We start from the raw sequence: 57075 nt of genomic DNA, 5'->3' as shown, positions 1-57075 counted from the left end.
CATGACCAGACCGCCGTAGCTGTTGCTGACCGGATCCCAGTCAGAACGCCACAGGAAGGACAGGCCGTATTCACGGATCGCGGGCGACGCGCCGTAGATGAGCGACAGCAGAATCCCGAACAGCAGACTCAAGGTCAGCCAGGCGGCGGCCTTGGCCGTGAGCGCGAACAAGCGGTCCGCCCAGGGCGACGTCAGGCGACGGTCTTCGGGTTGGCCGGCCGGCAGGGTGCGGCCGGAAGAAGCGTTGGAGGGCAGAGGGCTGGCAGACATGGTGGCAGTCACTGTGGGGGACTCCCGATGATGAAGCAAAAAGGCGCCGGTCCGTCAACTCCGGGCAGACCGACGCCTGTTGGGCATCACGCTTGAGGCGTGACGATCACTTGTAGGCGACGGCCTTGCCAGCGGTGTCCTTGATCTGCGCTTCCCACTGCTTGCGCACCAGGCCCTTGACGGCGTCCGGCAGCGGCACGTATTCCAGATCAGCGGCGGTCTTGTCGCCGTTGTGGTACGCCCACTCGAAGAACTTCAGCGCGGCGCTGGCGGTGTCAGCCTTGGCTTGCGACTTGTGCATCAGCACGAAGGTGGCACCGGTCAGGGGCCAGGATTCCTTGCCAGGCTGCTCGGTCAGGATCTGGTAGAAGGTCTTGTTCCACTCGGCGCCGGCAGCGGCAGCCTTGAAGTTCAGGTCGTCCGGGCCCACGAAGGCGCCGTCCTTGTTCTTCAGCAGCACGTGCGACATCTTGTTCTGCTTGGCATAGGCGTACTCGACGTAGCCAATCGCGTTCGGCAGACGCTGCACGTAGGCGGACACGCCTTCGTTGCCCTTGCCGCCCACGCCCACCGGCCAGTTCACGGCAGTGCCTTCGCCAACCTTCGACTTCCAGTCAGCGCTGACCTTGGTCAGGTAGTTCGTGAAGATGAAGCTGGTGCCCGAACCATCGGCGCGGCGAACCACGGCGATGTCGGCGTCCGGCAGGGCCACGCCAGGGTTCAGGGCCGTCAGAGCGGCATCGTTCCACTTGGTGATCTTGCCCAGGTAGATGTCAGCCAGCAGCGAGCCGGTCAGCTTGATCTGGCCACCGGTGATGCCCTTGATGTTCACGACGGGCACCACGCCACCGATGACAGTGGGGAACTGCACCAGGCCGTCAGCGGCCAGCTGCTCGTCCTTCAGGGGCATGTCGCTGGCACCGAAGTCGACCGTCTTCGCCTGGATCTGCTTGATGCCGGCACCCGAACCCACCGATTGGTAGTTGATGCGTGCGCCAGTGGCCTTGTTGTAGCCGTCGGCCCACTTGGCGTAGAGCGGTGCCGGGAAGGTGGCGCCAGCGCCGGTCACATCCTGGGCTTGAGCGCCCACGGCAAACGCCATCAGGGCGGCGCTGAACGAAAAACGGACTGCGGTGCAAACCATGGTCAAACCTTTCTTGCGTATGGAGACAACAGCCAGATGACTGCACTGACACCAATGTAGAAAGGTAATGTGACACCTCTATGACATCTATGACAACCCCGTCGCTTGAAGGCCGGGGCTGTCACGAATCAGTCATTCGACAGCCTTTGAGGGTGCTCAGCCCTGGTTGACCGCTGCCACCAGCCGCTCGGCCAGCGTCTTGGCGCGCACGGCGTCCTGCGCCTCCACCATCACCCGCAGCACCGGCTCGGTGCCGGAAGCACGGATCAGCACCCGGCCCGTCCGGCCAAGCTCCTCGGTGACGGCACGGGTTTCGTCCGCAAGCCGCGCGTTGCTGCGCCAATCGGTACCGGGCGCCATGCGGACGTTGATCATGGTCTGCGGGAACAGCGTGACGCCCTGAAGGAGCTCCGCCAAACTCTTGCCGCTGCGCTGCACGGCCTGCAGCACCTGCAGGGCGCTGACGATGCCGTCGCCGGTGCTGTGGCGGTCGAGTGCCAGCAGGTGGCCGGAGCTTTCGCCGCCCAGCAGCCAGCCACGCTGACCCAGCTCTTCCAGCACATACCTGTCACCGACCTTGGCGCGAACCAGATCGATGCCCTGATCAGCCAGCGCCACTTCCACGGCCATGTTCGTCATCAGCGTGCCGACGACGCCCGGCACCGCCTCGCCCTGGGCGCGGCGGTCCATGGCCATCACATACAGCAGCTCATCGCCGTTGAACAGGCGCCCGGTGTTGTCCACCAGCTGCAAACGATCGGCGTCACCATCGAGTGCGACGCCCACGGCAGCGTTGTTGGCCCGCACGGCATCCACCAGCGCCTGTGGCGACGTGGCGCCAAAACCGGCGTTGATGTTCGTGCCATTCGGCGCATTGCCAATGGCGACCACCTCGGCGCCCAGCTCGTGAAAGACCGCCGGCGCGACCTGGTAGGCGGCGCCATGGGCGGCATCCACCACCACTTTCAGGCCCTTCAGCGTCAGCTCGCCCGAGACCGTGCTCTTGCAGAACTCGATGTAGCGGCCCTGGGCGTCGGTCAATCGACGCGCCCGACCCAGCCGTGCTGAATCTACCCACTCGGGCGGCTTGGTCAGCTCCGCTTCGACCGCCTCTTCCCAGGCGTCCGGCAGCTTTTCGCCCTTGGCCGAGAAGAACTTGATGCCGTTGTCAGGGTAGGCGTTGTGCGACGCACTGATCACCACCCCCAGATCAAGGCGCAACGCGCGGGTAAGGTAAGCCACACCCGGCGTCGGCAGCGGGCCGGTCAACAGCACGTTCACGCCGGCAGAGGCGAAACCAGCCTCCAGCGCAGATTCCAGCATGTAGCCCGAGATGCGGGTGTCCTTGCCGATCAAGACCGTGGGCACACGCCCGGACTGGCGCTGCTGGAGCACCCGGCCCACCGCATGTCCGATGCGCAGCATGAAATCGGCGGTGATGGCGCCCTGCCCCACCGTGCCACGAATGCCATCGGTACCGAAATATTGTCTTTTCATGTTGTCCTCCTGAATTTGAACGGTCGGCGCTCAGGCCTGCCCCAGTCCGGCGGCCTGCCAGACTTTGACCGCGTCCACGGTAGCGGCCACGTCGTGCACCCGCACGATGCGCGCGCCGAGCTGAATCGCTGCCAAGGCTGCAGCCACGCTGGCCACCATGCGCTCACCCGCGGGGCGGCCAGTGACCTGGCCCAGGGCGCCCTTGCGTGACCAGCCGACCAGCAAGGGCCGGCCCAGCGACTGCAACTGCGCCTGGGCGCTGAACAAGGTGAGATTGTGGTCGAGCGATTTGCCGAAGCCGTAGCCCGGGTCCAGCGTGATGCGCTCGAGTGCGATGCCGGCCGCGGCGGCGCGGGCCAGCTGCGCAGCCAGGAAGTGCTGCACCTCACCCAACACATCAGCGTAGGCCGGCGCCACCTGCATGGTGTCGGGCTGACCTTGCATGTGCATCAGGCACACGCCACAGCTGGCGTGCGCTGACACTGCCTGCAGGGCACCGGGCCACTGCAAGGCGCGCACGTCGTTGATGATGTCGGCGCCAGCCTCCAGCGCCGCGCTGATCACCTCGGGGCGGCTGGTATCGACCGACACAGGCACGCCGAGGGTGACAGCATGACGAACCACCGGCAACACCCGAGCGAGCTCGTCCTCCACAGCCGGCGGCAAGGAACCAGGCCGGGTGGATTCGCCACCGATGTCCAGAATGTCCACGCCCTCGGCGACCATGCGGTCACAGGCCTCGATGGCTGAGCGTGCGCTGAAGTGCAAGCCGCCGTCCGAAAACGAATCGGGTGTGGTGTTGACGATCCCCATGACCTGCGGACGGGTCAAGTCAATGCGGAATCGGCTGGTTTGCCAACAAGAGCCCATGAATGCTTCAACGGCTGTGGGAACAGGGCCGCCAGCAAGGGCAAGCCGGGAATGAGGAACGGGGCCTCTCGGCCCCGTCGCAGGCGATTGAGCTCGCCCGAGTATGGTTGTGCAGCGTCAGGCGGCTGCCGGTGCGCTTTCCGGGTTGACCGGCGGGGTCGGGCCGCCACCGCCCTTGTTGCTGGACGGCGTCCAGTCCTTCGGCGGCCGCGGCGGCTTGCCATTCATGATGTCCTCGATCTGCTCGCCGTCGATGGTTTCCCATTCCAGCAAGGCCTTGGCCATCGCGTGCATCTTGTCCTGGTTGTCTTCGATGTGCTTGCGGGCAATCGAATACTGCTCATCGATGATGCGGCGGATGACCGAATCGACCTTGCGCATCGTCTCTTCAGACATGCTGGTGGTCTTGGTCACCGAGCGGCCCAGGAAGACTTCACCTTCGTTTTCGGCGTAGACCATCGGGCCCAGCTCGTCCGTCATGCCGTAACGCGTGACCATGTCGCGGGCGATGGCCGTGGCACGCTCGAAGTCATTCGAGGCACCGGTGGTCATCTGATGCATGAACACCTCTTCGGCGATTCGGCCACCGAACAGCACCGAGATGGTCGAGAGCATGCGCTCCTTGTCCATGCTGTAGCGGTCGCCTTCAGGCAGCTGCATCGTCACACCCAGGGCGCGACCACGCGGAATGACCGTCACCTTGTGGACCGGATCGGTCTTGGGCATCAGACGCGCCACCAGCGCATGGCCTGCTTCGTGGTAGGCCGTATTGCGGCGCTCTTCCTCGGGCATGACCATGGACTTGCGTTCAGGGCCCATCATGATCTTGTCCTTGGCCTTCTCGAAGTCGACCATCTCCACCACCCGGCCATTGCGGCGGGCGGCGAACAGGGCAGCTTCGTTGACCAGGTTGGCCAGATCGGCACCGGAGAAACCAGGCGTGCCGCGGGCCAGGATGTCAGCACGGATGTCTTGTCCGACCGGCACCTTGCGCATGTGCACATTCAGGATCTGCTCACGGCCGCGCACGTCCGGCAGCGTCACGTAAACCTGGCGGTCAAAGCGGCCCGGGCGCAGCAGCGCGGGGTCGAGAATGTCCGGACGGTTGGTGGCCGCCATGACGATCACGCCGAGGTTGGTTTCGAAGCCGTCCATCTCGACCAGCATCTGGTTGAGGGTCTGCTCGCGCTCGTCGTTGCCGCCGCCCAGGCCAGCGCCACGGTGGCGACCCACCGCGTCGATTTCGTCAACGAAGATGATGCACGGCGCACTCTTCTTGGCTTGCTCGAACATGTCGCGGACACGGGCTGCACCCACGCCCACAAACATTTCAACGAAGTCAGAGCCCGAGATGCTGAAGAACGGCACCTTGGCTTCACCGGCGATGGCCTTGGCCAGCAGGGTCTTGCCAGTGCCCGGAGGGCCAACCAGCAGCACGCCACGCGGAATGCGACCGCCCAGCTTCTGGAACTTCTGCGGGTCTTTCAGGAAGTCGACGAGCTCCTTCACCTCTTCCTTGGCTTCGTCGCAGCCGGCGACGTCAGCGAAGGTGGTGGCGTTGTTGGCTTCGTCGAGCATGCGGGCCTTGGACTTGCCAAAGCTGAACGCACCGCCCTTGCCGCCGCCCTGCATCTGGCGCATGAAGTAGATCCACACGCCGACCAGCAGCAGCATCGGGCCCCACGACAGCAGCAGGCTCGTCAGCAGGCCCTGCTCTTCACGGGGGCGCACTTCGAACTTCACGCCGCTGTTGATCAGGTCGCCCGACAGGCCACGGTCAAGCATCGTGCCCGTGGTGCGGATCTTCCGGTCGTCGGTGGTGGTGGCGGCAATTTCAATGCTGCCGGCACCTTCCTGGATCACGACGCTCTTGATGCGCCGGTTGCGCACTTCGTCGAGGAATTCGGAATAGCCGATCTGGCCAGCCGGCACCGATGTCTTGTCAAACTGCTTGAACACAGTGAACAACACAAAAAGGATCACCCCCCATACGGCGATCTTCGACATCCACTGATTGTTCACCGCGGCTCCTTCAATTGATCCATGTACGCTGACGCAGACAGAAACTTCTGTGCATCGATACACCGCATATGGGGGCGATTCTAGACGAGTCAAGCCCCCGCGATGCCCGGAACTGGCCCCTGTGCAGAGTCAACTTTCACAGGTCAAGCCTCAGTCTCAGCGCTTCTTGAGACCCAGCCCGATCAAAAAGGTTTCAGACGAACGATCCCTCGAGGACTTCGGCTTGAACGTCTTGACGACCCGGAACGTGCTCTTGAACAAGGCCACGCAGGGCTCATAGGCGCCGCCATGAAAGATCTTGGCAACCAGCGCACCCTCGGGCTTGAGGTGGTTGGAGGCGAAGTCGATGGCCAGCTCGATCAGGTTCTGGATGCGCGCAGCGTCGGTGCTGGCCACGCCGGACAGGTTCGGCGCCATGTCGGACACCACCACGTCGACAGGCCGGCCGGCCAGTTCTGTTTCGAGCTGAGTCAAGACGGCGTCCTCGCCAAAATCGCCCTGGATGAAGGTCACACCGTCGATCGGCGCGAAATCCAGCAGGTCAAGGGCGATGATGGTGCCATCGAGCTGGCCCGTGGCGGCACCGCCTACACCCGCCACCTTGGGCGCAAACCGACGTCGGAGATACTGGCTCCAGGCGCCGGGGCTGGCACCCAGGTCGACCACCACCTGGCCAGGCCGGAACAGGTTGAATGCCTCGTCAATCTCCTTGAGTTTGAACGCGGCGCGGGCCCGGTAACCTTCCTTTTGCGCCAGACGCACCCAGGGGTCTGTGACATGGTCGTGCATCCATGCCTTGTTGACCTTCTTGCTTTTTGTGTCGATTTTCATGTTGAGGGGATAATACGAGGATGTCTGCGATACAACTCACGCCTGCCGAACGCAAAGATAAGCGCGGCGACGCCCACCACCTCGATCCGGTCGTCATGATCGGGTCCGAGGGACTGACCCCCGCCATCATCAAGGAAACCGATGCCGCACTCAAAGCGCACGGCTTGATCAAGATCCGCGTTTTCTCCGATGACCGCGTCGCCCGCGAAGCGATGCTGGTCACGCTGGCCGACCAGCTTGATGCTGCGCCGATCCAGCACATTGGCAAGCTGCTGGTGCTCTGGCGGCCCATGCCGCCGAAGGAAAAAGCTGAAAACCCCGAGCGCAAGCCCGGCTCACGCTCCGTGAAGCTGGTGACCTTTGCCAAGGGCAGCCCGCGCCCCACCGTCAAGACGGTCACGGTGCACGGCAACCAACGGGTGACTGTCGGTGGCCAGATCAAGCGCACCCGGGTGCGCGCGACCAGCGTCAAGAAGAAGGCCCAGAGCCGCTGAGCCCTGGCGCTCTCCGCCGCTGAGCATCACCCAAGCGCCCACCCGGGCGCTTTTTTTCGTCCGGCCGTGTAGCACCGGCCGCAGGTGTCAGCGTGACCTGCCTGAGGGACGCACAGCCAGCACGGCGAGCCAGCACACGGCCAGCATCTTCACGCCGAACAAGCCCAGGCTGATGGCATGCAACTGGCCGAAGCTCAGCGCCCCCTGCCCGAGGCGCGCCTGCGCCATCAAGGGCTGCAAGGCGTAATAACCAACCACCGTGCACGCCAGCGTCAGCAGCGACAGCATCACAGGGGCGGTGAACGGGCTCGCCACGTCGCCATCGGGCTCGGCCAGAGTGCGACGCCGCTCCAGCATCAGCACCACAACAGCCAGCAACAGGCTGAGTGGCGCCTCACGGGCAAACATGTGGCCAACCACCCGTCCGGCATCTGCGCTGGCCAAGGTGGCGAAAGGCGCCGGCGTGGCCAGAAAGGCGATGCACAACAGCACCCCGGCCCACACGGGCGGGGTCAGGCGTCGAACGGTGTCGTGCCAGGTCGACATGCGTGTCAGAGGTAGCGAACCGTCACCACTTCGTAGTGGCGCAGGCCACCGGGTGCGCGCACTTCGGCGACGTCACCTTCAACCTTGCCGATCAGGGCGCGGGCGATGGGCGAGCTGATGGAAATCAGGCCCAGCTTCAGGTCCGCCTCGTCGTCACCGACGATCTGGTAGGTGACCTTGGCACCGGTGTCTTCATCTTCCAGATCGAGCGTGGCGCCAAACACCACGCGACCACCGGCGTCCAGCGTGCTCGGGTCGATGATCTGGGCGGCAGCCAGCTTGCCTTCGATCTCGAGGATGCGGCCTTCAATGAAGCCCTGCTTGTCCTTGGCGGCGTCGTACTCGGCGTTTTCAGACAGGTCGCCCTGAGCGCGCGCTTCGGCAATCGCCTGGATCACGGCATGCCGCTCGACGGTCTTCAGACGATGCAGCTCGTCCTTGAGCTTTTCAGCGCCGCGCTTGGTGATGGGAATGGTGCTCATGGGGAATGGATCACGTGACTCAAAATGCAAACCGCCGCCACCGGTCCGGAAGGACCGCATGGGCGGCGGAGCGCTGATGGCGGCAGTGTAGTGCAGATCAGAGGAATCAGGCCTCCAGCGTGACCCTCATGCCGGCACGTCTCAGCCCAGCGCCTTGTGGAGTTCCTGCAGCGACAGGACCTGCAGATCGTCCTGGTGCTTCAGGGCTTCGGTCGCGGCTTCGCAGCCGGCCATCGTGGTGTAGTAGGTCACACGGTTGGCCAGGGCTGCCGTGCGGATGTAGCGCGAATCAGCGATGGCCGTGCGCGTTTCATCCACCGTGGTGAACACCAGCTGGATGTCGCCGGCCTTGATCAGGTCGGCGATGTGCGGACGACCGTCCTTGACCTTGTTCACCACCTTCACCGGCACGCCGGCTTCGGCGATGGCCGCAGCCGTGCCCTTGGTGGCCACCACGTTGAAGCCCAGATCGACCAGTTCGCTGGCGATCTTCACCGCGCGGTCCTTGTCGTTGTTCTTCACGGTGATGACGACCGTGCCCTGCTCGGGCAGGCGCGAGCCCGCACCCAGCTGGCTCTTCAGCATGGCTTCGCCGAAGCTGTAGGCCACGCCCATCACCTCGCCGGTGGAGCGCATTTCCGGGCCAAGAATCGGGTCGACGCCCGGGAACTTGTTGAACGGGAACACGGCTTCCTTGACGCTGAAGTACGGCGGAATGACCTCATGGGGCACCTGGCCGTCCTTGCCGCGCTGGTCCACCAGCTTCTGGCCAGCCATGCAGCGGGCTGCAATCTTGGCCAGCGGCTGGCCGGTGGCCTTGGAGACGAACGGCACGGTGCGCGAGGCACGCGGGTTCACTTCCAGCACGTAGACGATGGCGTCATCGCCTTCGCCCTGGATGGCGAACTGCACGTTCATCAGGCCGATGACCTTCAGGGCCTTGGCCATCTCGGCGGTCTGGCGGCGCAATTCGTCTTGCAGCGACTTGGACAGCGAATACGGCGGCAGCGAGCAGGCGGAGTCGCCCGAGTGCACGCCAGCCTGTTCGATGTGTTCCATGATGCCGCCGATCATGACGTCGACGCCGTCGCTGATGCAGTCGACGTCCACTTCGATGGCGTCATCGAGGAAGCGGTCCAGCAGCACCGGTGACTTTTCCGAGACGCGGACGGCTTCGCGCATGTAGCGTTCCAGGTCCTTGTCGCCGTGCACGATTTCCATCGCGCGGCCGCCCAGCACGTAGCTCGGGCGCACCACCAGCGGGTAGCCGATTTCCTGGGCCAGCTTCAGCGCGGCTTCCTCGGTGCGGGCCGTGCGGTTCGGCGGCTGCTTCAGGCCGAGCGTGTGCAGCAGCTGCTGGAAGCGCTCGCGGTCTTCAGCCACGTCGATGCTGTCTGGCGTGGTGCCGATGATGGGCACGCCGGCACGTTCCAGATCAAGCGCGAGCTTCAACGGGGTCTGGCCGCCGTACTGCACGATCACGCCAACCGGCTGTTCCTTGGCCACGATTTCCAGCACGTCTTCCAGCGTCACCGGCTCGAAGTACAGGCGGTCGGAGGTGTCGTAGTCGGTGGAGACGGTTTCCGGGTTGCAGTTGACCATGATGGTCTCGTAGCCGTCTTCGCGCATGGCGAGGGCAGCATGGACGCAGCAGTAGTCGAACTCGATGCCCTGGCCGATGCGGTTCGGGCCACCGCCCAGCACCATGATCTTCTTCTTGTTGGTCGGCTCGGCTTCGCATTCCTCGTCGTACGTGGAATACATGTAGGCCGTCTGCGTGGCGAACTCGGCCGCGCAGGTGTCGACACGCTTGTAGACCGGACGCACACCCAGCGCGTGGCGCTTGGCGCGCACTTCATGCTGGTTGGTGCCCAGCAGCTTGGCCAGGCGGCGGTCGGAGAAGCCCTTGCGCTTGAGGAAGTACAGCTCGGCCTTCGACAGGCTTTCCAGCGTGCGGCCGCCCAGGGCTTGTTCGGCCTGGATGATCTGCTCGATCTGGGCCAGGAACCAGGGGTCGATCGCCGTTTCCTCGAAGATCTCTTCCAGGGTCATGCCGATGCGGAAGGCGTCGCCCACGTACAGGATGCGCTCCGGGCCGGCCTCGCCGATTTCCTCGACGATCTCTTCGCGGTCGGTCGAGCGCTCGCTCAGGCCGTCGATGCCGGTTTCCAGGCCGCGCAGGGCCTTCTGGAACGATTCCTGGAAGGTGCGGCCCATGGCCATCACCTCGCCCACCGACTTCATCTGGGTGGTCAGGTGCGAATCAGCGGCCGGGAACTTCTCGAAGGCGAAACGCGGGATCTTGGTGACGACGTAGTCGATCGACGGCTCGAACGACGCCGGGGTCACGCCACCAGTGATGTCGTTGCGCAGCTCGTCCAGGGTGTAGCCCACGGCCAGCTTGGCAGCGATCTTGGCGATCGGGAAGCCGGTGGCCTTGGAGGCCAGCGCCGACGAGCGAGACACGCGCGGGTTCATCTCGATGACCACCATGCGGCCGTCGCGCGGGTTGATCGAGAACTGCACGTTCGAGCCGCCGGTGTCCACGCCGATTTCGCGCAGGATGGCGATCGAGGCGTTGCGCAGCAGCTGGTATTCCTTGTCGGTCAGCGTCTGGGCCGGGGCCACGGTGATGGAGTCACCGGTGTGGATGCCCATCGGGTCCAGGTTCTCGATCGAGCAGACGATGATGCAGTTGTCCGCCTTGTCGCGAACCACTTCCATCTCGTACTCTTTCCAGCCGATCAGCGATTCTTCGATCAGCAGTTCCTTGGTCGGCGAAAGGTCCAGACCACGCTTGCAGATCTCTTCGAACTCTTCCGGGTTGTAGGCGATGCCGCCACCCGTGCCGCCGAGCGTGAAGCTGGGGCGGATCACCATCGGGAAGCCGGAGCCGCCGATCTCGGCCAGGATGCTCTTCTGGACTGCCCAGGCCTCTTCCATCGAGTGGGCGATGCCCGACTTCGCGGAGCCGAGACCGATCTTGGTCATCGCATCCTTGAACTTCAGGCGGTCTTCAGCCTTCTCGATGGCGTGCTCGTTCGCGCCGATCATCTCGACGTTGTACTTGGCCAGCACGCCATGCTTGTGCAGATCAAGCGCACAGTTCAGCGCGGTCTGACCACCCATGGTCGGCAGCACCGCATCCGGGCGCTCCTTGGCGATGATCTTCTCGACCACCTGCCAGGTGATGGGCTCGATGTAGGTGACGTCGGCCGTGTCCGGGTCGGTCATGATGGTGGCAGGGTTGCTGTTCACCAGGATGACGCGGTAACCCTCTTCACGCAGCGCCTTGCAGGCCTGGGCGCCCGAGTAATCAAACTCGCAGGCCTGGCCGATGATGATCGGGCCGGCGCCAATGATCAGGATGCTTTTGAGGTCGGAACGCTTAGGCATGGTCTTTTCTTTTCAAATTGTTCGAGCGCGGGCTCAGCCGATGCTGGCCGTGGCGAGCTTGGCACCGAAGCCAAGGAACAGCGCTCCGACACCGGAGGCCGCCAGGCTGGCGGTGCGGCGTCTGGCAGCGAACGCTGCGGACAACCGGGCACCAGCAAAAATCAGCACCGACAGGTAGACGGCGCTGCAGGTCTGCGCGATCAGCCCCAACCCGAGGAAGGTCAGCGCAGGCTGCGGGTAGGCAGGATCGACAAACTGGATGAAGAACGACACGAAGAACAGGATGGCCTTGGGGTTCAGCAGGCTGATGAACAGCGCCTTGCGGAACGGCTGGCTCAGATCCAGCGCAGCGGTGGTGTCAGCAGACACCTGACCGCGCCAGCGCCGCCAGGCACCGATCAGCAACTGCACCCCCAGCCAACCCAGGTAGGTGGCACCCACCACCTTGATCACCAGGAACAGCGCCGGCACCGCCTTCAGCAGCGACGCAGCACCCAGGGCCGCCAGCAGCATCAGGATGGCATCGCCGAGGAACACGCCGCAGGCACCGGCATAACCGGGCCGCACACCGCGCCGCGCCGCCACCGACAGCACGAACAAGGAGTTCGGCCCCGGCAGCAGAACGATGGCGATCGTTCCCAGCACGTAGGTTCCAAGGTCAGTGATGCCCAGCACAGCCGCGTGTCCTTCGATGTCGCTCGGTGTCGTTCAGCGCTTGTTGTCCGCCATCAGACCGGTGAACCGGTCAAACAGGTAGGCAATGTCGTGCGGGCCGGGCGAGGCTTCCGGGTGACCCTGGAAGCAGAACGCCGGCTTGTCGGTGCGGGCCAGGCCCTGCAGCGTGCCGTCGAACAGGCTGATGTGGGTCGGGCGCAGGTTGGCCGGCAGCGAGTCAGCGTCCACCGCAAAACCGTGGTTCTGGCTGGTGATCGACACGCGCTGGTTGTCCAGATCCTTCACCGGGTGGTTCGCACCGTGGTGGCCGAACTTCATCTTGAAGGTCTTGGCGCCTGAAGCCAGGGCCATGATCTGGTGACCCAGGCAGATACCGAAGGTCGGGATGCCGGTGTCGATCAGGGTCTTGGCGGCCTCGATCGCGTAGTCGCAAGGCTGGGGGTCGCCCGGGCCGTTCGACAGGAAGATGCCGTCCGGCTGGTACTTCAGCACGTCGGCAGCAGGCGTCTTGGCCGGCACCACCGTGACCTTGCAGCCGCGCTCGGCCAGCATGCGCAGGATGTTGCGCTTCACGCCGAAGTCATAGGCCACGACATGGAACTTGGGGTTGGTCAGCGTGCCGTAGCCGGGCGTGCCGTCTTCGCGGGCCAGCTTCCACTCGGTCTCCACCCACTCGTAGGGCTGAGCCACCGTCACCACCTGCGCCAGATCCTGGCCCGCCATGTTCGGCGCGCCCTTGGCGCGGGCGATGGCGTCGGCGATGTCGGCCTCGGTCACTTCATGACCAACAGCGAACGTCGCGATGCAGCCGTTCTGGGCGCCCGTGGTGCGCAGAACGCGCGTCAGGCGACGCGTGTCGATGTCGGCAATGGCCACGGTGCCTTCGGCACACAGGTACTCGGACAGCGTCTGCGATTGACGGAAGTTCGAGACTCGGACCGGCAGATCTTTGATGATCAAGCCAGCGGCATGGACTTTCTGCGCCTCGACGTCCTCGAAGTTGACGCCGTAGTTGCCAATGTGCGGGTACGTCAGGGTGACGATCTGCTGGCAGTAGCTCGGGTCAGTGAGGATTTCCTGGTAGCCGGTGAGCGCGGTGTTGAACACCACTTCACCGACCGTGTGGCCGTTAGAGCCGATCGAGGTGCCGGAAAAGACCGTGCCGTCTGCGAGTGCAAGGATTGCGGGGGGCAGTACGGGCAGCAAGGGGGGAACTCCGGTGTTCGCACGCCCAGCCCGCTGCCCGCGCGCTGTCCGTCTCACGTCGGAAGCGTCAACGCCGGGCTCGGCAAGGAAGGTCAAAAGCGAGATTTCGCTGGGCGGCTTATGTTTTGGGGTAAACCCGCTGAGTATAGCCGACTCCACCTGATGACGCCAGTCTGACACCGATCAAAGGGCCTCTGCCTGACGATTCCGCACTGCACGGGAACTAGAATCGTCGCAATGGTGTCTCACACCGCATGGCATGGCATTGCTGCTGTATGCCGGATCATTTCTGGAGGTTCCATGAATCAAGACCTGCACATGGTGCAAGACATTTCCGCCGGCGGTTCGTCGACGGCACAGCGCAACCGCGTGCTGCGCAACACCTACGGGCTGCTGGCCCTGTCGATGGTGCCGACCGTTATGGGCGCCTGGCTGGGTGTGGCCACCGGAATTTCAGCCGCCATGGGTTCGGGCATGAGCCTGGTGGTGTTCATGGTCGGCGCGTTCGGCTTCATGTTCGCCATCGAGAAGACCAAGAACTCGGCTGCCGGCGTGCCGGTGCTGCTGGCGTTCACCTTCTTCATGGGTTTGATGCTCGCCCGCCTGCTCGGCATGGTGCTGGGCTTCAAAAACGGCACGTCGCTGATCATGATTGCCTTCGGCGGCACGGCTGGTGTGTTTTTCGCCATGGCCACGCTGGCGTCGGTCATCAAGCGTGACCTGTCGGGCATGGGCAAGTTCCTGATGATCGGCGCGGTCGTGGTGTTCGCGGTCGGTCTGATCAACTTCTTCTTCCAGTCCACCGCGCTGATGCTGACGTTGTCGGCGGTGTGCATCGCGCTGTTCTCGGCGTTCATGCTCTACGACATCAAGCGCGTGATCGACGGCGGCGAGACGAACTACATCTCTGCCACGCTGGCCATATACCTTGACATCTACAACGTGTTCCAGAACCTGCTGGTGCTGCTGGGCGTGCTGGGTGGCGAGCGCGACTGATCTCGGCAACGGCTGAAAATCAAAAAGGGGCTCCTCGGAGCCCCTTTTTCATTGGCGCGGCGAAGCGACTCAGGCGCGCTCGAACACCGCCATGCTTTCGACGTGTGCCGTGTGCGGGAACATGTTCACCGCCCCCGCCATCACGCAGCGATAACCCGCCACATGCACCAGCAGGCCCGCATCACGCGCCAGCGTCGCCGGGTTGCAGCTGACATACACGATGCGCGACGGCGGCGTCCAGCCCTCGCGCGGCTCGGTCTGCAGATCAGCCAGCGCCTTGACCAGCGCAAACGCGCCTTCCCGCGGCGGATCAACCAGCCACTTGTCGGCCTGGCCGTAGGACACCAGATCGTCGGGCGACAGCTCGAACAGGTTGCGTGCTTCGAAGCGCGCCTTGTCAGCCAGTCCGTTCAGCGCAGCGTTCTGGCGTGAACGAGCCACGAGCGCTTCGCTGCCTTCGATGCCCAGCACCGACCGGGCGCGCGTGGCGATCGGCAATGTGAAGTTGCCGAGGCCGCAGAACCAGTCGATCACGTGTTCGGTCGGCTGAGCGTCCAGCAGACGCAGCGCACGCCCGACCAGCACCGTGTTGATGTGGTGGTTGACCTGTGTGAAGTCGGTCGGCTTGAACGGCATGCGCAGGCCGAATTCCGGCAGCGTGTAGGCCAGCTCCGGGCCACCTTCGTCGAGCAGATGCACCGTGTCCGGGCCCTTGGGCTGCAGCCACCACTGCACGCCATGCACGGCGGCAAAGTCGCGCAGGCGCTGCTTGTCGGCCTCCGACAGCGGCTCGAGATTGCGCGCCACCAACGCCGTCACGCCGTCGCCGATGGCCAGCTCGATCTGCGGCAGCAGCTCACGCGCATCCATCGAGCCGACCAATTCGCGCAGCGGCATCAGCATGTTGCTGACATGGCGCGGCAGCACCTCGCACTGCTGCATGTCGGCCACGTAGCGTGACTTGCGCTCATGGAAGCCCACCAGCACCGTCTGCTTCTTGGCCACCCAGCGCACCGACAGGCGCGCCCGGTACCGGTAACCCCAGGTCGGGCCTTCGATCGGGCGCAGCAGTCGCTCGGCCTTGACCTTGCCAAGGTGCGACAGGTTGTCTTCCAGCACGCGCTGCTTGATGGCCACCTGGGCGGCACCATGCAGGTGCTGCATCTTGCAGCCGCCACAGGCACCTGCATGCAGACCGAAATGCGGGCACCCGGGCTTCACGCGCTGGGCGCTTTCCTGGCGCAGCTCGCGCAGGGTGGCCTGTTCCCACTGGTTCTTCTTGCGGCCCACGTCCACAAGCGCCTGCTCACCCGGCAAGGCGCCTTCGATGAACACGACCTTGCCTTCGGTGTTGCGGGCCACGCCCTGGGCGTCCATGTCGAGCGACTCGACGGTCAGCCATTCGTCCTTCAATGTCATGGGCGTGATTATCCGTGGTTGGATCTGCAAACAGGAAAGCCGCCCGCAGGCGGCCTTGTATGGGGGTGGCCGTTACTCAGCGCGCAGGCAGAAGCTTGGCAGGATCGATGGGCTTGCCCTGGCGGCGGATCTCGAAGTGCAACTGCACGCGCTCCGCATCAGACGAGCCCATCTCGGCGATCTTCTGCCCACGCTTGACGGTCTGGTCTTCCTTGACCAGCAGCGTCTGGTTGTGGGCGTAGGCCGTCAGGTAGGTGCCGTTGTGCTTGACGATGACCAGGTTGCCGTAACCACGCAGACCCGAGCCCGCGTACACCACGCGCCCGTCGGCAGCCGCCAGCACGGCGTCGCCGGCCTTGCCGCCAATGGCCAGGCCCTTGCTGCGCACCTCATCGAACGAGGTGACCACCGGGCCGGATGCAGGCCAGGCCCACGGAATGTCGTCCTCAGCGTCCTTGGGGGCCGCCACCGGCGCTGATGCAGACGCGGCTGACGTTACAGACGAGGCAGCACCGCTGGCCGAACTGGCGGCCGAAGCGCTGGCGCCTGCGGCACCTGGCTTGGCATCCAGCGGCTTGGCGTCAACGCGCGGCGCCGTCACAGGCTTGGTGCTGACCACGGCTTCGCCAGCAGGCGGCACCACCTTCAGCACCTGCCCCACCTCGATCAGGTTGGGGTTCTCGATGCTGTTCCAGCGGGCCAGATCACGCCAGCCCTGGCCAGATTCCAATGCGATGCGCATCAGGGTGTCACCGGGCTTCACGATGTAGGTGCCCGGCTTGGCTTCCACCACGGGCGTGGCGGCAGTCGGCTTCGACGCTTCCGTCGACGCAACCGGCTTGCTGCCCGACTGCCGCGCGGCCCCGGAGCGCTCCTCAACCGGCGCCGGGTGACGGGGTGCCGCGCAGCCGGTCACCAGCAACAGCAATGCCATCGCACCCCAAACCCCTGCCGATCGACGCGCGTTCACGGTCATGCCCATGTGTTGTCCCTGTGATTCATTCAACGCCCGATTTTAAGGGGACGAACTGCACCATCTCGCCAACGGAGCGGTGATAGCCCTCAGCGTGGCGGTCAATGACCACCAGCACCTGACCGCGACCGTCCGGCGTGCGCGCCGGCGCCACCAGCCGCCCGCCCACCGCCAACTGCGCCAGCCAGGCGGCAGGCACGTCTTCACCGCCCGCAGCGGAGATGATCGTGTCGTAGGGTGCCTGTGGCGGATGGCCCAGCATGCCGTCGCCATACAGCAGCCGGCAACGGGGTACCTGCAGGGCCGTGAGGTGCCTGACCGCCAGCTCGTGGAGGGGCTTCAGGCGTTCGATCGACACCACCTGGGTGGCCATCTGCGACAACAGCGCGGTCTGGTAGCCGCAACCGGTTCCAATCTCAAGCACCCGGCCCAGGTGGCCAGTCTGCCGCGCGCGCTCGCCAAGGAAGGACCACTCGATCATCCGCGACACGACGGACGGCTTGGAGATGGTCTGCCCGAGCCCGATCGGCAGGCTGGTGTCTTCATAGGCCTGGGTAGCCAGCGCCGAATCGACAAACTGGTGGCGCGGCACGAGCAGCATCGCGTTGAGCACCGGCTCGCAGTGCACGCTCTCAGCCCGCAGGCGGGCGACCATGCGCTGACGCATCGCCGGGTTGTCCAGACCCAGCCCGCTCGACACCGTCAGACGTCGGGCGTCTTGTGCCGCCTCCTGCAACAACCGCTGCGGCCGCAAAGGCTCGGGCCGCGGTTTCGCACCCGGCGCCACCTGGTGCAGCGTGGCCGGAAACCGGCCCCGCGGCTTGTCTGAGGAATCGTTCATGGACGCCGCGTGCCCAGGCGCTGCGCCCAGTCGCCCATGCGGGCATGGTCGGTCAGGTCGGTTTGCAGGGGGGTGATGGAAATCTGTCCGTTGGCCACCGCATGGAAGTCGGTGCCCTCGCCAGCCTCGCGGGCATCGCCGGGCGGGCCGATCCAGTAGATGGGCTCGCCGCGGGGGCTCAGCTGGCGGATCATCGGTTCGCTGGCGTGGCGCCGGCCCAGCCGCGTGGTGGCCCAAGGCAGTTGCGCTGCATCGGCCCGGTTGGGAATGTTGACGTTGAGCAGCCAGGGCGCGGCCATGCGCTGCCCTGGCACGATCAGTGGCAGCACCGACTCCACCACCTTGCGCACCACCGCAGCGGCTTCGTCCAGATGGGCCCATCCCTTTTCGACCTGCGAGAAAGCAATGGCGGGGACGCCGAAGAGGAAGCCTTCCATAGCGGCGGCCACGGTGCCGGAATACAGCGTGTCGTCGCCCATGTTGGCGCCTTGATTGATGCCGGACAAGACCAGATCCGGGCGGTGCGGCATCAGGCCCGTCAAGGCAATGTGGACGCTGTCCGAGGGCGTGCCGGTGACGTACTTGAACCCCTTCTGCGGGCCGCTGTGCGCTTCATGCACCGACAGCGGACGCCCGAGCGTCAGCGAGTTCGAGGTGCCGCTGGCATTCTGCTCAGGCGCGATCACGTCGATCTCGCCGAGCCCCTGACAAGCCTGCACCAGGGCCGCAATGCCGGGAGCGAGGTAACCGTCGTCGTTCGCAATGAGGATTCGCATGCGACCCATTGTAGGGAGCGGCGCCCCGCCCTTGACGCCACCCCCGACAAACCCGCAAGTCGTCGCATTGGTGACGACAGGCGCCACTGGCGGCTGCGATCATGCTCAACATTCCGGACCAAACGAGGAGACCCGACATGCACGCTTGGCTTTGCAGCACCACCGACGGACCTGACAGCCTGGTCTGGCAACCCATGGCACAGCCGGAACCCGGCCCCGGAGAAATCCGCGTGGCCATCCAGACGGCCAGCCTGAACTTCCCCGATCGACTGATCACGGAAGGCAAATACCAGATCAAGCCGCCGCTGCCGTTTGTGCCCGGCTCCGAATTTGCGGGCGTGGTGGACGCCGTGGGTGAAGGCGTGCGGCACCTGAGCGTCGGGCAGACCGTGGCGGCCATCTCCAGCACCGGCGGCTTTGGCACCCACGCCGTGGTCAACGCGTTGCAGGCACTGCCCCTGCCGCCGGGCTTCGACATGGTCGACGCTGCGGCGTTTGCCTTCACCTACGGCACCTCGCACCATGCCTTGATGGACCGCGGGGCGCTGCAAGCCGGCGAAACGGTGCTGGTGCTCGGCGCTGCAGGCGGCGTGGGCACCGCCGCCATCCAGATCGCCAAGGCGGCGGGCGCCACCGTGATCGCGGCGGCCTCCAGCGATGCGAAATGCCAGCTCTGCCTGGACATTGGCGCGGATGCGACCATCAACTACACCACCATCTCGCTGCGCGACGCCCTCAAGGCGCTCACCAATGGCAAAGGCCCTGATGTCGTTTATGACCCGATTGGCGGCGAGCTGGCGGAGGCCGCCTTCCGATCCATCGCCTGGCGCGGGCGCTATCTGGTCATCGGCTTCGCGGCCGGCGGCATTCCTGCCCTGCCCTTCAACTTGCCGCTGCTGAAGGGCGCGTCGGTGGTGGGCGTGTTCTGGGGCGACTTCGTGCGGCGCGAGCCCAAGGCCAATGCCGCATCGCTCGGCCAGCTGGTTCAGTGGTACGCCCAGGGCAAGGTCAAACCCGTCATCGACACCGTGCTGCCGATGAGTGACGTGGCCACGGCCTTCGCCCGGCTGTCGGCCCGCGATATCCGGGGCAAGATCGTGCTCAGGAACCCGGCCTGACGGTGTTGTATGGCCCCCTGTTCGGGGGCTACCGGTCAGACACCCCCGCTGCTAGCATGGAAAAAATGACCACGCCAGCACCAAGGGACCAAGCATGACCGTGAAAGTGTTGATCCTCGAGGACAACCCCGTCGCCCGCGACTTTCTCTCGCGGGTGTTGCGGGAAGCTTTCAGCGATCCCATCACCATCACCGAAGCCGGCGACCTGGAAACCGCTCGCGCGCAAATCTCCCTGACCGGCCCGCAAGGCCTGCATGGCGCTGATCCGTTCAAGCTGATGCTCGTCGACCTCGAGCTGCCTGATGGCAACGGCCTCGAGCTGCTGGCCGAGCTGACCCAGTACCCCGCCACCAAGGTCGTCACCACGCTTTATTCAGACGACGACCACCTCTTCCCGGCATTGCAATGCGGCGCCGACGGTTACCTGCTGAAGGAAGACCGGTTCGAGGTGCTGGTGGAAGAGCTGCGCAAGATCGTGCTCGGGCAGCCTCCGCTGTCGCCCGCCATTGCACGCCGCCTGCTCACCCACTTCCGCCAAGGCTTGGCTGCGGGCTCGGCGCCGCCCTCGCCCGTCAACTCGTCGCTCACCTCGGCCTACCTGCCCGGCAGCAGCAGCAAGCCGGTGCCGATGGAGCGCACCGTTGAACTACCGCACCTGACCCCTCGCGAGATTGAAGTCCTGACCTACCTGAGCAAGGGCTTCACCATCAAGGAAATCGCCAACCTGATGGGCATCAAGTGGTTCACCGTGAACGACCACATCAAGTCCATCTACCGCAAGCTCAACGTGTCCAGCCGTGCTGAAGCTGCCGTGCTGGCCAGCAAGCAGGGCCTGGTCTGACCACCCTGCCTCCATGAGCGCGCAGCAGTACCCGGGCCCCGCGGAAGACGAGACACCCGCCACCGCGAACGACATCAGCGACCTCCCGCCTCCGCGCCAGCCGGCGCCGCTTGGCGCGCAGCGAACTGAAGACACAGGCTCGGAGGACCAAGGCCAGCCTGGACTGCCGCCCGGTGCAGCCGGCCTGGAATCCATGGTTCGAATTGGCTGGCGGCGACAAGCCTTGCTGCTGGCCGCTGTCATCGGCTGTCTCACGGTGTTCCTGCTGGCGCGGGCCATGGCCAACCTGCCCCACCTGCCCGCAGAGTGGCGCAGCAGCCCGGAGGGGCGCCTTGAATTGATCGCCAGCCCGGTGCAGGCGCTCCAGGCCCACATCGGCGCCGAGCTGGACGGCATCCGCGAACCCGACGGGCAGATCACGCACCTGAACGTGCTGGCCCTGGCTCACAGCGCACGCTGGATCACCGAAGACGCCTTGCGGCACGATCTGCTGGCCGCGCGCGTGGCCAGCGCCAAGGCTGTAGAGGCCGGAAAGGTAACGCTCGTCTTCTGGGACGGCAGCGAAGTGCCGGTGGCCACGCGGCCGCGCGGCTACGGCGCCCTCGGCGCCATGTTCTGGCTGATGTGCGGCTTTGCGATGGTGCTGTTCCTGGTCGGCTGGATCGTGCCGCTGGTACACCCCCGCTTCAGGAACTGGCTCTACGCCGTGATGGCCCACGCGCAGGCCACGCAACTGCTGCTGGGTGCCGTGTCCTCCGTGCCGGCGCTGGCATTGCCAGTGGCGCTGGTCGCGCACGAAAGTGTCTTCCGCACCCTGCTCGACCTCGTCACCTGCGGCGCGATCCTGCACGCTGCGGCGTCGCGCAGCTCTCTCTGGCAGAACCTGCTTGTCGCGGGCATGTGGGTGGGCGTGGGTACCTATGGTGCGCTGGCACTCGGCGGCGTGCTCGCGCATGAATGGTGGTGGGCACAGGGCCTGATGCTGCTGACCGGCCTGCTCTGCATCGGGCTGTTGAGCTGGGCGAACCGGGTATCGCCACACCCGTTTGCGGTGGTCATGCGCCGCTTCTGTCTGGTGACCGAAGCCTCTCTGCTGCTGCTGTCGCTGGCCGTGGCCATGATGCCGCTGATGCCACCGGAGATGCAGCCGGTGGCCGCCGTGGCACCCGTGATCTGGGGCGTGTTTTTCGCCTCGCTGATCCTGCTCGTGCCGTTCATCGCCCGCTCGCAGAACGTGATGCGCGAATTCGCGATGCTGGCGGGCATCAGCACCGTCGCCACCTCGGTAGACCTGCTGTTCGTGGCGGCGTTCTCGTTCAGCCAGTTCGCTTCGCTCACCTTGTCGCTGTTCCTGGCGCTGGGGGCGTATGCGGCGCTTCGGCAATGGCTGGTGTCGCAGATGATGGGCGCGCGGGCGCTGACCACCGAACGCATGTTCGAGCACCTCTACCGCATCGCGCGCGAGGTGGAAGCCCGCCCCGAACGCGCAGCCGACCGCATGATCGAGTTGCTGCGCAATGTTTTCGAGCCGCTTGAAACCAGCCGGGGCGAAGGCCGTGCCCAGTACAGCCGCATCCTCGGAAACGGCGCCGTGCTGCTGGTGCCGCTTCCCAACCTGATGCACGGGCCGGCGGTCGACGGCTTGGTGACGCTGCGCTTCGCCGAGCGCGGCAAGCGATTGTTCACCCCGGAAGATGCCCGTCTCGCTGACCGCATCCTCGAGCAGTTGATGCGGGCACTCGCCCATGACCGTGCGGTGGAGCGAGGCCGCAGCGAAGAGCGCGTGCGCATCGCCCAGGACCTGCACGACGACATCGGCGCCCGCCTGCTGACCCTGATGTACAAGGCGCCCAGCAAGGAAATGGAAGACTACGTCCGCCATACCCTGCAGGATCTGAAGACGCTGACGCGTGGTCTGGCCGCCAAGAAACACGCCTTGACGCTGGCCTCCGCCGAGTGGAAAACCGACATCGCCCAACGACTGTCAGCGATCGGCTGTGAGCTGGTCTGGCAGGCGTGTTACGACGACGACATCACGCTGACGATGGTGCAGTGGTCATCGCTGACGCGCATCCTGCGGGAACTGGTGAGCAATGTGATCTCGCACTCGAACGCGAAGAGCGTGCAGATTCAATGCCGACTGAACCAGGGCACCTTCACGATCGACCTGATCGATGACGGCAGCGGACGAACACCCGAGAAGTGGTCGCATGGTCTGGGGCTCGGCGGCATCCGCAAGCGCGTCAAGCTGATGGGCGGCACCGTCACCTGGCGGGAGCGCGAAGAGCGCGGCATCGTGTGCCAGGTCGTGATCCCGGAGCTCACCTCACCGGGCAGCAAAAAGGCTGCGGCCTGTTGAGGCTCAGTCAAACCCGGCTGCCAAAGCAAAAAGGCCCGCATCGCTGCGGGCCTTTTCACTGATATTGGGTGGGGTGGCTAATGGGACTCGAACCCACGACAACCAGAATCACAATCTGGGACTCTACCAACTGAGCTATAGCCACCACCGAATCAAGACCATGATTATAGCCTGAATTTCAGGCCTTCGGTCAATTCTTTGCAGAACTTGCGGCTGCGTCTGCAGCAGCGGTGGCGGCAGGCAACTTGACCTCCACCTTGAAGCGCTTTTTCAGCGCCTCCAGAAAGGCAGCCGACTCGGCAGCCGCCAGCGCCTGCGCCACATACGGACGGGCACGTTCAACGTCGGCGTCCGTGGCTTCACGCGGCACCTGACGCACCACCTTCATGGCCACGAAGCCCTGGTTGCCCATGTCGACGCCGACGGCGACAGCACCCTTGCTGACATCAGCGCGCAGGGCAGCATCGATGATCTGGCGCGGCAGGCCCTGGGCGCCGGTACGCGACACCATCAGGCTTTGCGGCAGCTTGTCTTCAGGCGACTTCTTCAGCGCCTCCACACGCGCCTGGCCGTCCTTGCGGGCAGCACTGGCGGCCTGCTCGATGCGGACCTGCTCCAGCACCTGGGCACGCACTTCAACCAACGGCAGCACGCGCTCGGGGTGGTACTCCACCACGCGGGCCGACACCAGCTGGTTCGGGCCGGTTTCCACGGCTTCGGTGTTGCGCTTGTTCTTCAGCGCATCCGTAGAGAACAGCGCCTCCAGCAGCTTGGCGGAAGCCAGCGGGCCGGTGGCGCCTTGCGCTGCCTGACGGCGAACGGTGGCGGCCTGGCGGCTCAGCTTGAGCTTGTCGATGACAGGCTGCAGGCTTTCCGGCATTTCGTAAACCATGTTGCTGAACTGCTCAGCTGCTTCGGCGTAACGCTTCTGGGCCAGTTGCTTGCTGACTTCGTCCACGATCTCGGCCTTGACCGATTCGAACGACTTGCGCTCACCACCACGCGCACCCGTCATCTGGATAATGTGGAAGCCGAAGTCCGACTCCACGACGTTCGAGATTTCACCGGCCTTCATCGAGAAGATCGCATCTTCGAACGGCTTCACCATCGCGCCGCGACCGAAGAAGTCCAGATCGCCACCCTTGTCGGCAGAGCCGGGGTCGTTCGAATTCTTCTTGGCAACCGCAGCGAACGTGGTCGGAGCCTTGCGGACTTCGGCCAACAGGGCCTCGGCCTTGGCCTTGGCCTTTTCACGCTCAGCGGCCGGTGCGTCCTTGGCCGCGTTGATCAGGATGTGGCTGGCACGGCGCTCTTCCTGGCTGGTGTAGCGCGACGCGTTTTCAGCGTAGTACTTCTGCAGGTCATCGTCACTCACCGTGACCTGCTTCTTCAGCGCAGCAAGGTCCAGCACGACAAACTCGATGTTGGCGTCTTCCGGCGAACGGAACTGGGCCGTGTGCGACTTGTAGAACGCCTCGATGTCGGCATCGGTCGGCGAAACCTTGGCCAGGTAGTCCTTGGCGTCGAACTTCTGGAGTTGCACGTCGCGCTGGTCAAGCAGCGCCAGCACGGCACCGTCGGTGACGGTCTTGCCGCTCAACGGGGTGTCGGTCACGCCGGCCAGCACCTGGCGCATCGCATAGTCCTGGCGCAGTTGTTCGGCGAACATCTCGGAGCTCATGCCGCGGGCAGCCAGGAAGGCCTGGTTCACGTAGCCGTCAGCATCACGCAGTGCAGCGTACTGGGGGTCGGTCTTGAACAGGCGCTGCAGGCGCGTGTCAGAAACCACCAGATGGTCCTTCACGACCGAAGTCATCAGCACCCGCTCGCGCACCAGGGCGTCCAGCGTCTGGCGCTGCATCTCGGGCGTGTCGAACATCTTGATGTCGGCTTGCGGCATCTGCTGGCGCAGCCGCTCGATCTGCTGGCGGTGAGCCGCCTCGAGTTCGCTCTGCTTGATCGACAAGCCGTCGATCGATGCCACCGAGCTGTTGGCCTTGTCGGTGAAGCTCGAATAGCCCTGCACCCCGAAAAACACGAAGGACGGGAAGATCAGCAAGACCAGCAAGCCTTGCAGGAGACGGGTGTGTGCGCGAACGAAATCGAACATGTATCCAAACCTTGTAGGAGGCGGGCTGCCCAGAAACGACAAAGGCGAACGGGTGTTCGCCTTGCTTCCGGGTCTGCGTGCGCCGCGCGCGATTCTAATGAAAAAGCGCTGACATTCCGCGGTGGTGGGTGCTGAGGGGCTCGAACCCCCGACCTACGCCTTGTAAGGGCGCCGCTCTACCAACTGAGCTAAGCACCCGCGGAACAATCAGTTCAGTGCGTCTTTCAGGCCCTTGCCCGGACGGAACTTCGGCACCTTGGCCGACTTGATCTTGATGGCTTCGTTGGTGCGCGGGTTGCGACCAGTGCGAGCGGCACGCTTGGTGACAGCGAAGGTGCCGAAGCCGACGATCGAGACACTGCCGCCCTTCTTCAGGGTGGTCTTCACGCCGCCAATGATGGCTTCCAGGGCGCGGGCTGCAGCGGCCTTCGAAATGTCGGCCTGCTGTGCAATGTGTTCGATCAGCTCTGACTTGTTCACGAAAGTAACCCTCTTACAAAACTAACGCGTGGGATGAGTAACCGGATCGTTGCCGGGAGGTCTCTGTCGGACCAAAAATCATTACAGCGTTGCGAGCACAGTGCTGTCAAGCGAGAGGGCGGATTCTAAGCGCAAACCCGGGGTGGGTCGGCCGTTCGGGGCGCCAATTCGGCCACGAATTGGCAGCGGCCCGCGTGCAGAGACTTACCGCGCCTTGGCGCGAATTTCGGGCAGGGCCTTCTGCAGGTAATACACCATCGACCAGATGGTGAGCACAGACGCAATGATGATCAGGCCGGTGCCCCACCAGCTCGTGTCGATCACGCCGAACAGAACGCCGTCAAATAACAGGAAGGGAATGGCCACCATCTGCACGGTGGTCTTCAACTTGCCGAGCATGTGCACCGCCACGCTGCGCGACGCACCGATCTGCGCCATCCATTCACGCAGCGACGAGATCGCGATTTCGCGCCCGATGATCACCAGCGCAATCAACACATCAACGCGTTGCAGATGCACCAGCACCAGGAGTGCGGCGCACACCAGGAACTTGTCGGCGACAGGGTCCAGGAAGGCGCCGAATGCGGAGGTCTGGTTGAGCTTGCGGGCCAGGTAGCCGTCCAGCCAGTCGGTGGCGGCAAACACCACGAACATGACCGTGGCCACGAGGTTGCGCGTGGCCACGTCCACCGAAGGCAGGTAGAACACACCGACGATCAGGGGGATGGCCACGATGCGGGCCCATGTCAGCAGCGTCGGTATCGTGAGAAACATGTCGCGATTCTGCCTCTGATTTAGGACGCGCCGCCGCGCCTCCACACCGATCGCTCAATCGTCCAGCGTGCGGGGCTTGAAATGGCGGTCGTCGTTGAACAAAAAGGTCTCGGTGAACTTCCAGGGTTTGGGCAGTTTCGACACATCGCCATACGGCGCGGCGCGGTGAACGGCATCAATCGCCAGCTGCGCCGCGTCGCGGGCCTGCTTCGGGTAGCGCAGCACGTCTACCTTGGCCACGGAACCGTCAGCACGCAACTCCACTTCCAGCACGGGCACGGCCAGCAGCGGCTCTTGAACCTTGCCGGTGTAACTGCTGTCCGGGTGTGCCGCCACCAGGCGCTTGGCCGCCCGAACCTGATATTCACGCCAGCTGCGCAGCTGGCCGGTGGGGGGCGCCAGCGTCGGGCGCCCAGCCGGTGCCGCCGCTGGCGGGCTGGGCGCGCGCTGCGGGGTTGGCGCTTGGGTCGGTGCGGGCGCAGGTGGCGGCACGCCGCATCCCGTCAACACCGCCGCAAGGCCGGCCACGCAGGCCGCGACACCCCGGGCACGCAAGGCCTTCACCACCCCGCTCCGGGCAACGCCAGACAACCGCTCGTCAATGAAGCGCACGATAGATCTCCTCTGCCAGTTCCCGCGAGATGCCTTCCACGGTCGCGAGGTCGTCGATGCCCGCATTGGCCACGCCCCGCACACCACCAAATCGCTGCAGCAGTTTCGCGCGTTTTTTGGGGCCCACGCCGGGGATGTCCTCCAGCCGGCTGCCACCGGTGCGCACACTGGCACGTTTGGCGCGCATGCCGGTGATGGCGAAGCGATGGGCCTCGTCGCGGATCTGGGCCACCAGCATCAGCGCGGCGGAGTCCGGCGGCAGCGTGAGCTTGTCGCGGCCGTCCGCAAACACCAGCTCCTCCAGGCCCACCTTGCGGCCCTCGCCCTTCTCGACGCCGACGATCAGATTGACATCCAGCCCGAGGGACTCGAACACCTCGCGCGCCATGCTGACCTGGCCTTTGCCGCCGTCCACCAGCACGATGTCGGGCAGACGCACCTTGGCGGTCGCGGCAGGCGGGCCGTCGGTGCGCACCACCTCGGCCAGCTTGGCATACCGGCGCGTCAGCACCTGGCGCATCGCCGCGTAATCGTCGCCGCCGGTGATGCCCTCGATGTTGTAGCGCCGGTACTCGGCGTTCTGCATCTTGTGGTCCTGGAAGACCACGCACGACGCCTGCGTGGCTTCGCCCGCCGTGTGGCTGATGTCGAAGCACTCGACGCGGAAGGTATCGAGGTCGTCGACCGCCAGGTCCAGCGCATCCACCAGCGCGCGGGTGCGCTCGCGCTGCGAGCCCTCTTCGGCCAGCAGACGCGCCAGCGCCAATTCACAGCCGGTGATGGCCATGTCGAGCCAGATGCGGCGTTGCTCGCGCGGCTGGTGCTGCGCCACCAGCTTCACGCCGGTCTGGGCAGACAGCGCCTGCAGCAGCGCCTTGTCCACGGCCAGGCTGGTGACCAGCAGGGGTGGCGGTGTGCCTTGCAGGTAATGCTGCGCGATGAAGGCCTGCAGCACCTCGCGTTCGGCGCGCTGCATCAGGCTTTGCGCGGTCTGGGGCTCGGCGTCGTTCTCTGTGGTCAACGCCGCTGGCTCTGCGGGGTTGTCCGCATCGCCATCCAGCGCCAGCGCTTCCTCGGCCAGCACGGCGGTGGCGTCTTCCACATGGGCCGGGAAGAACGCCCGGTCGCCCAGGTGACGACCACCACGCACCATGGCCAGGTTGACGCACGCACGCCCACCGGCCACCTTGACGGCCAGGATGTCGACATCGCGCCCGCCCACCGACAGGCTGCTCTCGTCCATCGACTGCTGGTGCTGCACCTTGGCCAGCGCGGCAATGCGGTTGCGCAGCTCGGCCGCCTTCTCGTACTCGAACACCTCGGCGTGGGCCATCATCTGGCCCTGCAACTCGTCCACCACCTGCTGCTGCTCACCAAGCAGGAAGCGCTCGGTGTCGCGCACATCGCGGGCGTAATCGGCCGGGGTGATGAAGCCGACGCACGGCCCGGAGCAACGGTGGATCTGGTACAGCAGGCACGGCCGCGTCCGGTTGTTGAACACCGTGTCTTCGCAGGTCCGCAGGCGAAACACCTTCTGTATCAGGTGGATGGTTTCCTTCACCGCCCAGGCGCCCGGGTAGGGGCCGAAATAGCGGTGCTTGCGGTCGACGGCGCCGCGGTAATAGGCCACCCGCGGAAAGCCATGCGACACGAGCTTCAGGTACGGGTAGCTCTTGTCGTCGCGGAACAGGATGTTGAACTTGGGGTTCAACGTCTTGATCAGATTGTTCTCAAGCAGCAGCGCTTCCGCCTCTGTGCGCACCACCGTGGTTTCCAGCCGGGCGATGCGCGACACCATCACGCCGATGCGGGTGCCGCCGAGGTCCTTCTGGAAGTAGCTCGACACGCGCTTCTTCAGATCCCGCGCTTTGCCGACATACAGCACGGTGCCATGCACATCGAAGTAGCGGTAGACACCCGGCAAGCCCGGCAGCGCAGCCACCTCGGCCAGCACGCGTTCACGGGCGGCCACCGCCGCGCGCACCGCCGCTTGGGCATCGGCCTCGATGGCGTCAGCCCGGGCCGCCTCCGCGCGCTCGGTGTCGGCCCGCGCAGCGTCGGCAGTCGGGCCGGCCTTGGTCGGCTCGTCGGGGGAAGGGGTCTCAGACTCAGCGCTCATTGGGGCGGCATTGTGCCGCTTCGATAATGGCTGCCATGCCTGCGCCTGCAACAACCCTGCCAACCGCCCCGCTCCGCTGGGACATCTTCTGCCGTGTGATCGACAACTTCGGCGACATCGGCGTTTGCTGGCGCCTGGCCCGTGATCTGCACACGCGCGGCCACCAGGTGCGCCTGTGGGTCGATGACCCCGCCGCACTCGACTGGATGGCACGTGGTGGCGGGCAGCCGGGCATCGAAGTGCGCCGCTGGATGGATGTGGCCGCTGGCCCAGCCGCCGACACCATGCCGGGCGATGTCATCGTCGAAGCCTTCGGCTGCGAACTGCCAGCCTCATTCATCGCGGCGATGGCGAAGACCGCAAGCACCGGCCCGGCGCCCGTCTGGCTGAACCTCGAATACCTGAGTGCCGAGCCTTATGTGGAGCGCTCGCATGGCTTGAAATCACCGCAGTTCAGCGGCCCGGGCGCCGGCCTCGACAAGTGGTTCTTCTACCCCGGCTTCACCCCGAAGACAGGCGGCCTCTTGCGCGAACCCGGCCTGATCGAGCACCTCGATTCCCTCGACCGCGCCACCTGGCTGTCGCGTGCCGGCATCCACTGGCAGCCCGGCGAGTCGCTGGTGAGCCTGTTCTGCTACCCGGGCGCGCCGATCGCCGAATGGCTGCAGGCCTTGCCGCCGGAGCCGACCCTGCTGCTCACCGCACCGGGCGCCGCCACGCAATCCGTCGAGGCGCAACAGTTGCCCAGCCACATCCGTCAGCACGCCCTGCCCTTCCTGCCGCAGGAAAGCTTTGATGAATTGCTGGCCGTTTGCGATGTGAACCTGGTGCGTGGCGAAGACTCCTTCGTGCGGGCGCAGTGGGCCGGCCGGCCCTTCATCTGGCACATCTACAGCCAAGAAGACGGCGTGCACGCCGGCAAGCTGGACGCCTTTATTGATCGCCACGTGGCCGGCGCCTCAGCCGCCGTGGCCGAACAACTGCGCGCCGCCATGCGACGCTGGAACGGCCTGGACGCCTCGCCCATGCAGTGGCCCGAGCGAGCCGGGTGGAGTGATCTGACCCTCGCCTGGCGACAGGAATTGCTGGCCCAAAACGACCTCGTGACCCAGCTACTTCATTTCGTCGCCGAAAAGCGATAAAATTCAAGGCTTTGCGGAAAACAGGCCCGCGACCATTGCCCTTTTGCCGGGCTGGACACCACTGTGTTGACTGAAGCCCTCTGCTGTCTGCCTTTGAGCACAGCACAGAGCAAGACACAGCGAATCCATCTGGCCAACCGGCGACGCTCATGGCCCTTTTAGGCGGGTAGCCCACACGGGGCAGCCCCAGCCGGCCGCTGACACACCCCAGGCCGCCCATGTGCGGCGGCCTCGTCCACACCGGAAACTCACCATGAAACTCGCTCAGGAAATCCGCGCCGGCAACGTGATCATGCAGGGCAAGGACCCGATGGTCGTGCTCAAGACCGAATACAGCCGTGGCGGCCGTGGCGCTGCCACCGTGCGCATCAAGATGAAGAACCTGCTGAACGGCGGCGGCGCCGAAGTGGTCTTCAAGGCTGATGACAAGATGGACCAGATCATTCTGGACAAGAAGGACTGCACCTACTCGTACTTCGCTGACCCGATGTACGCGTTCATGGACGCCGAGTACAACCAGTTCGAGATCGAAGCCGAAAACATGGGCGACGCCCTCAGCTACCTGCAAGACGGCATGGAAGCTGAAGTCGTGTTCTATGACGGCAAGGCCATCTCGGTGGAACTGCCGACCAGCGTCGTGCGTGAAATCGAAACCGACCCGGCCGTCAAGGGCGACACGTCGGGCAAGGTGCTGAAGCCTGCGAAGATCGTCGGTACCGGCTTCGAAATCATGGTGCCGATCTTCGTTGAAAACGGCGACAAGATCGAAATCGACACCCGCACCCACGAGTACCGCAAGCGCGTCTGATCGCGCACGGCACTCACCCGGCTGCACGGCGGCCCGGGTACGGCATCATGGGCACCTTCGGGTGCCCATTTGCATTTCTGAACCATGGCTTTTGATTTCGACCACGCCGTCACGGCCCCCTTCCGCATGCAACCGGGCTTGCGCAAATGGGAAGGCAACGCAACGCAGCTGACCCCCAACCGCCCCGGTGCGCGGCACCTGCGCGAAAAGCTCGCCATCCTCATGACCTGGCCCGAGCGCGCCTTGCAGCAGGTCGACGGTTTTGATGCCACACCCGCGCTCGACGCGCTGGCGGCACAGGCCGCCCAAGAGCACCCGGCGGCGTTCCAGATCGTCCACGGCCACACCTGGCAAGCCACCTGGCTGGGCTGGGCGGTAACGCCGGCCGGTGAGGTGCGCGACATCGGCAGCACGCTGCCGGAGGTGGGCGCCTGCCTGGCTGCGCTGCCCGTTGAATGGCGGCGCGCCGGTCTGCTGGTGCTGGCCTTCGCCGAAGACTTCGCCATCATCGACGGGGCCAACGCCACGCTGCCCTGGCTGGCGGTGTGCCTGCCCTCGCACTGGGCACCACAAGACAAGATCGGCCGCCACTTTGCGCAGGTGCATGCGCCCGTCGCCGACAACGCCGTGCTGATCAAGGCCGGCGAGCACCTGATGCGGCTGGCCTGCGGCGCGCAGCGCTGGGAGCGTTTCGTCTGGAACCTCACCCGCCACCCGCGCCTGAACAATCACCCTGCCACGCTGGACCCGTCGCCCTGGCCCGCAGAGGCCGACGCGAATGCACTGGCCGCACTCACCTGGTTCCGCACCGAGCAGCAGACCTTCATTCCGCTGCCGGAGCGCCAGCAGGCGGTGTTCACCATCCGGGTCGACACGCAGCCGCTGCCCGAGGCCATCACCACCGCCGCACAGGCCCGGGCCCTGGCTGAGGCCGTGGCCACCATGAGTGAGGCCGTGCTGGATTACCGCGACATGGCCGACGCCCGGGGTCGGCTGCTTGACTGGCTGAACGCCCGCGCTTCGTTGTGAGCGAGCCCACCATCGACACAACAACCGCCACCGTGCTCGACGACATCTGGCGCGCTCACGACCTGCCCGCGCGCTGGGCCGGCAGCAGCCACTTCGTCGCGCTGCTCACGAATTTTGGGATGGGCGAAGCGTTCCTGTCGCTGCGGCGAGCCTGGCTGAACGACCCCGGTCGCAGCCAGCGGCTGACGGTGGTGGCTGTCGCTGGCCAGCCGCCTGACGGGCTCGACCTGCTGGCAGAGGACGCCGCGCTGGCGCCACACTGGCTGGCCGTCAAACCCGGCATCACCCCGGGGCTGAACACCATCGAGTGGCCCGACCAGCCGATTCGCCTGCTGCTGGCCGTCGGCCCCTTGGCCGGCTGGCTGAGCGAGCTGACCCTGCAAGCCGACGCGGTGCTGATCAGCGATGGCCCGGAAGAGGCCCGATCGGCCAATCAGCCAGTGGATGACGACCGGCTTGGCAAGGCCTTGGCTCGCCTGTGCGCACCCGACGCCACCTTGACAGCGATGCCCGCCAGCGAGCCGCTGCGTCGTGGCTTGCGGCAGGCTGGGTTTGTGGCGGCTTACCCGGAGGCGAGCCACAGCGCGCTTGCCAACATCTGGCACGCCCATCGCGTGGCACGCCCCGGCACCACAGCCGCACCCGCCGGCCGACGCGCAGCGACGCAGCGACGTACCGCACTCGTGCTGGGCGCCGGTCTGGCCGGCGCCAGCGCAGCGCGCGCCCTGGCACTTGAAGGCCTGCAGGTGACGGTGCTGGAGCGCCGCGACCAGGCCGCACAGGAAACCTCAGGCAACCCGGCCGGGCTGTTTCATCCGGTGGTGCACCCGCAAGACGGCGCCCATGCGCAGTGGCTGCGCGCGGGCGCGGCACGCACGGCCCACCTGTTGCGCCCATTGGTGGGCGAACAGGCCGACGCCTTGGTGCCGGGCGCCGTGGCGGGTTTGCTGCGCGGTGCGCAAGGTCAAGACCCCGCCGCCATGGCCGCGCTGCTCACGCAGCAAGAACTGCCAGCAGCCTGGGCACAGGCACTGCCTGAAACAGCTGCGCACGATCGCTCCGGCGGCGTGCTCAACGGCCCCGCATGGCTGTTCCAAAACGCCGGCTGGGTCAGCCCTGCTGCGCTGGTGCGGGCCTGGCTGGCAGAGCCCGGCATACAGCTGCGCACCGGCCAGACCGTGGACCGCATCGCACCCCTCAGCACCGAGGTTGATGGCCAAGCCGATGACAAAATTCACGGCTGGGCCGCCTGGAGCATCGATGGCCAACTGATCGCTCACGCCGATGTGCTGGTGCTGACCAACGCCCATGGCGCACCGCGGCTGCTGGCACCGTGGACCGACGCTGCTGACTGGCCGCTGGATCGCCAGCGTGGCCAGATCAGCCAGCTCACGGCCGCGCAGGTGCAATCGCTTGACGGCTTGCCACCATTGCAGGAGCTGCCCCTGGCCAGCGGCAGCTACCTGATCAAGCTGCCAGCGGCCCAGGGCGGCGGCATGGTGTGCGGTGCCACCCACCAGTTCGATGATGACGACGCCACCGTGCGGCCAGACGACCATGCACAGAACCTGGCACAGGTCGCGGCATTGGCGGGGCGGCCGGAAGCTGCTGCGGGGTGGGCCATGACGGCGGACGCCATGCAAGGCCGCGTCGGCTGGCGCCAGGTGTGCGCCGACAAGCTGCCTGTGCTCGGCCCGGTGGCAGCCACAAAGCTGGACGGCCTGCAACGGCTGGAGCAACCCCGGCATGTGCCGCGGGTAGAAGGCTTGTACGTGATGGCCGCGTTGGGCTCACGCGGTTTGTCACTGGCACCGCTGATGGGTGAAGTGCTGGCGGCTTGGGTGTGTGGCCAACCGATGCCGGTGGCCTCAAGCCTGCTGGATGCCGTGGATGCTGCCCGGTTCACCGCGCGCGCACGTCGGCGCGGCGGTTGAAGCGGTGCACGGCGTGCCCTGAAGCGTGAGCTCAGGCGGCCGGGCTGTCGCCGGCAGCAGGCGCATCTTCAGAGGCGCCCGGCTCTTGGCCTTCGGCCAGTTGTTCGTCGGTCAGCTCAGGCAGACCGGCGGCCTTGCGTGCAGCTTTTTCCTCCTTCTTGCGTTTCTTGGCGAGCTCGCGCTGGCGCTTTTCGTAGCCGTAGTTGGGCGTGGCCATGGGCCGTCCTTTGCATGAAGGGAAAAAAATGGCGGTGTCGGAAGACACCGCCTTGGGCTCAACGATACACCCACCGGCTCATCGGCTCGGGCAGTGCAGCGCAAGTTCAGAAGTTCAGGGTGCGCACACCTTGCGACGTGCCGAGCAGGCAAACCCGCGCCTTGTGGTGACCGAAGATGCCCACGGTGACCACGCCGGGCCACTGGTTCACTTCGTTCTCCATGGCCAGCGGATCGCTGATCTGCAGACCGCGCACGTCGACGATCACATTGCCATTGTCGGTGGTCACGCCGGCACGGATGCTGGCCTGGCCGCCGTACTGGCTGGCGAAGCGGCGGATGACCTGAGAAGCCGCCATCGGAATCACCTCCACCGGCAGCGGGAAGGCACCCATCACGTCCACCAGCTTCGATTCATCGGCGATGCAGATGAAGCGCTCGGCCAGATCGGCGACGATCTTCTCGCGCGTCAGCGCGGCGCCGCCACCCTTGACCATGTAGCCGTGGTGATCGATCTCGTCGGCACCGTCGATGTAGACCGGAATGGCCGTCACCTCGTTGCTGTCGAGCACCGGAATGCCGTGCGCTTTCAGGCGTTCCGTGCTCTTGATGGAGCTGGACACCGCGCCAGCGATCTGGTCCTTCATCGTTGCGAGGGCATCGATGAAGCAGTTCACGGTAGAGCCCGTGCCCACGCCCACGATGCTGCCCGGCACCACGTAGGCCAGAGCGGCCTGGCCCACCAGGGCCTTGAGTTCGTCTTGCGTCATGCCGTGATTATCGCCTCTGAGACAATGCAGGCTGACACCCCGAGACGCACGATGGCCCTGATTCCTTACGCACTGACCCGCCCCTTCCTGTTCGGCCTGGACCCGGAAGCCGCCCATGACCTGACGATGAACAGCATGGCCCGGCTGCAGAACACGCCGGCCCAATGCCTGTGGGCGCAAACGCGCGTGGCCGATCCGGTCACCGTCGCCGGGCTGAAATTCCCGAACAAGGTCGGCCTGGCCGCCGGTCTCGACAAGAACGGCCGCTGCATCGACGGCCTGGGCGCGATGGGCTTCGGCTTCATCGAAGTGGGCACCGTGACGCCGAAGGCGCAGCCGGGCAATCCGAAGCCGCGCATGTTCCGTCTGCCGCAGTCGAATGCGCTGATCAACCGCCTGGGCTTCAACAACGAAGGCCTCGATGCCTTTCTGGCCAATGTGCGCAGCGCCCGCAGCTTCCGCGCGGCCGGTGGCGTGCTGGGCCTGAACATCGGCAAGAACGCGGCCACGCCGATCGAGAACGCGGTTGACGACTACCTGATCGGCCTGTCGGGCGTGTATCCACATGCCGACTACGTGACGGTGAACATTTCCAGCCCGAACACCAAGAACCTGCGGGCCCTGCAGAGCGACGACGCGCTGGACGCCCTGCTGGGCGCCATCAATGAGCGCAAGCAGCGCCTGGCCACCGAGCACGGCAAGCAGGTGCCGGTGTTCCTCAAGATCGCCCCGGATCTGGACGACGACCAGGTTCGGGTGATTGCCGCGACGCTGAAGAAGCACGCCATGGACGGCGTGATCGCCACCAACACCACCATCGCGCGTGATGCGGTGAAGGGCCAGATGCACGCCGAAGAAACCGGTGGCCTCTCGGGCAGCCCGGTGCTGGCGGCCAGCAACCGGGTGATCCGCGCCCTGCGCGGTGAGCTGGGTGCGGGCTTTCCGATCATCGGCGCCGGTGGCGTGCTCAGCGGTGCCGATGCGCGCTCGAAGATCGAAGCCGGTGCAGACCTGGTGCAGATCTACAGCGGCCTGATCTACCGTGGCTCCGAGCTGGTGCCCGAAGCCGCCCGCGCCCTGATCAAGCGTTGATCAGCCAAACAGCCAGCGCACCAGCCCCAGGCACAGGCTGGGGAAGAACAGCATGGCGGTGGTGCGCAGCACGTCGGTGGCCAGGAACGGCAAGACGCTGCGGTAGGTGTCGTTCATCGGCACGTCCCGCGCGATGCTGTTCACCACGTACACGTTCAAGCCCACCGGCGGGGCCGTCATGCCGATGCCCACGGTCATCAGCACCAGAATGCCGAACCAGATGGCCTTCATCTCGGGCGCCAGGCCCCACAGGTCCAGGCCCATGATGGCCGGGAAAAGCACGGGGATGGTCAGCAGCATCATCGAGAGCTCGTCCATCACGCAGCCCAGCACCACATAGAACAGCATCACCGCGCCGACGATCCAGAGTGGCGCCACGTGCAGGTGCGTTACCCAGTCGGCCAGCAACTTCGGCATCTGGGTCAGGGCCAGCGCCGCGTTCATCATGTCGGCGCCCAGAAAGATCATGAACACCATGGCCGAGGTTTCGGCTGTGCCGACGAAGCTGCGGCGAATGCCTTCCGCGCTGAGTTCACGCCGGGCCATCGCCGCGACAAACGTGCCTGCGGCCCCCACCGCCGCGCCTTCTGTGGGCGAAAACACGCCGCCGTAGATGCCGCCGAACACGGTGATGAAGATCAGCACGATCGGCCAGATGCCGGCCAGGGCGCGCCAGCGCTGTGCCCACGCCAACGGGGCGCTGGGCGTGGCCAGCTCCGGCTTGAAGCGGCACACCAGCGCAATGACGATCAGGTAGCCGACCATCGCCAGCAAGCCGGGCACCAAGGCCGCGGCAAAAAGCTTGGCGATGTTCTGCTCGGTCAGGATGGCGTAGACCACCAGCGGCACCGACGGCGGGATGAGGATGCCCAGCGTGCCCCCCGTGGCCAGCGTGGCGGTGGCCAGGCCGCCGTTGTAGCCATGCTTGCGCATCTCGGGGTAGGCCACCTGCGTGATGGTGGCCGAGGTGGCCACCGACGAGCCGCACACCGCCCCGAACGCCGCCGCACTCAGGATGGCCGCCATCGCCAGGCCACCGCGGATGTGGCCGACAAACGCTGCCGCCGCCTGGAACAAGGCGCGAGACAAGCCGCCCTGCGTGGCGAACTGCCCCATCAGCAGGAACAGCGGAATCACCGACAGGTCATAAACCGTGAGGCGCGCCACCGCGCTGCCCTTGAGCAGGTTGAGCAACGCCATGTCGTTGCTCATGCCCCAGTAACCCAAGGCGCCGGGGATGAACATCGCGGCTGCAATCGGCACCCGCAGGGCCATCAGCACCAGCATGCCTGCAAACATCAGCAGGCCCGTCGTCATCGCATCCATTCAAATCCCTTCGGCGGGTGGCAGCAGGTCGGTGCCGCGCGCGTGGGCCGCAGCCTGCATCAGCGCCACCAGGGCAGAGAGCGCCAGGCCCGGCGCCAGCGACGCATAGGCCCACCACATCGGCAGAGACAGGATCATCGAGGTCTCGCTCACCTCGCGCGCGCCCACCGCCCCCACCGAGGTGCGCCAGGCCAGCAGGCCGCACATCAGCGCCAGCAGCAACGCGCCCAGCGCGTCCAGCCAGTGGTTGCTGCGCGCGGCCAGGCGCTGGGTGAAGAAGTCAACAATGATGTTGGCCTTCTGGAGCTGGCACCAGGGCAGGCACAGCGAGATGCACAGCGCGATGCCGAACTGCGTGATCTCGACATCGCCCTGCACCGGCATGAAGCCGGTGGCGCGCTTGATGATCGAGACCACGGTCATCACCGCCACGGCGCTGGCCACCAGCCCGCCCAGCCAGGCAAACGCCTGGGCCACATGCTGCAACCAGCGCGTCATGCGGGCCTCTTGCTCTTGAAGTGAATGCGCAGCATGGGGCTGGCTTACTTGGCGGTGCGGTACTTGGCCAGCAGGTCGCGGGCGTCCTGCAGCATGGCCTTGCCGGGCATGCCGCGACCATCCATGTCGGCGATCCAGCCGTCGTACAACGGGGCCGAGGCCTTCACCCAGTTGTCGAGCTCGCTGGCGGGCACGGTGTAGAAGGTGTTGCCACGCTCTTGCGCGGCCTTGCGGCCCGCTGCCTGCGAGCTGTCCCAGACCTTGCCGATGGCCTGCGAGTAGGCGGCACCGCTGTTGTTGTCGATGACCTTCTTCAGGTCAGCCGGCAGGCTGTCGTAGCGCGACTGGTTCATCGCAAACACGAACACCGCGCTGTAGAGCGCCGGGCGGCTCGGGTCGGTCTCCGAATGGAACTTCACCATCTCCTGCAGCTTCAGCGAAGGCATCACTTCCCAGGGCAGCAGGAAGCCGTCGATGGTGCCCTTGCTCACGGCATCCGGAATGGCCGGCAGCGGCATGCCGACAGGCGATGCGCCCAGAGCAGCCAGCAGGCGGTTGGTCTGGCGCGTGGGCGCGCGCATCTTCAGGCCCTTGAAGTCAGCGAGCGTCTTCACCGGCTTGTCGCGGGTGTGCACATAGCCCTCGTCATGCACCCAGCTGGCCAGAATGCGGGTGCCCGGGAATTCCTTCAGTGCGTACTTCTGCAGGTAATCCCAGCTGGCCCGGGCACCGGCCTCGGCCGAGTTGGTCATGAAGGGCAGCTCGAACACTTCCATCGCGGGGAAGCGACCGGCCGTGTAGCCAGGCAGCGTGATGACGACATCGTCAACACCATCCTTCACGCGGTCAACCAGCTGCGGCGGCGTGCCGCCACCCGACATCGCGGGCAGGATCTGGCACTTCATGCGGTTGGCGGATTCCTTGGCGATCTTCTCGCACCACGGCCCGATCACGTTCACCGAGGCCATGGCCTGCGGGTTCCAGATGTGGTGGAACTTCAGGGTCACTTCCTGGGCCTGGCTGGCGGTGGCCAGGGCCATCAGGGCAGCCGACGCCGACAGCGTGCGAATCGTCTTGGATGCAATCACGGTAAATCTCCGGTGAAGGGATGGAACAGCTTAGGCGCGGCAGGCTGGCCGGGCCATTCGGGGATACCTGCGCACGCGCTGGATCGGGCTCACACGCCGTCGCGGGCGGCGGCCAGCGCTTCGCGCAGCACACTCAGGTCGCCCACCTGATTGGCCAGCAGCAGCACGAGGCGCGCATTCAGCAACTGGCTCTGCTCGTCGCTCAGGCCCTGGTGGGTGGCCACCAGCGCTTCGTAAAAGTCATCGCCGGCTTGCCAGGCATGCACAGCCTGCTCACCCGGCTGGTGAAAGTTCGATTGGGTGATGAGGGTGGTCATGGCTGAGCGGCGGTGTCGGGTTCGGTGGACGTCATCAAGGGCAGCCCGAGCGCCCTCGCCACGGCGGCCTGCACCGCGGCCACGTCCAGGGTGCGCCAGCGCGCGGCCACATGCTGGTCCGGGCGAATGAGGTAGGCGGTGCCGTCGCGCGCATCGCAGCGCGACGCAGCCAGGCCCGCGACGTCCAGCAACTCGCCGCCCAGCACCCAGCCGCCCGGCGCCTTGATGCGCAGCACGCGCAGCGGCATGCCGGGCTGGCCTGAGCCGGCCTCCAGCAAGTCGGGCAAGCCGGCGGGGTCCGCGCCAAACACCAGCAGGGTGAAACCGTCTCGCACCTGTGCCAGCAACCAGGCGTCCTGGCCGTTCACCAGCAGCGGGGCATCCGGCAGCGGCGCACCGGGTTGCAGCAGGCCGGCAAACTGATCAGCGTCAGGCGTCTGCAGCGCGCCGGGCGCATACCGGGTGGGCTGGCTCAATCGACCCGAATTCACCAGCGAACGGGCGAACGGGTGTTGCGCTGCGAGGCCCAGCACCGCATCACGGAACAAGCCGCTGACGGGCGACTTGGGCGTGATGAAGTCGGTCGACCGGGTGGAGTTCTGCAGGTTCTCGTCGGCCGCCTGGCCCCGCTCGACGTGATAGCTGTCGAGCAAGCCTTCCGGCGCGTGGCCGGCCACCACCGCCTGCAGCTTCCAGCCGAGGTTGTCGACGTCCTGGATGCCCGAGTTCGCACCGCGCGCACCGAAGGGCGACACCTGGTGCGCCGCGTCACCCACGAACAGCACGCGGCCGTGGCGCAGGTTCGCCATGCGCCGGCACTGGAAGGTATAGACACTGACCCATTCCAGCTCGAAGGGATGCGCCTCGCCCAGCATCGCCTGGATGCGCGGGATGACGTTTTCCGGCCGCTTCGCCTCTTCCGGGTCCGCGTCCCAGCCGAGCTGGAAATCAATCCGCCAGACGTTGTCGGCCTCGCGGTGCAACAGCACGCTCTGGCCGGGGTGGAACGGTGGGTCGAACCAGAACCAGCGCTCGGCGGGAAACGGCGCCTGCATCACCACATCGGCGATCAGGAAACGATCCTTGAACACCCGGCCTTCGATGTCGGCGCCCAACTGGCGACGGATCGGGCTGCGTGCGCCATCGGCCGCCACCAGCCAGTCTGCATGCAGGCGGAAGCTGCCGTCGGGCGTCTCCACCGTCAGCAGCACGCCGTCGTCCATCGGCTGCACCTGGGCCACCTTGTGGTGCCAGCGCAAGTCGAGGTTGGGCAACTCCGCAGCCCGGCGCACCAGAAACTCTTCGAGGTAGTACTGCTGCAGGTTGACCATGCCCGGGCGCTGGTGGCCAGGCTCGGCCTGCAGCTGGAACTGGAACACCTCAGCGTCGCGGTGGAAGGTGCGCCCCACATTCCAGCTCACGCCTTTGTCGACCACCGCCTGGCCGCAACCGAGGCGGTCCAGCACCTCCAGCGTGCGCTGCGCATAACAAAGCCCGCGCGAGCCCACGCTGACGGTGTTGTCCTCGTCCAGCAGCATCACCGGCAGGCCGCGCTGCGCCAGGTCGATCGCCATGCACAGGCCCACCGGCCCGGCGCCCACCACCACGACGGGCACGCGACGCACCTCGTCAGACTGGCACTCCGGGGCGGGCGCAGACGAGAACTGCGGCCAGGTGTAGCTCTTCAACATGGCGGCCGCCTTCAGCCTTCGAGGGCGCGCCACATCTCGATGTCGCGCTCGGCGGTCCAGATGCGAGGTTCGGGGTAGCCGGTGGCTTCGTCGTAGGCACGAGTCACATCAAACGGCATGCAGTGCTTGAAGATGACCCAGTGGCCGTACTCGGGCGCCAGCGCGGCCATCGTGGCCTCGTACACCTGGCGCAGCGGCATGCCCTGCTTCGCGCCGGCCTGCACGCTGGCGTACAGCGCGCTGACGAAGGCCCGCGTGCCTTCCAGGCCGGCGCGCACATCGTCGGGCGTGGTGAGTGCCGGGCCGCGGCCGGGCACCAGCTTGTCAGGCGCCAGGGCGGCGAGGTTGTCGAGCGTGGCCGGCCAATCCTGGAAGTAGGCGTCGCCCGCGTAAGGAGTGGCGTCAAACTCCACCAGATCGCCCGAGAACAGCACCTTGTCTTTCGGCAGCCAGACCACCGTGTCGCCCTTGGTGTGGCCACGACCGAGTTGCAGCAGTTGCACCTCCAGCTTGCCCAGCCACAGCGTCATCTTGCCGGTGAAGGTGAGCGTGGGCCAGGTCAGGCCGTCCGGCACGCTGTCCACGGCCTGGAACAGGCGCGGGAAGCGGCCGATCTCGCTGGCCTTGTCCTGCTCGCCGCGCTGCACGATCAGATCGTAGGTGTCCTGGCTGGCGATCACATGCTCGCAGCCTTCAGCCTTGTAGGCCGACGCGCCCAGCACCCGCACCGCGTGGTAATGGCTGAGCGTCACGTACTTGATGGGCTTGTCCGTCACCTCGCGGATGCGCCGGATCACGTCTTGCGCCATCACCGGCGTGGCCTGGGTGTCGATCACCATCACCGCGTCGTCGCCGATCACGATGCCGGTGTTCGGGTCACCTTCGGCGGTATAGGCCCAGGCATGCGCCGAGAGCTGGGTGAAGCTCACCTTTTTCTCTTCCAGGTCTGCCTGCGAGGCAAAGGTCTTGCTGCTCATCACGTGCTCCGGTTCCTGATTGAAAGCTGGCCGAAGATTAGTTAATGTCTAATTCGTTCGTTAGCGTATAAACCCGGACTCCTCCCATGACTGGCCTTCCTGACACCCCGCCCACCCTATCCCGCGCGCCGCGTGGCATCCAGAGCATCGAGGTTGGCGGACAGCTGCTGCACGCCCTGGTGAACGAGGGCCGCGCGCTGCCGTTGACGGAGCTGGCACGCTGCGCCGGCATGGCACCGGCCAAGGCGCACCCGTATCTGGTGAGCTTCCAGAAGGTCGGGCTGGTGGAGCAAGACCTCGACAGCGGGCGCTACGGCCTCGGCCCGCTGGCCCTGCAGATGGGCTGGATCGGCCTGCAGCAGGTCGACCCTGTGCGCTGGGCCACCCCGGTCATCGAGCGGCTGGCCGAGCAGACGCTGATGACCGCGGCGCTGGCCGTGTGGGGCAATCAGGGTGCCACGCTGGTGCGCCTTGCCCATGCGCCCACGCCCGTGCATGTGGCCATGCGCCACGGCACGGTGATGGGCGTGAGCGAAACCGCCACTGGCCGGCTGTTTGCCGCGCTGCTGCCCACCGAGGTGCTGCAGCGCACGCTGGGGCCGAAGACGGCCCGTCAGGTCCAAAGCAGTTTGTCCGCGGAACTGGAAGCGATCCGCCAGAGCGACATGGCCCGGGTGGACGACACCGTGGTCAACGGCGTGAGCGCGCTCGCAGCACCGGTGCGCGATGCACAGGGCGAGCTGGTCTTGAGCTTGACCTTGATCGGCCCGGGCGCCACGCTCGCATCCCGCGAGGGTGGCGCCATTCCGGGCCTGCTGCAGCAGGAAGCCGCAGCCTTGTCAGCCCGCCTGGGTTGGCGGGCTCGGGCCTGAAGATCAGGCGTTGGCGGCCACGGCAGCCTGGGCAGCCAAGCGGCGGTCCAGCAGGCGGCGCATGTTGCCCATCGAGATCTGGTGCGCTTGCAGCAGGCCCATCAGGCCGTTGCGATGCAGCTCCAGGATTTCGGCATCGGTCAGGGCGTTCAGGCGCTCTTCGTCGACGGCGAAGAAGCCGTCCACCGACATCGGCTCGCCGTTCGGCAGCGTGGCTTCGAAGCGCTTGGGCGCCAGCAGCTTCAGCGCCATCAGGCGTTGGCCGGCCAGGCGGGTGCGCTCGATTTCAACTTCGAGTTGTTCCACGAACTGGCGCACTTCGTTCAGCAGCGGCGTGGGTTCGCCCTTGTCGTCGAACAGCGGCTTGCCTTCGGTTTCCGACATGCCACTCCAGGCACCGTCGAAGCACACCGCATAGCGGTCTTCCTCGATGCGCGCCATCGTGAACGGGTAGGCCCGCAGCACGGCCGGAATGTAGAACGCGTCCCAGCGGCCATCGGCCTTCAGGAACAGGTTTTCACCCTGGGTGACACCGAACACGGCGACCGGAGCCACCTGTTCCTGGCCCTGCTCGTCCTTGCCTGCGCCGAGGAACAGGATCGGGTATTCCTTGCACGCGTCGGCAAATTCAGCCGCGGTGACAAAGAAGGCGTTCAGGCCGGCAGCGGCTTGCAGATTGCTCAGCTCGGTGCGGACCTTCAGGTTGCGATGCTTCTCGCGGTCCAGGGCGACAGGTTGTTTGTGCAGTTCAGGGTTGATCAATTGGGGTCTCCAGATTCCATCAAGGGCATGGCAAGCACTTTATCGACGCGCTTGCCATCGAGGTCCACCACCTCGAAGCGCCAGCCACCCCACTCCACCTTGTCGGTGATCGCAGGCAGCCGGCCCAGCAACAGCATGATCATGCCGGCCAGGGTGTTGTAGCGCCCGCGGTCTTCCTCGGGCAATTCCTTCAGCGCAAGCCGGTCCTTCAGCTCAGGCACGGGGATGAGACCATCCACCAGCCAGGAGCCGTCGTCACGTTGCACGGCCCACGCGTCTTCGTCAGACGGAGTGCCAAATTCACCAGTGATGGCCTCGAGCACGTCGCGCACGGTGATCACACCCTGCACGGCGCCGTACTCGTCCACCACGAAAACCAGCTCGGCGCCGGAGGTCTTGAAGTGCTCCAGCAACTCCATGCCCGACAGCGTTTCAGGCACGAACACCGGCGGGGTGATGTGCTCGGTCAGCAGGCTGGCGGGGTTTTCCGACATCGGCTTGAGCAGGCTGTGGGCCGCCACCACGCCGATCACGTCGTCCAGGCCGCCACGGCACACCGGGTAGCGCGAATGCTCTTCGGCCGCCACCACGTGCAGCACTTCGGCCATCGAGGCGTTGGCATCGATCCAGCAGATTTCCGCGCGCGGAATCATCATCGAGCCGATCTGGCGGTCATCGAGACGGAACACATTGCGCACCATCTGGTGCTCCTGCGCCTCGATCACGCCGGCGTCCAGACCTTCTTCCAGGCTGGCGGCAATCTCTTCTTCCGTCACGCTGCGGCTCGGGCCACCCTTGATGCCCAGCAGGCGCAGGATGCCCTCGGTGCTGACCGACAGCAGCACCACCAGCGGACGCGTGGCGATCGACAGCCACTCCATCGGCTGCGCCACCAGGCGGGCCACGGTTTCCGGGTACATCTGGCCGAGGCGCTTGGGCACCAGCTCGCCGAAGATGATGCTCAGCACCGTGATGATGATGACCACCACCGCGGTGGCACTGACCTTGGCCACCTCAGGCGAGGCGTTGATGTTGCGCTGGAACCATTCCGACAGCGGGCCGGAGAAGGCGGCATCACCGACGATGCCGTTCAGCACGCCGATGGACGTGATGCCGATCTGCACGGTCGACAGGAACTTGGTGGGGTTCTCGTGCAGGTCCAGCGCTGTCTGCGCGCCCCGCTCCCCGGCCTCCAGCATGACTTGCAATCTGGCTTTGCGGCTGGCCGACAGGGCCATTTCCGACATCGCAAAGACAGCGTTGAGGAGAATCAGGAATACAAGTAGAGCAACGTCCATGAGAGGCGACCGCAGTTGTCCGCGTCGCGAATGTGAGCAAAATCGAGGCCAGAGCGTAGCAGAATCCAGCCATGCACTACCTTATCGGAGACCTGCAGGGCTGTTGTGATCCGCTCAACCGCCTGCTCGCCGAGATCGACTTCTCGCCATCGCGTGATCGCCTCCATGTGCTGGGCGACCTCGTCAACCGCGGCCCCAGCTCACTCGAGACCCTGGAGCGGCTGCGCAGCTTCGGCGACGCCGTCACCTGCCTGCTGGGCAACCACGACCTGCACCTGCTGGCGGTGGCGGCCGGCGTGCGCAAGCCGCACCGCAGCGACACGCTCGACCCCATCCTCAACCACCCGCAGCGCGAGGCCTGGCTGGACTGGCTGCGCCACCGCAAGCTGGCCGACATGGCCGAAGGCTGGCTGACCGTTCATGCCGGCGTCGTGCCGCAATGGGACACCACCACCACCCTGGCCCTGGCAGGCGAAGTGGAAACAATGTTGCGCAGCGACAACCTGCACGAGTTCCTGCAGGTGATGTACGGCAACGAGCCCAACCGCTGGAGCGACGACCTGGAAGGGCCGGCGCGCTGGCGCTTCATCATCAACGTGCTGACGCGCATCCGCTTCTGCGCCGCTGACGGCACGCTGGAGTTCGCCACGAAAGACGGCAGCGACGGCGCACCAGCCGGCTTCGCGCCGTGGTTTTCGCAGCCCGGGCGCCGCAGCGCGGGCCAGCCCATTGCGTTCGGCCACTGGTCGACGCTCGGCCTGATCAACCGCCCTGACCTGCTCTCGCTGGACACCGGCTGCGTGTGGGGCGGCCAGCTCACCGCCGTGCGCGTGGACGGCGGGCGCCGAGAGGTGACGCAGGTTCAGTGCAGCCAGGCGCAAAAACCGGGCTGAGCCAAGGCATAATCTGGCGCTTCCGCTGGAGACGTGGCCGAGCGGTTTAAGGCAACGGTCTTGAAAACCGTCGAGGGTTGATCCCCTCCGTGAGTTCGAATCTCACCGTCTCCGCCAAGAAGCTCGATTTGGCAGGGCTCCCTGCGAATTCTCGCACCAGTCCTACCATCGCTTCTACCATCGCGGGGTGCCATTGCAGCAACTGCCAATCGGCGCCGAAAACCTGATTTAACAGACCAGGTTTTTTAGCCGTCGAGCCGAATTCCGACACGAGTCGCCGTGGCCATGACGAGCTTGATCCAATGCGCTAAGCGCAACGGACTGGACCGGGCCAGTTCAGGATCATCGTCAACACGTCAGGTATTGACGATCACGGGTACGGCAACCTGAGCCGCAATGAGCTGCTCGATTGGCGTATAGAGGTCAACGTCCACCCCAGGTGTGTGGATGGACACAATGAGGCTGTAACGCGCCGGCAAGCCATATCTCTCCTGCGCCTGCCGAGTTCGCCACCAGCCGTTGGCGGGATACACCCCGATGAAACCACGACTTGCAAGGTCTGCCGCACTGCCTCGCCAGATGTCGCGATGCAGCGAACCGCGATGACGAAGCCCCTCTCCCAGCAGCCATTCGGGGTCAGCAGGGGAGGCAACATCTCCGTCCTCCTCTCGCACGGTGGCTGCATTGATCCGAGCCTGAAAGTTCTCGACTGACTCCAAGGGACGCCTAACTGCAAAGCGTAGACGGTGGGAAGGGTAGTGGTACTTGGAAGTGCTTCCGCGAGCGGATGGATTGGGTTCGATGAAGTAAGAAAGCGTCACTCGCATTTCAACTTGAGTGTCCTGCAGCGCCTCCAGCTGTTCAAGAGGCCACGGCAAGGCATGAAAGTTCATCTCCCTCGTCTTGATGATGCTGCCGTCTTTAAAATAGGGGTTGAGCTGATCTTCAATCACGAGCGAGAGCGAATTCCCGGCACTCCAAAGTGCCCGGTCCAAGTTCGGAACACCCCATCCACAGTGCTTGATGAGCCCCAAGCTTTCCTGCTTGGTTCGCTGCGCCCCCTGAGCCGGGAACATCTGCAGCATGGCTTCAGTCCATTCGGCTGAACTCACAATCAACGCGCGCACCGTCTCGGGACGGAGTTGCGGGTAGGCAGCCATGATCTGTGCGGCCATCCGGGCGCACAACGCCGAGGCAGCACTGGTGGCGTTCGTCGTCCAGAACAGCCTGGTCAACGGCTGATTGTTGGTTGTCAACAGTTCCAGGCTGGCAAAGTTGTCAACATTAATGCCATCTGTCGCAGCGTTGCCGCCCTCAAAGACCACATCAGGCTTCAGCGGCCATGCTCTATTCGTCCACTGAGAAGAGGTGGTGGTGAACGGGCTCAACGCGCCCTCTGGCGCAATCGGCGTGAACGCAGCAGCGTTCGGCTCGTTCAAGTTGATCTTGGTGCTAAACGCACCAACTGTCAGGGCATTCCAAGATTGGCCAGGATCATGGATTTGGTTAAGGGTCACGCTCGCCGGATATTGAATCCAGTGATTTGGATCGCCGGTGTTGCCAGCTGAGAGTACAAAGAGCCGGGGGAACGCACCCTCGCCGAGTGAGTCAGCTGCAAGCGCGTCGACGGTGGAAGACCAAGCTGAGGGGCGGCCAAAGTCGCGGTAATCGGTGGCTGTAACCGCCGAAGTGAATACCCTCTTGCGCTCGCCAAAACGCGCCTCGGGCAAAGTAACGGCATCGATGAACAATCGCGCGTGATGCTTGTCATCCCCTGCATTTGCCCCTTGATTCGGCGTCAGCTTGACAGACTCCAGACGGTGGCCAATCTGAACAGGTTGAGTTGAGGCCAAATGCTCGTGCAGGTCGCCGTAGGCAACCAGCCCCGCGAGACCAGTGCCGTGATTTGCTTGGTCGTGCGCCCCCCAAGCGGCATTGACGGTGTGAATATCTGCCTGATCCATCAAAGGCGCAAGCAACGGGTGTGCTCGATTGACCCCCGTATCAAGGAGACAGACACGCGGTACCTCGTCAATGTCGGGTGGAATACGCAGCCGCTCTGCGAGGTCAGCGGCCCATTCGCGCTGTTGAGGAATGTCCAGGCCCACAAAAAAGGCTGCCGAATCTTTTGCTCGACGCAATTCCGCCACGCAGTTCAATAGCATCACGGACTGTGCCAATTGCTGTTGGGAGCCGTACATCACGACAATTGAGCGCTCTGGGAACTCAACGACAGCATCACTCACTTGGCATTCAGCTAACGCCGCGATACGCCGGAAATCACGGAGGTAGTGCCCGGCGTCACCCTTTGTGCGGCGAAGCCAAACTTCCCACCAGAACTGCTCATCCAGATCAGCAGGCAGCAGCTCTGGCGCATCCATCCACAAGCCTTTCAACACAGAAGCGCGAATGCCGCCGATGGTGTTCAGAAGCTTCTTGTTGTCGCGAGCAACGCCTCCCTCTGTCTTCTTCTCGTTGAGGTAGTCGGCAACAAGCTTCTCAAAATGCTGAAGCTGTCCATCTGGAACGAAGACATTGGCCATTACGGCCTTGCCGTCGACCTCTTGGACACTCAGCAACTCAATGCCTTTGTGCTTGGCTTCAGAGGCTAGCTTTGCAAACGCCAAGTCGGCGTCTGGCCGAGACAAAAATTGGATTTGGATGCCAAGCCCTGCTTCTAGGCCGATCTCTTTCTGGCGTTCCTTAGCGGCCGCAGCCAACGGCCTGAGATCTTGCAGTTGCGCGTTCAGCGCTCCGCCGTGCTGAGCCCGATCTAAATCGGGAAGAGCAACTTTCTTACTGCCATTTGGCTTGTGAGCCTTGTATGGCTTCGCTTCGGAAGTCTTTTTGAGTAGGAGGTGACGGCGCTTATCGTTGACTTGATCCGGCATGGTTTGACAGGTGCTTGTTGTTTTGAGCAAGCTTTGTACTTATGAGGCGGCGTTCCCCTAACGCGCGCCCAAGCTCGGCTCGTTGCACTTTGGTTTGGTCATGCATGATCGCGTCCTTAATGGACTCATCGACAGCACGACAAATCTCCGCGTAGCTCAGCCCTTGCGCTTGCTCCACCAGGCCGTCTTTCTTGAACGGCCTGGGAGCAAATGAGCCAAGGCGCGATCTGATCAGATCAAGCGCTTGCACTGGCGTGGGCAGGTGGTACTCCAGCACATCGTCGAAACGCCGGAACAGCGCGTAGTCGAGGACTTCCGGGTGGTTGGTTGCCGCGACGATCAGGCTATTGGATTGATCGTGCTCGATCATCTGAAGGAAGCTGTTCAGCACACGCCGGATCTCGCCGACATCGTTAGCAGCGCCGCGCTGCGAGCCGATGGCATCAAACTCATCGAAGAAATAGACACCGCGGATGTCGGCGATGGCATCAAAAACCTGGCGTAGCTTAGCGGCCGTCTCGCCCATGAACTTCGTGATGAGCGAATCCAGCCGGACTAGAAACAGTGGGATGCCCAGCTCGCCGGCCAAGGCAGATGCCGTCATCGTCTTGCCTGTGCCAGGTGGCCCAACCAACAGAAGCTTCCTGCGCGGGGAGAGCCCATGCTCCCTTATCCGGGCGAGCATGCGCTGCTCTTTGATGATTCGGGCAAGCTGCTGTGACGCTTGGTCATCCAGCACCATGTCACTCAGCCTATTGGCGGGGTAGGACACCGTCAATAGGCTGGCGAGTTCACCGCGAGATTTGGTGCCACTCTGCAAAGCACCCGCTATTGGCACCAATTTGCCCGAACCGTCTTGCCCAAGGCGATTCTTCGCTGCGTCGATTAAGCCACGCAGTTCCTCGGCTAGCTTCCCATGGCCCAGCTTGGCTTCATGCGCGGCAACCTGCATCGCGACGGACAGGAAGTGTCCATCATCGCGACTGATATGCGACTTGATAAGCGCTTTGAGCTGTTCCGAACTTGCCACGATGGCCCCGCTTCTACGATGAACGCCGCAGAGATTTGACTAGATGCTTAGACAGCCGATTGTCGCGCATCGACCCTCGCGTACCGGCCTCATGTTGTAGATCTTTTCAACCACATATGACCTCCCTGACAGCGACGAATCGCTGTCAACAAAACAAAGGCCAGGCGGAGCAATCCCCTGGCCTTTTTGCCGTCCGCACGCAACCTGACCTGGAGGTCATTCATGCCACCGTACCCTTCCCCGGGCGCCCACCTCCGGGCGTTTCTCATCTGTTTTGGCCTCGGCTGCCTGTCTACAGTCTTGCTGACCAGCGTCATGCGTTGGGGCCGCGTACCGCCGTCGCTCTGGAGCGGCCGCCAATGACACCTCCCTGCCCGCGCTGTCGCGCTGCAGACATGCGTCAGAGACCCGTCGCGCGCCGAATCGCCTCAGCCGCCGGATGTGCCGCAAGCCTTGCTCTTGCTTGCAGAGCAGGCCTCGGCGCAAAGGACGTCGTCGTCGCTACGTTGAGCGGAATGTCACTAGGCGCATGTCTGGGGGACGCCGTCGATGAGCTTGTCCTCTGCCGATACCGCTGCCCGTCCTGCGGGTACGAGCTGACCGGCTGACTGCCCTATCGGGCTCGCCACCTCCATCTCAACCAGCCGTGCGTAGCGAATCTGCCGCGCGACCGATCCCCTCTGTTTAGCTTTCACTCCAAAGGAGAACCAAATGGCTCACCTCGTACAACAAATGGCCTACGTCGGCGCGACGCCGTGGCATGGCCTCGGCAATGAACTTCCCAAGCATCAATCGATCGATGTCTGGGCCGAGAAAGCCGGCATGAACTGGTCAATCTGCGAATCGCCAGTTCGTTACCTGGCAGACCAAGCAGGCGCTCTCGGCGCGATCATGAATTTCGACGATCAGAAGGTGCTTTACCGCAGCGACACCAAGACGGCACTGTCTGTCGTTAGCAATCGGTACCAGATCGTTCAGCCGCGTGAGGTGCTGGAGTTCTACCGAGATCTCACCGAGGTTTCGGGCTTTGAGCTGGAAACCGCCGGCGTGCTGAAGGCGGGCCGCAAGTTTTGGGCGCTTGCCCGAACGGGGAAGTCCACCTCGATCAAGGGCTGCGACACAGTCAACGGCTACCTGCTACTGGCAACCTCCTGCGACGGCACTTTGGCAACGACCGCTACGCCCACAACTGTCCGGGTCGTCTGCAATAACACGCTCACGGTCGCACTCAGCGGCGCTAGCAGCGCGATCAAAGTGCCACACAGCACCAGCTTCGATCCGTTGGCGGTCAAGAAGCAGCTTGGCGTGGCAGTCATGCAATGGGACAGCTTCATGTACCGCATGAAGACGCTTTCGGAGCGGAAGGTAAAGACCCACGAGTCATTGAACTACTTCCTGAAGGTCCTGTGTCAAAACGATGGTCACAACGACTCCGCAGCTCGCATGACCAACGAGCGGGCCCTGAAGCGCGTCCAGGCGCTCTACGCTGGCGAGGGCAAGGGCTCCGATCTGAGCTCCGCCAACGGTACAGCCTGGGGTCTGCTCAATGCTGTCACCGAGTACGTCGACCATGAGCGCCGCGCACGCAGCCAGGAATACCGGCTCGACAGTGCCTGGTTTGGCCAAGGCGCCAACCTCAAACAGCGAGCTCTCGATCACGCTCTGCAGTTGGTCGCCTGAGCACGCGCTGCCGCATAAGCCCCCGCCCGGCCTTTCGGCAGAGCGGGGGCTTTGTGCTTTCTGGAACCTTCGCCCCGTTTCCGGGAAAGGAGAACACTGATGAATGCAAGTCTTACGTCTCAAAGAGCCATTCCGGGGCGCCCCGCCCTTCGTCTAGTCAAAACCCAAGACCTGAGTCGAGAAGACTGGCTGGATGTGCGCAAGACCGGGATTGGCAGCTCTGACGCAGCTGCCGCGGTAGGGCTGAACCCGTACAAGTCCCAACTGGAGTTGTGGATGGAGAAGACCCAACGGGACAGCGGCCTGCCGAAAGTCGACCCCAACGACGACTCGTCGCCTCTCTACTGGGGGACGATGCTGGAACAGGTTGTCGCTGCGCAGTACACCAAACGCACAGGAAACCGTGTGCGCAAAGTGAATGCGGTCCTTCAACACCCTCAACACCCGTGGATGTTGGCCAACCTTGACCGCGAGGTTGTGGGCGCTCCGGATGTCCAGATTCTGGAGTGCAAGACTGCTGGCCTCAACGGTGCCCGGCTGTGGCGCGACGGTGTGCCGGAATATGTCCAGCTGCAGGTCATGCACCAGTTGGCCGTTACCGGCAAGCGAGCGGCTGATATTGCTGTGCTGATCTGTGGCCAGGAGCTGCGGGTGCATCGCATCGAACGTAACGAGACGATGATCGATCAACTCATCGTCTTAGAACAACAGTTCTGGGGTCGGGTGCAACGCGACGAACAACCCCCAGTGGATGGCACCGACTCAGCCGACTTAGCGCTTCGTACGCTTTATCCAAACGATCTCGGACACACGCTGGACCTGAGTGGGGAGTTCGAGATGGCGGCTGCCTTCTCAGACCTACTGGCAGTGCGTCAACAGCTCTCTGCTTTTGCGGAACGCGAATCGCTGCTGAAGCAGCGCATTCAGCAGCGGATGGGTGAAGCTAGCCGCGCAGTGTTCGAAACCGGCGAGGTCAGCTGGAAGCGCAGCAAAGACGGCAGCGTCGTCGACCTGGAGCGTCTGGCAAAAGACCATCCGGCGTTGGCGCAGAGCTACGCAAAGACAAAGTCCGGTACCCGACGCTTCCTCATCCAGCCCTGACCCACCATCTCAGGCGCCTCAATATGGCCCTTTACCCACCGGGCCTCGCCTCATCAAGGAGAACAACATGCTCAAGGGCCTCGCCCTCACTCCCCCGATCATCGGGCGGATCTCCATCGGCCGCGTTGTGGAGCGCGGCGGCAAACGCCTTCCCGAAAAGGACGATGAATTCACCGTCACCAGCCAGGTGCAGGGCAAAGACGGCTGGGTTTCCCACCCAGTCGATGAGGCCCTTCGCTCAGGAGCAACTGGCGCAAAACTACGCGCGATTCCAATCCGGCTGCTGTTCGACGATCCGGACCTTAACCTGCGGGCAGCCTACAGCTTGTTCGATCGCAAGTCCGGTCGACCAGTGTGCGTCGGCGATGGAGAAACCTGCCGACGAGCCACGGCGGACGGCGTACAGCAGATGCTCTGCCCGGCCCCAGATAGCTGTGAATTCTCTTCAGGTGGCTGCAAGCCATTTGGGCGTTTGAACGTGCGAATTGGGGACGACGACGAACTCGGATCGTTCGTGCTTCGCACCACTGGATTCAACAGCATCCGGACGCTCGCAACCAGGTTGCGCTACTTTCATGCGGTGGCAGGTGGTCGGCTTTCGACTATGCCGCTTGAGCTGAGGCTTCGTGGCAAGTCCACCACCCTCTCTCACCGCGCTCCGATCTACTACGTCGACCTGACCGTCCGCAGTGGCAGCACACTGATCGACACCATTACGACCGCTCACTCCGATTGGGAAATCCGGGAGGTCGCAGGTTTCAGGCAGGCCGCGCTAGACCAAGTTGCGCGCGATGGGCTCGCACATGGATCCTTCGAAGAGAGTGCCGAGGAGGGCGCTGCCATCGCCGAAGAGTTTTATCCGCCGGGGAACGTAGACGAAGTGCTTGGAGATGCCAGCATCGAAAGACCCGGCAAACCAGGCAACTCCAATCTCGCGGTGAAGTTGGCTGGGCGTATGCGCGCAACCGGGCTTCCTGAAGACTCGCACCGCACCCAACTTTCAGATCGGCAGCCGCCCGCAAGCGCGTAGCTGCCCAGCCGAACGCTGGGTTGCTGGAACCTCCAGGGGCTCAGCGTCCGGAAGTCCGCCTAGACCCATACAGGCGCGCCGTTCGTGGGGCACGTGTCAACGTCGCGTCGTATCCGGCACGCTCAGGCAGTTCGGGATCCAACAACTGGTGGGCAGGGAGGCCGACAGCCGCAGCAATCAACTCGATGTTGTCGATCGAGATGTTTCGCTGCCCTCTTTCCATCGAACCCACAAACGCGCGATCTAGGCACGCATCAGCAGCCATCCGCTCTTGCGATAGCCCCTGATGAATTCTGGCGAGACGGACGTTTCTTGCAAACACCTCTCGCAGAGTCAGCTGTGCCTTTGATGTCGATGAGTCTCCCGCCATAGGGCGGATGCTCGACAGTGGATGCATTTGAATCCACGGCATTTAAGACCCATTATCATTTCGACTGGAGCGCCCGCAGCGCTATGGGGAGCCAACCCCAGATCTGGCCGCGCCCAAAAAGGAGCCTCAAACACCTCATTAGCTCGTAGATCAGAGAACACGTCACACAGACATCGGTTCATATCCAACCAAAACTCTAGGGAGAGTTCCATGACCACTTCAACCACCAACACCAAGTCCACTGCCGTCATTTGGGGCATCGCAGCCATCGTCACGGCCATCTTCGTCTGCACAGTCAACAACTCGCACCTGGTGCTTCGCGCAAGTTTCATGATGAAGGTTTTTGCCATCTTGGCAGGGGCTGCGCTCGGCACCGTTTTCGCTGTCATCGGTGATGCATTCCGCCGCTACGCGCACCCAGACGTCGTCATCACAAACGGAGGCTTCTTCAGCCTTATCGGTACCAAGCTCTTCTGGCAAGTCGGTCCGCAACTGATCGGATTGTTTTCAGGCGTCTTTCTTGGCGTGGCTCTGGTGCTCAAGTGAAGTCACCCTCGCCTCGTCTAGCCGTTTACGCGAGCGCTCTCCTGCTTTGCTTGGGTGGCTGCAGCGATGAAGACACTACTCCGCGGAAAATCTTCGTGGCGCAGTGCTTACCAGCTGTGCGGGACAAGGGGCTCTGCACCTGCATGTTCGAAGAACTTCGCAAAGAGTACTTTGGGGGCGAGATCGCAGTCGCAGCGACAAGCCAAGAGCAGCCGACACAAGAATGGCAACGCAGCATGGCCAAGGTCACGCTGACCTGCCTGCGAATGCAATGAAGCAGACAGGGGCCGGAAGGCTCCTGTTTGTGCCACTGCTTTTTTCTTTGTGATCAGGCAACTGGATCCTAGGCAGAGGGTCAGTTTGCTACGAGCCTCCGTGAAAGGGCACTCCGTTGCCTGCCTGCCAGCTCACCGGCGCAGGTCGCTACGGCCAAGAAGCTCTGTGCTTCGGCTCACGCCAAATTTGCGCTCGAAGCAATGCGCGCTTTCCGGAAGAGACGAAACATCAAGAGGACATTTACTCGGCTGTGAGGACAGTACTCAAGTTCATAAGGTGGTTCGCCAAACCGTGTGGTGGCTCCAATGAACGTAGTGGGAACAGTCGGACACCGTGTGTCGGCAATGCAGCGATTGCAGTCAGCCGGGTCGTTCGGGTCAACGCACGCTTCGCGCTGCAAAGCGGTCATCGCCGTAGGCGCCTGCGCTAGCGTTGGAGCTGAGGGGCCGGAACCAGCTGGCCGAGCGTAGCGCGGCCAGCTGGTGGAGGTTCACTCGAGCGACCGGTTAGCGAAGTAATCGGCCCGACCCCGCCGAAAATCGTCCCGAAAGTCAGTCGCTGGCATACGACACCCCTATACAAATCAACTACTTAGCGCGACTGACTTGAGAGGGCTCACTTGATCGGGATGGTGACTTCGCACGCGTAGTCCTTGGGCAGCGGCGCGTCGGTTTCCCTGCGCCGCCAGTACTCACGCCAGTACTCCCACCAATCGCCGGCGGCCGCGACAATCTGGGCCGAGTCAAGCTCTCCAGGTTGAGCCACAACGACCATTCGCCTGGCCCTCACGACGAAACCAACCTCCTGTGCGCGAAAAGCGAGCAGCACTGGTGTCTCTTCTGTGGCTGTACCAATATCGCTCCCATATGCGTACTCGATACGACATCCAGACACGACCTCGCGAAGCACATCTTCGGAGGTCAGGGTGAAGAGCTCATGGTTGACGGAGAACGGTTCTACCTTGTCTTCGTGTAGGGCGTGCCGCCAGTCCTGCGTTGCGTGTTGGGCATCTTGTTCAGTCAAGAAGGCTACGACCGAGGGCTCGAAGAAGCGCAGAGCGACGACGCTGTTTGGCGGGTGGTTCGGAGAGTGAGGTGGAAAGTGGAGTTGAACCCCACCGAATTCGACTTGGAAGATATCGGGGAGAGCGTCTGCCCACCAGCGCCAGTACCCGACATCAGAGATGGCTTCTTCGAGGGTCGGAAGGTAGTCAGACATTGCGACTGTGAGGTCTAACGTTCGAGCTGAGGGGCCGGAACCAGCTGGCCGCGCGTAGCGAAGATCAGCTGCCGAGCGTAGCGCGGCCAGCTGGTGGAGGTCCACTCGAGCGATTGGTTAGCCATCTGCTCGAACTAGTGGAGCCTGACCGGACCAAAACTTGTTGAGACCGACCCACCAACGATGGCTCTCAGGGCCGAGAAATGCGAGAAACCGATCAGGATCGACATTGCTATTCGCCCAGACATTCTGAACTCCCTCGAGCAGTCCAATTGTCGCGAACTCCTTGACCCAAGGGGACCCCTTGACGTGAAGCTCTTCAACAGCTTTGCCAACAAGGTGCAGAGTTGAAAGGTCACCCGCTTGATAGAGCTGGAGAAGGTGAGATGCAAATTCTTCTCCGGCGACATACAAGGCGTCGTTGCCCCAGGTCTCCAGATGCTCGGCCCATGCTTGCGAAAACCCCGGAGCGGCCTCGACAAGAAGCGCCATGACGTCGCTCTGCTGGATCATGATTGGATGGCTAACGTTGAAGCTGAGGGGCCGGAACCGGCTGGCCGCGCGAAGCGACGATGAACTGCCGAGCGAAGCGCGGCCAGCTGGTGTAGGTCCGCTCGAGCGACGGGTTAGACGTCATAGCCGCCACCAATCCATTCGGTTAGTTGTGTGGCTCCAATACAGATTGATTGGGTCACAGTCCCCGCCGGTGAGGTAGAGCGAATCAGCCAGCCTGGAAGGTTTGCAACCCGGCAGTGGATCGCCCATGGGTGAACAGAGCAGCTTCTCCGCCTGGAGTTGTGCAGGTGCTTCGCAAATTGCGGCTTGTATGGACGGGCTGATTGCAAACTGAAGGAACTGCGTGGCCCGAGGCTTCTTGCTTGAAGTCGCACGACTTACAGCGATCAAGACACCTCCCGTGTTGTATCCAGCGAATGCAATGTCGGTCTTGCGATCGCCATTGAAGTCGCCTTCTACCAACGTTGAGAGGTCCCAGCGCACTTTCGGGTGCTTCGCTGCAATCTGCTGTGCAACCTTCAATGATCCTGCCGCCGGCGCTGCCTGCGCCGTGACACAGGCGAGATAGAGAGCCGGGAGGAGAAGGAGCGCATTCATGACGTCTAACGTTGAAGCTGAGGGGCCGGAACCAGCTGACCGCGTGAAGCGATGATGGATTGCTGAGCGTAGCGCGGCCAGCTGGTGCAGGTCCACTCGAGCGCCCGGTTAGACCTCATTCTCGACATCCTGGGCGCTTTGAAGCGCCCCGGGTTTCATGGAGGCCCGTTGGGTTAAGTCAGGCTTCCGTCAAGGCAGTCTGACTGGCGAGTTGCCGGTAGTAGTTTGCCTCAGCCTCTGCGGGTGGGATGTACCC

At 64.3% G+C, this 57075-nt stretch carries 52 protein-coding genes and 3 tRNA genes (1 of these 55 only partly in view); 17 read left to right on the top strand and 38 right to left on the bottom strand.

What is annotated here, in order from left to right; translation table 11 throughout:
* The 6 genes from pstC to AACH00_RS05600 form a co-directional block, all read right to left on the bottom strand.
* Positions 1-270, bottom strand: the beginning of a protein-coding gene (gene pstC, locus AACH00_RS05625; protein ID WP_341398109.1) for a phosphate ABC transporter permease PstC. It extends 741 nt beyond the left edge of the window; the window shows 270 of its 1011 coding nt (coding positions 1-270); the start codon lies at positions 268-270; its stop codon lies beyond the left edge, outside the window.
* A 106-nt stretch (positions 271-376) separates the two neighbouring features.
* Entirely contained in the window at positions 377-1414 is a 1038-nt protein-coding gene (gene pstS, locus AACH00_RS05620; protein WP_341398108.1) for a phosphate ABC transporter substrate-binding protein PstS, read from the bottom strand.
* A 156-nt stretch (positions 1415-1570) separates the two neighbouring features.
* Positions 1571-2911 carry a phosphoglucosamine mutase gene (glmM, locus tag AACH00_RS05615; protein ID WP_341398107.1) on the bottom strand — a complete coding sequence of 447 codons (1341 nt, stop codon included), beginning with the start codon at positions 2909-2911 and terminating at the stop codon, positions 1571-1573.
* A 30-nt stretch (positions 2912-2941) separates the two neighbouring features.
* Positions 2942-3724, bottom strand: a complete 783-nt coding sequence (gene folP, locus AACH00_RS05610) for a dihydropteroate synthase (RefSeq protein WP_341398105.1) — start codon at positions 3722-3724, stop codon at positions 2942-2944.
* A 174-nt stretch (positions 3725-3898) separates the two neighbouring features.
* Positions 3899-5803, bottom strand: coding sequence for an ATP-dependent zinc metalloprotease FtsH (gene ftsH / locus AACH00_RS05605; RefSeq protein ID WP_341398104.1), 1905 nt, complete (start codon positions 5801-5803; stop codon positions 3899-3901).
* A gap of 156 nt (positions 5804-5959) precedes the next feature.
* The gene (locus AACH00_RS05600) at positions 5960-6634 is read right to left on the bottom strand and encodes an RlmE family RNA methyltransferase (protein ID WP_341398103.1); all 675 of its coding nucleotides are present in this window, start codon (positions 6632-6634) and stop codon (positions 5960-5962) included.
* A 20-nt stretch (positions 6635-6654) separates the two neighbouring features.
* Here AACH00_RS05600 and AACH00_RS05595 point away from each other — a divergent pair, with 20 nt between their 5' ends.
* Positions 6655-7128 (top strand): YhbY family RNA-binding protein, encoded by a 474-nt coding sequence (locus tag AACH00_RS05595; protein WP_341398102.1) that lies wholly within the window; start codon positions 6655-6657, stop codon positions 7126-7128.
* Between the two features lie 87 nt (positions 7129-7215).
* On the opposite strand, the gene AACH00_RS05590 is transcribed toward AACH00_RS05595, so the two are convergent.
* The 5 genes from AACH00_RS05590 to carA all read right to left on the bottom strand — a co-directional run bounded on the left by AACH00_RS05590 (position 7216) and on the right by carA (position 13433).
* Positions 7216-7674, bottom strand: coding sequence for a DUF4149 domain-containing protein (locus tag AACH00_RS05590; RefSeq protein WP_341398101.1), 459 nt, complete (start codon positions 7672-7674; stop codon positions 7216-7218).
* A 5-nt stretch (positions 7675-7679) separates the two neighbouring features.
* On the bottom strand, positions 7680-8156 hold the full coding sequence (gene greA / locus AACH00_RS05585; protein WP_341398100.1) for a transcription elongation factor GreA: 477 nt from the start codon (positions 8154-8156) through the stop codon (positions 7680-7682).
* A gap of 141 nt (positions 8157-8297) precedes the next feature.
* Positions 8298-11552 (bottom strand): carbamoyl-phosphate synthase large subunit, encoded by a 3255-nt coding sequence (gene carB, locus AACH00_RS05580; protein ID WP_341398099.1) that lies wholly within the window; start codon positions 11550-11552, stop codon positions 8298-8300.
* A gap of 33 nt (positions 11553-11585) precedes the next feature.
* Complete coding sequence (gene leuE, locus AACH00_RS05575; RefSeq protein WP_341398098.1) at positions 11586-12227, bottom strand: leucine efflux protein LeuE; 642 nt, start codon at positions 12225-12227, stop codon at positions 11586-11588.
* Positions 12228-12260: 33 nt separating this feature from the next.
* Positions 12261-13433 (bottom strand): glutamine-hydrolyzing carbamoyl-phosphate synthase small subunit, encoded by a 1173-nt coding sequence (carA, locus tag AACH00_RS05570; RefSeq protein WP_341398097.1) that lies wholly within the window; start codon positions 13431-13433, stop codon positions 12261-12263.
* Between the two features lie 300 nt (positions 13434-13733).
* Between carA and AACH00_RS05565 the strand changes: the two genes are divergently transcribed.
* Entirely contained in the window at positions 13734-14429 is a 696-nt protein-coding gene (locus AACH00_RS05565) for a Bax inhibitor-1 family protein (RefSeq protein ID WP_341398096.1), read from the top strand.
* 69 nt (positions 14430-14498) lie between these two features.
* Here the strand turns inward: AACH00_RS05565 and rlmD are convergent, their stop codons facing one another.
* From rlmD to surE, 4 genes are all read right to left on the bottom strand, one after another.
* Positions 14499-15848, bottom strand: coding sequence for a 23S rRNA (uracil(1939)-C(5))-methyltransferase RlmD (gene rlmD, locus AACH00_RS05560; protein ID WP_341398095.1), 1350 nt, complete (start codon positions 15846-15848; stop codon positions 14499-14501).
* A 76-nt stretch (positions 15849-15924) separates the two neighbouring features.
* Entirely contained in the window at positions 15925-16782 is an 858-nt protein-coding gene (locus AACH00_RS05555; RefSeq protein ID WP_341398094.1) for a peptidoglycan DD-metalloendopeptidase family protein, read from the bottom strand.
* A gap of 64 nt (positions 16783-16846) precedes the next feature.
* Entirely contained in the window at positions 16847-17662 is an 816-nt protein-coding gene (locus AACH00_RS05550) for a protein-L-isoaspartate(D-aspartate) O-methyltransferase (protein WP_341398093.1), read from the bottom strand.
* Positions 17659-18438, bottom strand: coding sequence for a 5'/3'-nucleotidase SurE (gene surE, locus AACH00_RS05545; RefSeq protein WP_341398092.1), 780 nt, complete (start codon positions 18436-18438; stop codon positions 17659-17661). The genes AACH00_RS05550 and surE overlap by 4 nt, the downstream gene beginning before the upstream one ends.
* Before the next feature lie 137 nt (positions 18439-18575).
* On the opposite strand from surE, the gene AACH00_RS05540 reads away from it, so the two are divergent.
* The 3 genes from AACH00_RS05540 to AACH00_RS05530 all read left to right on the top strand — a co-directional run bounded on the left by AACH00_RS05540 (position 18576) and on the right by AACH00_RS05530 (position 22756).
* Positions 18576-19556: an NADPH:quinone oxidoreductase family protein gene (locus AACH00_RS05540; RefSeq protein WP_341398091.1), complete on the top strand. Its 981-nt coding sequence runs from the start codon at positions 18576-18578 to the stop codon at positions 19554-19556.
* A 94-nt stretch (positions 19557-19650) separates the two neighbouring features.
* On the top strand, positions 19651-20397 hold the full coding sequence (locus tag AACH00_RS05535) for a LuxR C-terminal-related transcriptional regulator (protein WP_341398090.1): 747 nt from the start codon (positions 19651-19653) through the stop codon (positions 20395-20397).
* A gap of 13 nt (positions 20398-20410) precedes the next feature.
* Positions 20411-22756 carry a sensor histidine kinase gene (locus AACH00_RS05530; protein WP_341398089.1) on the top strand — a complete coding sequence of 782 codons (2346 nt, stop codon included), beginning with the start codon at positions 20411-20413 and terminating at the stop codon, positions 22754-22756.
* Between the two features lie 69 nt (positions 22757-22825).
* Here the strand turns inward: AACH00_RS05530 and AACH00_RS05525 are convergent.
* From AACH00_RS05525 to uvrC, 7 genes are all read right to left on the bottom strand, one after another.
* Positions 22826-22901, bottom strand: a tRNA-His gene (locus AACH00_RS05525).
* Positions 22902-22946: 45 nt separating this feature from the next.
* Complete coding sequence (locus AACH00_RS05520; RefSeq protein ID WP_341398088.1) at positions 22947-24866, bottom strand: peptidylprolyl isomerase; 1920 nt, start codon at positions 24864-24866, stop codon at positions 22947-22949.
* 122 nt (positions 24867-24988) lie between these two features.
* Positions 24989-25064, bottom strand: a tRNA-Val gene (locus tag AACH00_RS05515).
* A gap of 9 nt (positions 25065-25073) precedes the next feature.
* A complete protein-coding gene (locus AACH00_RS05510; RefSeq protein ID WP_341398087.1) occupies positions 25074-25346 on the bottom strand; it encodes an HU family DNA-binding protein in 273 nt (90 codons plus the stop codon).
* 204 nt (positions 25347-25550) lie between these two features.
* Complete coding sequence (pgsA, locus tag AACH00_RS05505; RefSeq protein ID WP_341398086.1) at positions 25551-26120, bottom strand: CDP-diacylglycerol--glycerol-3-phosphate 3-phosphatidyltransferase; 570 nt, start codon at positions 26118-26120, stop codon at positions 25551-25553.
* Positions 26121-26174: 54 nt separating this feature from the next.
* Complete coding sequence (locus AACH00_RS05500) at positions 26175-26732, bottom strand: hypothetical protein (RefSeq protein WP_341398085.1); 558 nt, start codon at positions 26730-26732, stop codon at positions 26175-26177.
* Positions 26719-28851 (bottom strand): excinuclease ABC subunit UvrC, encoded by a 2133-nt coding sequence (gene uvrC / locus AACH00_RS05495; protein WP_341398084.1) that lies wholly within the window; start codon positions 28849-28851, stop codon positions 26719-26721. The genes AACH00_RS05500 and uvrC overlap by 14 nt, the downstream gene beginning before the upstream one ends.
* Before the next feature lie 35 nt (positions 28852-28886).
* Between uvrC and earP the strand changes: the two genes are divergently transcribed.
* The 4 genes from earP (at position 28887) to mnmC1 (ending at position 33764) form a co-directional block, all read left to right on the top strand.
* The gene (earP, locus tag AACH00_RS05490) at positions 28887-29993 is read left to right on the top strand and encodes an elongation factor P maturation arginine rhamnosyltransferase EarP (protein ID WP_341398083.1); all 1107 of its coding nucleotides are present in this window, start codon (positions 28887-28889) and stop codon (positions 29991-29993) included.
* A gap of 253 nt (positions 29994-30246) precedes the next feature.
* Positions 30247-30801 (top strand): elongation factor P, encoded by a 555-nt coding sequence (efp, locus tag AACH00_RS05485; protein WP_341398082.1) that lies wholly within the window; start codon positions 30247-30249, stop codon positions 30799-30801.
* An 84-nt stretch (positions 30802-30885) separates the two neighbouring features.
* Positions 30886-31830 carry a heme-dependent oxidative N-demethylase subunit alpha family protein gene (locus AACH00_RS05480; protein WP_341398081.1) on the top strand — a complete coding sequence of 315 codons (945 nt, stop codon included), beginning with the start codon at positions 30886-30888 and terminating at the stop codon, positions 31828-31830.
* Positions 31827-33764 (top strand): FAD-dependent 5-carboxymethylaminomethyl-2-thiouridine(34) oxidoreductase MnmC1, encoded by a 1938-nt coding sequence (gene mnmC1, locus AACH00_RS05475; protein WP_341398080.1) that lies wholly within the window; start codon positions 31827-31829, stop codon positions 33762-33764. Before AACH00_RS05480 ends, mnmC1 begins: the two co-directional genes overlap by 4 nt.
* A gap of 31 nt (positions 33765-33795) precedes the next feature.
* Here mnmC1 and AACH00_RS05470 read toward each other — a convergent pair whose 3' ends face one another.
* Both AACH00_RS05470 and rpiA read right to left on the bottom strand, forming a co-directional pair.
* The gene (locus tag AACH00_RS05470) at positions 33796-33981 is read right to left on the bottom strand and encodes a hypothetical protein (RefSeq protein WP_341398079.1); all 186 of its coding nucleotides are present in this window, start codon (positions 33979-33981) and stop codon (positions 33796-33798) included.
* Positions 33982-34087: 106 nt separating this feature from the next.
* A complete protein-coding gene (gene rpiA / locus AACH00_RS05465; protein ID WP_341398078.1) occupies positions 34088-34750 on the bottom strand; it encodes a ribose-5-phosphate isomerase RpiA in 663 nt (220 codons plus the stop codon).
* A gap of 51 nt (positions 34751-34801) precedes the next feature.
* Here rpiA and AACH00_RS05460 point away from each other — a divergent pair, with 51 nt between their 5' ends.
* Positions 34802-35842, top strand: coding sequence for a quinone-dependent dihydroorotate dehydrogenase (locus AACH00_RS05460; protein WP_341398077.1), 1041 nt, complete (start codon positions 34802-34804; stop codon positions 35840-35842).
* On the opposite strand, the gene AACH00_RS05455 is transcribed toward AACH00_RS05460, so the two are convergent.
* The 6 genes from AACH00_RS05455 to AACH00_RS05430 all read right to left on the bottom strand — a co-directional run bounded on the left by AACH00_RS05455 (position 35843) and on the right by AACH00_RS05430 (position 41739).
* Positions 35843-37168, bottom strand: coding sequence for a TRAP transporter large permease (locus tag AACH00_RS05455; protein ID WP_341398076.1), 1326 nt, complete (start codon positions 37166-37168; stop codon positions 35843-35845).
* Positions 37169-37666 (bottom strand): TRAP transporter small permease, encoded by a 498-nt coding sequence (locus AACH00_RS05450; protein WP_341398075.1) that lies wholly within the window; start codon positions 37664-37666, stop codon positions 37169-37171.
* A gap of 44 nt (positions 37667-37710) precedes the next feature.
* Entirely contained in the window at positions 37711-38706 is a 996-nt protein-coding gene (locus tag AACH00_RS05445; protein ID WP_341398460.1) for a TRAP transporter substrate-binding protein, read from the bottom strand.
* A gap of 137 nt (positions 38707-38843) precedes the next feature.
* Positions 38844-39071, bottom strand: a complete 228-nt coding sequence (locus AACH00_RS05440) for a DUF2783 domain-containing protein (protein WP_341398074.1) — start codon at positions 39069-39071, stop codon at positions 38844-38846.
* Positions 39068-40762, bottom strand: a complete 1695-nt coding sequence (locus AACH00_RS05435) for an FAD-dependent oxidoreductase (protein WP_341398073.1) — start codon at positions 40760-40762, stop codon at positions 39068-39070. The genes AACH00_RS05440 and AACH00_RS05435 overlap by 4 nt, the downstream gene beginning before the upstream one ends.
* An 11-nt stretch (positions 40763-40773) precedes the next feature.
* A complete protein-coding gene (locus AACH00_RS05430) occupies positions 40774-41739 on the bottom strand; it encodes an MBL fold metallo-hydrolase (RefSeq protein ID WP_341398072.1) in 966 nt (321 codons plus the stop codon).
* Positions 41740-41825: 86 nt separating this feature from the next.
* On the opposite strand from AACH00_RS05430, the gene AACH00_RS05425 reads away from it, so the two are divergent.
* Positions 41826-42611: an IclR family transcriptional regulator gene (locus AACH00_RS05425; RefSeq protein ID WP_341398071.1), complete on the top strand. Its 786-nt coding sequence runs from the start codon at positions 41826-41828 to the stop codon at positions 42609-42611.
* A gap of 3 nt (positions 42612-42614) precedes the next feature.
* Here AACH00_RS05425 and AACH00_RS05420 read toward each other — a convergent pair whose 3' ends face one another.
* Both AACH00_RS05420 and AACH00_RS05415 read right to left on the bottom strand, forming a co-directional pair.
* Positions 42615-43373 carry a SapC family protein gene (locus tag AACH00_RS05420; RefSeq protein ID WP_341398070.1) on the bottom strand — a complete coding sequence of 253 codons (759 nt, stop codon included), beginning with the start codon at positions 43371-43373 and terminating at the stop codon, positions 42615-42617.
* Positions 43370-44671, bottom strand: coding sequence for a hemolysin family protein (locus AACH00_RS05415; protein ID WP_341398069.1), 1302 nt, complete (start codon positions 44669-44671; stop codon positions 43370-43372). Before AACH00_RS05415 ends, AACH00_RS05420 begins: the two co-directional genes overlap by 4 nt.
* Positions 44672-44742: 71 nt before the next feature.
* Here AACH00_RS05415 and AACH00_RS05410 point away from each other — a divergent pair, with 71 nt between their 5' ends.
* The gene (locus AACH00_RS05410; RefSeq protein WP_341398068.1) at positions 44743-45564 is read left to right on the top strand and encodes a symmetrical bis(5'-nucleosyl)-tetraphosphatase; all 822 of its coding nucleotides are present in this window, start codon (positions 44743-44745) and stop codon (positions 45562-45564) included.
* A 27-nt stretch (positions 45565-45591) separates the two neighbouring features.
* Positions 45592-45681, top strand: a tRNA-Ser gene (locus tag AACH00_RS05405).
* Positions 45682-45920: 239 nt separating this feature from the next.
* On the opposite strand, the gene AACH00_RS05400 is transcribed toward AACH00_RS05405, so the two are convergent.
* Together AACH00_RS05400 and AACH00_RS05395 are read right to left on the bottom strand one after the other, a co-directional pair.
* The gene (locus tag AACH00_RS05400; RefSeq protein WP_341398067.1) at positions 45921-48455 is read right to left on the bottom strand and encodes a S8 family peptidase; all 2535 of its coding nucleotides are present in this window, start codon (positions 48453-48455) and stop codon (positions 45921-45923) included.
* Positions 48433-49485 carry an AAA family ATPase gene (locus AACH00_RS05395; protein ID WP_341398066.1) on the bottom strand — a complete coding sequence of 351 codons (1053 nt, stop codon included), beginning with the start codon at positions 49483-49485 and terminating at the stop codon, positions 48433-48435. The genes AACH00_RS05400 and AACH00_RS05395 overlap by 23 nt, the downstream gene beginning before the upstream one ends.
* Positions 49486-50196: 711 nt before the next feature.
* On the opposite strand from AACH00_RS05395, the gene AACH00_RS05390 reads away from it, so the two are divergent.
* The 3 genes from AACH00_RS05390 (at position 50197) to AACH00_RS05380 (ending at position 53296) form a co-directional block, all read left to right on the top strand.
* Entirely contained in the window at positions 50197-51165 is a 969-nt protein-coding gene (locus AACH00_RS05390; RefSeq protein WP_341398065.1) for a DUF932 domain-containing protein, read from the top strand.
* Between the two features lie 99 nt (positions 51166-51264).
* Positions 51265-52266: a YqaJ viral recombinase family nuclease gene (locus AACH00_RS05385; RefSeq protein WP_341398064.1), complete on the top strand. Its 1002-nt coding sequence runs from the start codon at positions 51265-51267 to the stop codon at positions 52264-52266.
* 67 nt (positions 52267-52333) lie between these two features.
* Complete coding sequence (locus AACH00_RS05380) at positions 52334-53296, top strand: recombination directionality factor (RefSeq protein WP_341398063.1); 963 nt, start codon at positions 52334-52336, stop codon at positions 53294-53296.
* A 40-nt stretch (positions 53297-53336) separates the two neighbouring features.
* Here the strand turns inward: AACH00_RS05380 and AACH00_RS05375 are convergent, their stop codons facing one another.
* Positions 53337-53666, bottom strand: a complete 330-nt coding sequence (locus tag AACH00_RS05375) for a helix-turn-helix domain-containing protein (protein WP_341398459.1) — start codon at positions 53664-53666, stop codon at positions 53337-53339.
* A 210-nt stretch (positions 53667-53876) separates the two neighbouring features.
* On the opposite strand from AACH00_RS05375, the gene AACH00_RS05370 reads away from it, so the two are divergent.
* Positions 53877-54212: a hypothetical protein gene (locus tag AACH00_RS05370; protein WP_341398062.1), complete on the top strand. Its 336-nt coding sequence runs from the start codon at positions 53877-53879 to the stop codon at positions 54210-54212.
* A gap of 891 nt (positions 54213-55103) precedes the next feature.
* Here AACH00_RS05370 and AACH00_RS05365 read toward each other — a convergent pair.
* The 3 genes from AACH00_RS05365 to AACH00_RS05355 all read right to left on the bottom strand — a co-directional run bounded on the left by AACH00_RS05365 (position 55104) and on the right by AACH00_RS05355 (position 56819).
* A complete protein-coding gene (locus AACH00_RS05365; RefSeq protein ID WP_341398061.1) occupies positions 55104-55706 on the bottom strand; it encodes a hypothetical protein in 603 nt (200 codons plus the stop codon).
* A 117-nt stretch (positions 55707-55823) separates the two neighbouring features.
* Complete coding sequence (locus AACH00_RS05360; RefSeq protein WP_341398060.1) at positions 55824-56219, bottom strand: DUF7674 family protein; 396 nt, start codon at positions 56217-56219, stop codon at positions 55824-55826.
* Between the two features lie 120 nt (positions 56220-56339).
* Complete coding sequence (locus AACH00_RS05355) at positions 56340-56819, bottom strand: hypothetical protein (protein WP_341398059.1); 480 nt, start codon at positions 56817-56819, stop codon at positions 56340-56342.
* Positions 56820-57075: the final 256 nt, after the last annotated feature.

Origin of the sequence: Ideonella margarita (genome assembly GCF_038066635.1) — a bacterium.
GTDB lineage: Bacteria > Pseudomonadota > Gammaproteobacteria > Burkholderiales > Burkholderiaceae_C > Ideonella > Ideonella margarita.
Note: the sequence above shows the minus strand (reverse complement) of the source record. Positions and strands in the feature narration are given on the sequence as shown.

Coding starts and splice junctions, on each gene's coding strand:
- pstS (WP_341398108.1), bottom strand. CDS start 1,414: ATGGTTTGCACCGCAGTCCGTTTTTCGTTCAGCGCCGCCCTGATGGCG.
- glmM (WP_341398107.1), bottom strand. CDS start 2,911: ATGAAAAGACAATATTTCGGTACCGATGGCATTCGTGGCACGGTGGGG.
- folP (WP_341398105.1), bottom strand. CDS start 3,724: ATGGGGATCGTCAACACCACACCCGATTCGTTTTCGGACGGCGGCTTG.
- AACH00_RS05600 (WP_341398103.1), bottom strand. CDS start 6,634: ATGAAAATCGACACAAAAAGCAAGAAGGTCAACAAGGCATGGATGCAC.
- AACH00_RS05595 (WP_341398102.1), top strand. CDS start 6,655: ATGTCTGCGATACAACTCACGCCTGCCGAACGCAAAGATAAGCGCGGC.
- AACH00_RS05590 (WP_341398101.1), bottom strand. CDS start 7,674: ATGTCGACCTGGCACGACACCGTTCGACGCCTGACCCCGCCCGTGTGG.
- greA (WP_341398100.1), bottom strand. CDS start 8,156: ATGAGCACCATTCCCATCACCAAGCGCGGCGCTGAAAAGCTCAAGGAC.
- carB (WP_341398099.1), bottom strand. CDS start 11,552: ATGCCTAAGCGTTCCGACCTCAAAAGCATCCTGATCATTGGCGCCGGC.
- AACH00_RS05565 (WP_341398096.1), top strand. CDS start 13,734: ATGAATCAAGACCTGCACATGGTGCAAGACATTTCCGCCGGCGGTTCG.
- rlmD (WP_341398095.1), bottom strand. CDS start 15,848: ATGACATTGAAGGACGAATGGCTGACCGTCGAGTCGCTCGACATGGAC.
- AACH00_RS05555 (WP_341398094.1), bottom strand. CDS start 16,782: ATGGCATTGCTGTTGCTGGTGACCGGCTGCGCGGCACCCCGTCACCCG.
- AACH00_RS05550 (WP_341398093.1), bottom strand. CDS start 17,662: ATGAACGATTCCTCAGACAAGCCGCGGGGCCGGTTTCCGGCCACGCTG.
- surE (WP_341398092.1), bottom strand. CDS start 18,438: ATGCGAATCCTCATTGCGAACGACGACGGTTACCTCGCTCCCGGCATT.
- AACH00_RS05540 (WP_341398091.1), top strand. CDS start 18,576: ATGCACGCTTGGCTTTGCAGCACCACCGACGGACCTGACAGCCTGGTC.
- AACH00_RS05535 (WP_341398090.1), top strand. CDS start 19,651: ATGACCGTGAAAGTGTTGATCCTCGAGGACAACCCCGTCGCCCGCGAC.
- AACH00_RS05530 (WP_341398089.1), top strand. CDS start 20,411: ATGAGCGCGCAGCAGTACCCGGGCCCCGCGGAAGACGAGACACCCGCC.
- AACH00_RS05520 (WP_341398088.1), bottom strand. CDS start 24,866: ATGTTCGATTTCGTTCGCGCACACACCCGTCTCCTGCAAGGCTTGCTG.
- pgsA (WP_341398086.1), bottom strand. CDS start 26,120: ATGTTTCTCACGATACCGACGCTGCTGACATGGGCCCGCATCGTGGCC.
- uvrC (WP_341398084.1), bottom strand. CDS start 28,851: ATGAGCGCTGAGTCTGAGACCCCTTCCCCCGACGAGCCGACCAAGGCC.
- earP (WP_341398083.1), top strand. CDS start 28,887: ATGCCTGCGCCTGCAACAACCCTGCCAACCGCCCCGCTCCGCTGGGAC.
- efp (WP_341398082.1), top strand. CDS start 30,247: ATGAAACTCGCTCAGGAAATCCGCGCCGGCAACGTGATCATGCAGGGC.
- AACH00_RS05480 (WP_341398081.1), top strand. CDS start 30,886: ATGGCTTTTGATTTCGACCACGCCGTCACGGCCCCCTTCCGCATGCAA.
- AACH00_RS05470 (WP_341398079.1), bottom strand. CDS start 33,981: ATGGCCACGCCCAACTACGGCTACGAAAAGCGCCAGCGCGAGCTCGCC.
- rpiA (WP_341398078.1), bottom strand. CDS start 34,750: ATGACGCAAGACGAACTCAAGGCCCTGGTGGGCCAGGCCGCTCTGGCC.
- AACH00_RS05460 (WP_341398077.1), top strand. CDS start 34,802: ATGGCCCTGATTCCTTACGCACTGACCCGCCCCTTCCTGTTCGGCCTG.
- AACH00_RS05455 (WP_341398076.1), bottom strand. CDS start 37,168: ATGGATGCGATGACGACGGGCCTGCTGATGTTTGCAGGCATGCTGGTG.
- AACH00_RS05450 (WP_341398075.1), bottom strand. CDS start 37,666: ATGACGCGCTGGTTGCAGCATGTGGCCCAGGCGTTTGCCTGGCTGGGC.
- AACH00_RS05445 (WP_341398460.1), bottom strand. CDS start 38,706: ATGGCCCTGGCCACCGCCAGCCAGGCCCAGGAAGTGACCCTGAAGTTC.
- AACH00_RS05440 (WP_341398074.1), bottom strand. CDS start 39,071: ATGACCACCCTCATCACCCAATCGAACTTTCACCAGCCGGGTGAGCAG.
- AACH00_RS05435 (WP_341398073.1), bottom strand. CDS start 40,762: ATGTTGAAGAGCTACACCTGGCCGCAGTTCTCGTCTGCGCCCGCCCCG.
- AACH00_RS05430 (WP_341398072.1), bottom strand. CDS start 41,739: ATGAGCAGCAAGACCTTTGCCTCGCAGGCAGACCTGGAAGAGAAAAAG.
- AACH00_RS05425 (WP_341398071.1), top strand. CDS start 41,826: ATGACTGGCCTTCCTGACACCCCGCCCACCCTATCCCGCGCGCCGCGT.
- AACH00_RS05415 (WP_341398069.1), bottom strand. CDS start 44,671: ATGGACGTTGCTCTACTTGTATTCCTGATTCTCCTCAACGCTGTCTTT.
- AACH00_RS05410 (WP_341398068.1), top strand. CDS start 44,743: ATGCACTACCTTATCGGAGACCTGCAGGGCTGTTGTGATCCGCTCAAC.
- AACH00_RS05400 (WP_341398067.1), bottom strand. CDS start 48,455: ATGCCGGATCAAGTCAACGATAAGCGCCGTCACCTCCTACTCAAAAAG.
- AACH00_RS05390 (WP_341398065.1), top strand. CDS start 50,197: ATGGCTCACCTCGTACAACAAATGGCCTACGTCGGCGCGACGCCGTGG.
- AACH00_RS05385 (WP_341398064.1), top strand. CDS start 51,265: ATGAATGCAAGTCTTACGTCTCAAAGAGCCATTCCGGGGCGCCCCGCC.
- AACH00_RS05380 (WP_341398063.1), top strand. CDS start 52,334: ATGCTCAAGGGCCTCGCCCTCACTCCCCCGATCATCGGGCGGATCTCC.
- AACH00_RS05375 (WP_341398459.1), bottom strand. CDS start 53,666: ATGGCGGGAGACTCATCGACATCAAAGGCACAGCTGACTCTGCGAGAG.
- AACH00_RS05370 (WP_341398062.1), top strand. CDS start 53,877: ATGACCACTTCAACCACCAACACCAAGTCCACTGCCGTCATTTGGGGC.
- AACH00_RS05365 (WP_341398061.1), bottom strand. CDS start 55,706: ATGTCTGACTACCTTCCGACCCTCGAAGAAGCCATCTCTGATGTCGGG.
- AACH00_RS05360 (WP_341398060.1), bottom strand. CDS start 56,219: ATGATCCAGCAGAGCGACGTCATGGCGCTTCTTGTCGAGGCCGCTCCG.
- AACH00_RS05355 (WP_341398059.1), bottom strand. CDS start 56,819: ATGAATGCGCTCCTTCTCCTCCCGGCTCTCTATCTCGCCTGTGTCACG.